The sequence below is a fragment of the Aeromonas sp. 160P genome, from assembly GCF_055193095.1.
In genome coordinates this window covers 1,455,496-1,511,842 of sequence record NZ_JBUXKV010000001.1, presented here as the reverse complement: position 1 = coordinate 1,511,842, position 56,347 = coordinate 1,455,496, and the positions used below count along the sequence as shown (strand labels likewise).

The following is a 56,347-nucleotide window of genomic DNA, read 5'->3' as shown; positions in this document are numbered from 1 at the left end:
GGGCGACTGCTGTAAAACGACGAGGCCTGCACCAGCACAGATTCCGGCAACCTTACCAGCGCGGCAACGGCGCGACGAGCCTGACCCAGCGGGTCAGACAGGTTGGAACCAATGGCGATGAAGACCTCGGTCATCACGTCTGTTATCACTCGGCCACTTTCGGCTTACGGCGACGGGGGCGACGACGGTTGCGGCTGTTGCTGCTGCGTTTCTCGCCGTCAGCGCTGCGGGGTTCAGCGGCCGGGGCACGCTCGCCACTCGCAGGGCGGCGGGTCGCCTCTCGCTGCAATTGCGGCCGTACATCGGAATTGGAGGCGACATAGCGCTCCCACCAGCTGGCCAGCTCGCCAAGGCCACGCTCGACCCGGTTGCGCAACAACAGGAAGTCGAATGCCGCGCGGAACTTGGCATGCTCCATGGCCCGCTCGGGGTGACGGCCCTGACGACGGGTCAGACGCTGTTGCAGTGCCCAGATATCGCGGACATCGGTGGTGAAACGGCGGGGAACGGCGATGATCCGTACCTGATTGTCCAGCACCTCGTTGATCGCCAGCATGAAGGCGTCATACCAGGGCAGGCCGCTCTCGTTCTCCAGCACCCGACCACGGGCTTCAACACAACCCCACAACAGGGTGGCGTACAGGAATGCCGGATTGACCCGCTTATCTTCACGGACCCGGGCATCGGTATCGGCCAGGGCATGTTCGATAAACTGCTCGTAAGGGGAGTTGCCGTGCGGGGTGAACAGCGCAGCCACTTGCGGGAACAATGGCTGGAACAGACCATATTCACGCAACAACTTATAGGTCGCCAGACCGTCGCCAGCCAGGAACAGCTTGAGGGTCTCCTCAAACAGGCGGGCCGGAGGAATATCCTGCAGCAGCGAGGCCAACTCGGCGATGGGGGCGGCAGTGCGCGGGCTGATGGTCATATCCAGCTTGGCGGCAAAACGTACCGCACGCAGCATCCGCACCGGATCTTCACGGTAACGGGTCTCGGGATCACCGATCAGCTCCAGCTTGCGCTCAGCCAGATCTTCCAGCCCACCCTCGAAATCGTGCAGGGTAAAATCCTTGGCACTGTAATAGAGGGCGTTAACGGTGAAGTCGCGGCGCTCGGCATCCTCTTCTATGGTGCCGTAGACGTTGTCGCGCAGCAGCATGCCTTCGTCAGACTGGACCGACATATGTTTACTGGTATTGACCTGATGGTGGTGACCCCGGAAGGTGGCCACTTCGATCACGTCACGACCAAAGACAATGTGGGCCAGGCGGAAACGGCGGCCAATCAGGCGGCAGTTGCTGAACAGCGCCTTGATCTGCTCCGGCGTCGCATCGGTGGCGATGTCGAAATCCTTGGGCGTCTTCCCGAGCAGAATATCCCGGACTCCGCCGCCGACCAGGTAGGCTTCATAACCCCCTTTGTTCAGGCGATAGAGCACCTTGAGTGCATTCTCGCTGATCTCTTTGCGCGAAACAGGGTGCTGGTCACGGCTTAAGGTACGACGTTGACCGGCGACACGGGCTGGAACAGGAGATTCCGCCGGCTGCTCGCCGTCTTCCTTGCCGAGCACCTTGCGGCAAAAGTTTGCGATCTGGGAAAAAATGGTACACCTCTTAATTACTTCTAAATTGACGGGAGGCCAAAAAATAGCGGCCTATCATAGCTCACGCCTGACCAAATGAAAAACCATGTGGTGACTTCACCCCATTTGAATCAAACCAGCCCCAAAAATAGCGGTCTATCTGTGCATAGCTCACGCCTGACCAAATGAAAAACCATGTGGTGACTTCACCTCATTTGAATCAAACCAGCCCCAAAAATAGCGGTCTATCTGTGCATAGCCCACACCTGACCACATGAAAAACCGTGCTGACAATTGATCCCGCATGAAACCGTCTGTCAGCAAAAATAGCGGTCTACCTGTGCATAGCCCACACCTGACCAAGTGAAAAACCATGTGGTGACTTCACTTCATTTGAATCAAACCAGCCCCAAAAATAGCGGTCTATCTGTGCATAGCCCACACCTGACCAAATGAAAAACCGTGCTGACAATTGATCCCGCATGAAACCGTCTGTCAGCAAAAATAGCGGTCTATCTGTGCATAGCTCACGCCTGATCCCACGAAAACCGGCTCTCTTTACTCAACGTCCAGCGGGATCTTCTGGCTGGCGGGCACCCGTTCGAGCCGCCAGTTGGCAATGCCCCACCCGATGATTTCGTCGATCCGGCTCGCCATCAGCTCGGGAGGGGGACACTGGCCGAGGAAGTGCAGCGCCTGCCACAGGGCCGGTCGCACCTCATCGAGCGCCAGTGCCGGCGCATGGTTCTGCTTCGACAACTTGTTGCCATCGGCCAGCACCGCTAGCGGCAGATGCACCCAGTCAGGCACCGGCGCCCCCAGGGTCTGGTAGAGCGCAATCTGGCGCACCGTCGGCTCCAGCAGATCGGCGCCGCGCACTATCTCGGTGATGCCGCTGTCCATGTCATCCACCACCACCGCCAGGTTGTAGGCATAGAGGCCATCACGGCGGCGAATAATAAAATCCTCTTCGGCCAGCGCCGCAGGCACCGCAATATGGCCCTGCAACCGGTCGTCGAAACGGTAGACCGGCTGGTGCTGGCGCAACCGGGCGGCGCAACCCGCTGCAGTCAGCCCGAGGGTGCGACAGTGGCCACTATAAAGCCCCCCCGCAGCCATGATTTCCCGGCGGGTACAACGGCACCAGTAGAGGTCACCAGCCTGATAGAGCTGCTCGATGATCTGGTCATAGCGGTCGTGGCGATCGCTTTGGTACATCACCTCCCCGTCCCACTCCAAGCCGTATGCCTCCAGCGTTTTGAGGATCAGACCCGCGGCCCCCGCCATCTCCCGCGGTGGATCAATATCTTCAATCCGCACCAACCAGCGCCCCTGCTGTGCTCTGGCCTGCAAAAAACTGCCAAGTGCCGCAATCAGCGAGCCGAAGTGAAGCGGGCCTGAGGGTGAGGGGGCGAAGCGACCGACATAGGGGCGTATGTGGGGTAAGGACGTGGTATTCACTGACATGGCGGTTCGGGTAAGCAATACATTGAGGCTGCATTCTGGGGGCCACCCGCCAAAAGCTCAATAAAAAAGGGAGCCTGCGAGCTCCCTTTTTTATCTGTCAGAGGGGCGGGATCAACCGGCCATCTGTTTTTCCTTGATCTCGGCCAGCGTCTTGCAGTCGACACAAAGGTCGGCGGTAGGACGGGCTTCAAGACGACGGATACCGATTTCGATACCGCAATGCTCGCAGTAACCAAAATCATCGTCTTCAAGCAACACCAAGGTCTTCTCGATCTTCTTGATCAATTTGCGCTCACGATCCCGGGTACGCAACTCGAGAGCAAACTCTTCTTCTTGCGCGGCACGATCTACCGGATCCGGAAAGTTAGCGGCTTCATCTTTCATATGATCAACTGTGCGATCAACTTCCTGCATCAGTTGATTACGCCAGGCGCCCAAGATCTTGCGAAAATGCGTCTTTTGTTTGTCATTCATGTACTCCTCACCCGGCTGGACCTGGTAAGGCTCGACACCCGCAATCGCCAGGGGGCCCAGAGATTTTCTGCTTTCGCCTGTTGGCATGCCCTGTCTCCTAATTCAACACGCTACACGTGCCATCCATAAATTGAGGGCGACATCTATAGCAGAAGGGTAACGGGTAAGCAAACGAGCCGTACCAATAATGTTACCTAATCCTATATTTATCCACATCCCTCGGATCACAAGTGGCCAGATTCAAACGGAATAAAATTCTGAGCCACCATGCCGTAGATCCCAACATGGGGCCGATAGCATAAAATTTCAACCCCGGCTGCTATTGACTGCTCAATTAGCAGACTATAGTGCGGATCTATATGGGTTGCAGGGCGCATCCGGGTTATTCCGGAGTGCAACACCATAAATAACAGCACAGCCCTGTGGCCTGCCGCTTTCATTGCCATCAATTCGCGCAAGTGCTTGGCACCACGGGCCGTGACCGCATCAGGGAAGTAACCCATGCCAGCCCCTTCCAGCTCATCGAGCAGGGTCACTGATTTTACCTCGATGTAACAACTGCCCTTCTCGTCATCTTCCAGCAGCAGATCGATGCGACTGTTCTCTTCGCCATACTTCACCTCGGTGCGCAACCGGCTGTAACCCGCCAGCGGGGCGAGCGCCTGCTGCTCGATAAGCTCGCGGGCGATCTGGTTGGCGCGGGCGGTATTGACGCAGATAAAGTGGCCCGCCGGACTCTCGGCAATTTCCCAACTGTTGGGCAGCTTGCGCTTGGGATTGTCGGAGGTGGAGTACCAGACCCGGGTGCCCGGCTCGGCGCAGCCGGTCATGGCACCGGTATTGGCGCAGTGGATGGTGATCAGCTCACCGTTATCAAGTTGCACATCGGTCAGAAAGCGCTTGTAGCGCGAAATAAGCTGACCGGATTGCAATGGCGGATCAAACTTCATGCACTTACCTTCTCTCTGGTACGAAGCGGCCAGCAGGCGAGCGGCTGGTAGCGAACCCCGTCCGGGGTCGAGATCGATTGATAGAGGCAGAACTCATCGGCCTGCAGCAAAAAATTTGGGGCTGGCAGGGGTGCCGGCGCCTCACCCGCCTTGCGCGATAAGGTGACGTGGGGGCGATAACCCTGCTCGCCATTGCCAAGACGCAGCTTCTCGCCGTGGCGACGCAGCGCCCGGGCCAATACGTTCAGCTCGTTGGGCCACTCTTTCGGGCCGATCCAGGCGGCCTTGGCCCGGCTGAACCAGCCGGTCTCATCCAGCCTGATGGCGAGCGGCGGGCAGTGTTGGTGTTCAACAGCGGCAATCAGGCGGCGGGTGGTCAGCTCGTCCGCCTCACCCAGAAAGGCCAGGGTCAGATGGAGGTTTGCTTGCGGCACCGGCTGACCGGGCCAGGACTGCTGATCGCGCCAGCCGATAAGCTCGGGGGCGAGCGCCTTGATGGGCAGAGCAAAGAAGAGTTTTGCCATATCGATGAGAGTACCTCTTTAACACTCACTGGATGGCCTCATTCTATGACAGCTATCCGGCCGTGTCTCGCCACCCGCCCGACTGGCCAGCCTGTCACATCCACTCACGGTGGCGCGGCTGGCTGTGGCAGAATAGGCGCCGATTTCCCGCTCGTCACAGAAGGTTCCCATCGCTTTGTCCCAGCTCCCCATCGTTTCGGTCTTGCCCGAACTCTTTGCCGCCCTCGACAGCCACAGCAGCGTGATCCTGCAGGCGCCCCCCGGCGCGGGTAAATCGACCCTGCTGCCACTGGAGCTGGTGCGCCAGAACCGGCTGCCCGGCCGCATCATCATGCTGGAGCCAAGACGGCTGGCGGCGCGCAATATCGCCAGTTTTCTGGCACGCCAGCTGGGGGAGAAGGTGGGCGAGCGCATTGGCTTGCGGGTCCGTGGCGAGAGCCGCACCAGTGGCCAGACCCGGCTCGAGATCGTCACCGAAGGGGTGTTGACCCGGATGTTGCAGCAAGACCCGGAGCTGACCGGTGTCTCGCTGGTGATCTTCGATGAGTTCCACGAACGCAGCCTGCATGCCGATACCGCGCTGGCCTTCGCCATCGAGAGCCAGCAAGGGCTGCGCGATGACCTCAAGCTGCTGGTGATGTCCGCCACCCTGGATGGCATGGCGCTCGAGCGCCTGTTGCCGGATGCCCCTGTGGTTCGCTCCGAGGGGCGCGGTTTTCCCATCGACTACCACTACCGCCCCGCCAACCGCCAGCAGTGGCTGGAGCCGCAGGTCGGCGCCGTGGTGCTCGAAGCGCTGGCCGCCCACCGCGGCAGCCTGCTGGTATTTCTGCCGGGACAGGGGGAGATCGAGCGGCTGGCGCAATGGTTGGCAGACAAGCTGCCGGACGATGTGACCCTCGCCCCCCTCTACGGTCGCCTCGACATGGCGGCCCAGCAGGCAGCCATCGAACCCGCGCCAGCGGGCCGTCGTAAGCTGGTGCTCACCACCAATGTGGCGGAGACCTCCCTCACCATCGAGGGGATCTCGGTGGTGATCGACAGCGGGCTGGAGCGGCGCGCCTCGTTTGATCTGAAAAGCGGCGTCACCCGACTGGAGACCCGCCAGATAGCCAAATCCTCCGCTACCCAGCGGGCAGGCCGCGCCGGTCGTCTCGGCCCCGGTGTCTGCTACCGACTCTGGAGCAGCGAGGTACAGGAGCGGCTCGCCGAGCAGAGTCCGCCCGACATCCTGACCCAGGAGCTGACCGGCCTGCTGCAGGACGCAGCCCAGTGGGGCGCCAAGGTGGAAGATCTGCCACTGCTGGACATGCCCCCCGCCGCTGCGGTGGCCAACGCCCAGCGGCTGCTGGTGGCCCTTGGCGCCATGAAGCCGGAGGGTGAGCAACAACTTACTGCCGCTGGCCGCGCCATGGCCGCCTTCGGTACCCATCCTCGCCTCGCCCGCATGCTGCTGCGGGCCCGCGAACTGGAGTCCGGGGGTCTGACAGGGATTGTCGCCGATGCCGCATATCTGGTGGCGTTGCAGGAAGAAGATATGCGAGGCTCGGAACGCCTCTCGGTGCTGTTCCACCGCCGTCAAAGCGCCCTGCGGCAGGGGGCCGCCCGCTGGTTTGAACGGCTTTGCACCCGCCCTGCCAATGCGCAGGGCCAGTGGCTGGGGCTGCTCTGCGCCCTCGCCTGGCCGGATCGTATCGGCAAGCTGCGCAGCGGCAGTCGCTATCAACTCAGTGGTGGGGTGAGCTGCGATCTGGTAGAAGGTCATCCCTGTCAGGGACAAACAGCCCTGATCGCCATCGAGATGGGGCAGAACGATCGCGGCAGCCGGATCTTTATCGCCGAACCGGTCGATCTGGACGAGCTGGTACGCCTGCTGCCGGAGCTGGTGAGCGAGCGGCAGTGGTTCGACTGGGATGAACGGGAAGAGCGGGTGCGCGCCGAACGCCAGCTGGTGTTAGGCGAACTGGTACTGAGCCAGCGACCGCTGACCGAACTCTCTGACGAGCAGAAAGGGCGCTGCCTGCTGCAAGGCATTCGCCGCAAGGGGCTGCATGTGCTGCCCTGGGACGAGATCAGCGAAGGGCTGCTGGCCCGTTTGCGCTGCGCCCACGACTGGCTGCCCGATGAGGAGTGGCCCGCCATGGATGACGAGAGCCTGTTGGCCGGACTGGAACAGTGGCTGCTACCGGCGGTGAGTGGCATGACCCGGCTGGAGCAGCTGAAAAAGCTCAACCTCGGCGACATTCTGCGCCAATCCCTGCCCTGGCCGCTGCCCAAGCGACTGGACGAGGCGCTGCCGAGCCACTTTGCTGCGCCGACCGGCAGCCGGGTGCGGATCCGCTATCAGCCGGGGCAGGCACCGGTGATCCCGGTGCGCATTCAGGAGATGTTCGGGCAAGGTTCGACCCCCTGCGTGGCCGATGGCCGAGTGCCGCTGGTGGTGGAGTTGCTCTCCCCCGCCCAGCGGCCGCTGCAGATCACCGCCGATCTGGCCGCCTTCTGGGCTGGCTCCTACGAGCAGGTGAAGAAAGAGATGAAGGGGCGCTATCCCCGCCACTACTGGCCGGACAATCCGCTGGAGGCGATGCCGACCAAGGTCATCAAGAAGAAGATGGGGTTGTAGGTTCGATGAACGAAATCTCACCGACCATTTGATGGATAATCGGCCGCGATCGTTCGATTACGCCGCGATGGCAACACAACGAATAATGACGAACAGGTAAAGAGGAACCATGGCAACCCAACGACGCAAGAGCCCCCCCAAGAAGGCAGCTCCCAAACGCACCATCTGGCGCAAGCTGTTCTGGCTTGGCTTCAAGCTCTCCCTGGTGGTGGCGGCCTTTATGGTGGTATTCGGCATCTATCTGGATACCAAGGTGCGCGAGCGCTTCGACGGCGAGAAGTGGCAACTGCCGGTGATGGTCTACAGCCGCCCGCTGGAGCTCTACCCCAGCCAGCGTATCTCCCAGGCCCAGATGCTGCGCGAACTCAACATGCTGAGCTACAAGCAGGTGCGTCAACCCCATACCCCCGGCGAATACAGCATCAATGGCAACCGTATCGAGCTGATTCGCCGCCCGTTCCAGTTCTATGACGGGGCCGATGGTGCCCGTGGCCTGCGCCTCACCTTCAACGGTCCGCGTCTTGAGGGGATCCAGTCGCTGGAGAACCAGCGCCAGCTCGGTTACGCCCAGATGGACCCGGTGCTGCTCGATCGCCTCAACACCGAGGATCGGGAAGATCGCCTGCTGGTCCGCCTCGCCGAGGTGCCCGACAGCCTGCTGGTGACCCTGCTCACCACCGAGGATCGCGACTTCTACCAGCATGGCGGCGTCTCGCCGGTGGCCATCATCCGCGCCATGGCGGCTAACCTGCTGGCGGGCCGTACCGTGCAGGGGGGCAGCACCCTCACTCAGCAGTTGGCCAAAAACTTCTTCCTGACCCGTGAACGCAGCCTGTGGCGCAAACTGCAGGAAGCCTATATGGCGGTGCTGATCGACTATCGCTACAGCAAGGACGAGATCCTCGAGTCTTACCTCAATGAGGTCTATCTGGGGCAGAACTTCTCGCAAGGGGTCTACGGCTTTGGCCTCGCCTCCTACTTCTATTTCGGTATTCCGGCCAACGAGCTGGATATCGATCAGGTAGCCCTGCTGGTGGGGCTGGTGAAGGGCCCCTCCTATTACGATCCCTGGCGCTTCCCGGAGCGGGCCAAAACCCGCCGCGATCTGGTGCTGAAACTGCTGATGGATCACGGCAGCCTGCAACCGGCCGAGTATGATCTGGCCAGCCGCCAGCCCCTCGGCATCATCGCCCGTGGCCAGATGAGCTATGGCCGCACCCCGGCCTTTATGGGGCTGCTCAAGCGGGAGATCCAGAGCCGCTTCGGTGCCGATCTGCTCAAACAGTCTGGCCTCAAGATCTTCACCAGCCTCGACCCTATCGCCCAGCATGCGGCCGAGCAGGCGGTCGAGTTCGGCCTGCGCGATATCGAGAAGCTGCGTGGCAAGAAACGCCTCGAAGCCGCCATGGTGGTCTCTGACTGGCATAAAGGGGAAGTGGTGGCGCTGGTGGGTGGCCGGGATCCCCGTTACGCCGGTTTCAACCGGGCGCTGGATGCCCGCCGCCAGATTGGCTCCCTGGTCAAACCGGCGGTCTATCTGACTGGCCTCTCTAACGGTCTGACCCTGGCGACCCCGCTCAAGGACCAGCCGATCCGCATTCGCGGTCAGGATGGTCAGATCTGGACACCACAAAACTACGATCGCAAGTTCCGCCAGAGCGTGCCGCTGATGGATGCGCTGGCCAGCTCCCTCAACGTACCGACCGTCAATCTGGGTCTGCAGGTCGGGTTGGAGAAGGTGGTGGATACCCTGCACAAGCTGGGAGTCCAGCAGGAGATCCAGCCCTATCCATCGCTGGTGCTGGGGGCGGTGGCCCTCTCGCCGATGGAGGTGAACCAGATGTATCTGCCCATCGCCAATCAGGGGCTGACCCAGCCGCTGTCGGCGATCCGCGCCGTGGTCAATGGGGATGGTGCCCTGCTCTATCAGCATGATCAGACCGCCAAGCGGGTCACCGACCAGCAGGCGAGCTGGCTGACCCTGTTCGCCATGACCAAAACGGTGAGTCAGGGCACGGCCCGCGCGCTCAGTGCCAAGTTCCCCGGTGCCACCATGGCCGCCAAGACCGGCACCACCAACGAGCTGCGCGACTCCTGGTTCGCCGGATTGGACAACAACGAGCTGGTCAGCATCTGGGTCGGTCGCGACGACAACACCCCGGCGGGCTTGACCGGTGCCAGCGGCGCCCTGCAACTCTTTAGCGGCTACATGAGCCAGCGCGGCGTCAACAGTCTGGGGCTGAAGATGCCGGAAGGGGTCAGCTGGGCCAACTTCTCCCGCGCCAGCGGTACCCACGTCACCAACGGCTGTCCGGGTAGCCTGCAAGTACCGGCCAAGACCGCCACCATGGGATCTCCGGCCGGTTGTGCCAGCAGCTCACCGCGCAGTGCACTGGATGACCTGCTCGGTAGTTTCTTCAACTAAATCAACAGGACGGGCAGCACAGGCTGCCCGTTCACTATGCTGCTGACAAGGAAGCACTATGACCTTTCCGCTGTTTGACGCCATTCACCATGTGGCCATCATCGCCAGCGATTACCAACGCTCGCGCCACTTCTACCACCAGGTGCTGGGGCTACCCATCATCGCCGAGACCCTGCGCGAAGCACGCCAGTCGTGGAAACTGGATCTGGCCCTGCCGGATGGCAGCCAGCTGGAGCTGTTCAGCTTCCCTGTCACCCCCAGCCGCCCCTCCACGCCCGAAGCCTGCGGTCTGCGCCATCTCGCCTTTCGGGTCAGCGATCTAGACCGGGTCATCGCCCATCTGCTGACTCATCAGGTGGCGGTAGAGCCGGTGCGGGTGGACGAGCTGACCGGCAAGCGCTTCACCTTCTTCGCCGACCCCGACGGCCTGCCGCTGGAGCTCTACGAAGCGCCACGCTGAGTCTGCGTCAGCCAAACAATCGGCCAAACAATCGGCCAAACAAAAAGCCGCCCGGCGAAACCGGGCGGCTTGGTCATTGATAAAGCGTTATCAGGCGGTGGTCAGCATGGCGACGGCCAGCGCCATCACCATCATGCCAGCCCAGCCGATGGGCTTGAGTCGCTCACGGAAGATGAGCAAACCACCCAGTGCGGTACCCAGAATACCGATGGCACCCCAGGTGGCGTAGGCCACGGCAAGGTCAATCTTGCCACTGCTAACCACTTCGGAGAGCAGGGTAAAGGCTCCCAGTACCAGCACAATCCCCAACACGCCCCACCCTTTGTAGCGGAACCCCCGCGAACGGTTGATCGCCATATTGGCACCGATATCCAGCAGGGCTGCGCCAAACACGATAATTAACGGGTGCATACCGCCTCCTTCGCATTATTCGTTTCACTGCTGGTCACCGGGTCATCATGGGTTTCGCCCATGGTCACCATAACAATACCCACTATTGCCAGCGCCAGACCGATTAGCTCCTGAGCGTTCAGGTTGTAATCGAGGAACAGCACGGAGACGACGGTGATCAGTGCAATCCCCAACCCCTCCCACAACGCGAACGCAATACCAATGGAGATTGTTTTGGCGGCTTTGGCCAGTAACAGGTAGGAGATCGAGATCAGTACCCACATCGGCAGGTAATTCATCCATCCCGCGGCGTCCTCAGGGATCATCGCCATACTGGAGGTCCCCGCCACTTCGGTGATGATGGCGCCCGTCAAAAATATCCGCGCTAAAAGCATGCGACTGATTAACATATGTTTTCCTTTAATTGCTGCGACGGGAGAGATGATAGCCGCAGTCACAACGCGGGCAGGAATCGCTGAGCGTCGATTTATCAGACGCTTACAGTTTGCCTTGCTATCAGAGGTCGGGCTAAGGTGGTGCTAGAACACTCCGTCATGACGCATCAGCATGAAGCTTTATCAGATAGAACTCTTTGTAGAATCAGCCAACAGTGGCTCCATCGCCAGTACAGCCCGGCGTATTGGCAAGAGCCGCAGCGCCGTCAGTACTGCCATCGCAGCTCTTGAAGTCGAGCTTGGCGTCGAACTTTTTGAACGCGGCGCCAACCAGAGTCGGCTGACCGAGATCGGGGAGCTGGTGCTGGATGACTGCACCCGCCTGTTGCAGGCAGCCAACAGCCTGCAACAGAAGTGCGAGCATTACGCGTCGGGGGCCGAGGTGGCGCTGCGGATCGCCCGCGATGATGCCATCCCCGAACAGGTGTGGCGCGAGCTGCTGGCCGCCTTGCACAGCCAGTTCCCCGGAACCAGCATCTCACTGGTACTCGCCTCCCCGCCCGAACTGCCCGCGCTGGTGGAAGAGGGCTTCGTCGACGCCGCTTTTGGCCTTATCACCGAGGATCAGGAGCGCAGCGGCCTCAATATCGACGTGCTCAACCCGATCCGTACCATGATGGTGGTGGCCCCCAGCCATCCGCTGGCCAGCCTGAAGCGGGTGTTGCAGCAGGATCTGACCGAGCATACTCAGGTCACTCTCTCATATGTGGATGAATTTTCTGTAAAAAGCCTGCTGCCGGTTGGCGGCAAGCATATCGGCCTCTCCAGCTTCGAGCTGATGCGCAATGCGGTGCTGGACGGGCTGGGCTGGGCGGTGCTCCCCTCGCCACTGATCCAGAGCCAACTGCGACAGGGCTCCCTGCTGACCCTGAAACACAAGTTCAGCCTGCAGTGGCGGGACTATGGCGTCTATCTGGCGGAAAACGCCTATCACGGCAAGGTATTGGCCTGGCTGAAGAAATCGATCCAGACATACCTGGAGCCCTTCGAATAGGGATAAAGAGGTGGAGCCAGCTCACGATATAGACGTATCTTGGTGATCCCGCGAGGGGGGATCATGCATACTGTTCAGATACTCATTGAACGCCTGGAGGCGGATCCGATATGAGCAGTGCCCAAGACAAGGACGACATCTGGCTGGACGACGACATCATCGAACTCGACGACGACGAGGTCGTAGTCCCCAAGGCACTCAACCCATGGCAAGTGCTGATCGTGGATGATGAGCCAGACATTCATCACGCCACTCGCCTGGCCCTCTCCAACATTCACTACAAATCCCGCCCGCTGGAGCTACTCAATGCCTACAGCGGCGCCGAAGCTGGCCGCATGCTGGAGGCCAACCCCAAAATTGCGCTGATCCTGCTGGATGTGGTGATGGAGACCGAAGATGCCGGTCTGCGGCTGGTGCACCGGATCCGCAACGAAATGCACAACTCGCTGGTGCGGATCGTGCTGCGTACCGGCCAGCCCGGCCAGGCCCCCGAGCAGCGGGTGATCCTCGATTACGACATCAACGACTACAAGACCAAGACCGAGCTGACGGTACAAAAACTGTTTACCACCGTCATCGCCTCCCTGCGCTCTTACGAGACCCTCAGCGCCATCGATAAAAGTCGCCAGGGACTCGGCAAAATTTTGGAAGGGGCGGGTGATCTCTATCACCTGCATTCGCTCAAGGAGTTTGCCTCCGGCGTACTGAAACAGATCAGCGCCATTCTCGATGTGGGCACCGAGGGGGCTATCTGTGCCGAGCGCCGTCCCGGCGAGCTGGGGCTGGAGATCCTGGCAGCAACAGGTGACTACGAGACCTTATTGGACGATGGCAAGATCACCGACTTCCCCACCCTCAACGACTCGGTGAGCAAAGCCTTGGCAGCGCGCTGCAACCGCTTTGAACACCCGCAGGACTCCCTCTATATCGCCGCCCAAAATGGCCGGGAGTTCGTGTTGAGCTTCACCCCGACCCAGCCTCTTGACCCACTCGAGTGCGATCTGCTGGATGTCTTCTGCCAACGAATTTCGGCCGCATACGACAATCTCTACCTCTACAATCAGCTGCTGCGCGCCCAGGAAGCAACTGTGGTGGCGCTGGCGGCATTGGCGGAATTTCGCGACTCTGACACTGGCGATCACGTATTGCGAGTCCAGAAACTCTCCGATGCACTGGTGGAAGAGCTGCAACAGATGGCGGCGTTTCCCGAGCAGCTGACCCCGGAGTTTGTCGAAATGATTGGCATGGCCTCCATCCTGCACGATGTGGGCAAGGTGGGCACCCCGGATCATATTCTGCACAAGCCGGGGAAATTTGATCCGCCCGAGCGAGTCATCATGGAACAACACGCCGGTATCGGTGCCGATATCTTGCACAAGGCGGGGGAGATGGTGGAGGGCACCAGTTATCTCTCGCTGGGGGCCGAAATCGCCCGGGGCCACCATGAACATTTCGATGGCAAGGGCTATCCACAACAGTTAGCTGGCCAGCAAATTCCTCTCTCGGCCCGCATCGTGGCGGTGGTCGACGTATTCGATGCCCTGCTCAGCAAGCGCCCTTACAAAGAGCCCTGGACGCTGGCGCAAACCATGGAGTATATCCAGTCCCGTTCCGGCACCCAGTTCGATCCTCATGTAGTGACAGCCCTGTCGCGGCTGGTCAACGAATCGAGGCTCCCCTACTCGCTCTGACCCCCTTTGCTCGCAACTCACCATGCCATGCCGGTGGCCAAAGCCACCGGCATGGCATCAAAACAGCCGCTTTGTTGCATTCCACACACATCAAACCGCCGCAAACCAGAGACATCGCCCTTCTTTGTCCGCGATAGCCGCTGAAATATGGTCATTTAACATCACATCGCTATAATATCGCCCTGCAAACCTGATACTAACAACGAAGGAAAAATCATGAGCCTGAACCTGGTACCGGCTGGCAAGAGCCTGCCCGACGATATCTATGTCATCATCGAGATCCCGCAGAATGCCGACCCGATCAAATACGAAGTCGACAAAGACAGCGGCGCAATTTTCGTCGATCGCTTCATGTCCACCCCGATGTTCTATCCGTGCAACTACGGCTACGTGAACGCGACCCTCTCTCTGGATGGTGACCCTGTCGACGTACTGGTTCCGACCCCTTACCCGCTGCTGGCTGGCTCTGTCATCCGCTGCCGCCCGGTCGGTGTACTGAAGATGACCGACGAGTCTGGCGAAGATGCCAAGATCGTTGCCGTGCCGCACTCCAAGCTGACCAAGCAGTACGACCACATCAAGGATGTGAACGATCTGCCGGAACTGCTGAAAGCCCAGATCCAGCACTTCTTCGAGCGCTACAAAGAGCTGGAAGCAGGTAAATGGGTCAAGGTTGAAGGTTGGGGCGACAAGGCCGCTGCCGAAGCCGAGATCGTCACCTCTGCCGAGCGTTACGCTGCCAAGTAAGCGCTGCTCTGGATGGAAAAAAGGCGCCTTATGGCGCCTTTTTTGTGGGTATTTGCGGCAGCTGACCGGCCGCATCTCCGGCAGGATTGCCCTGAATGTATATTTCACGGCCATCTTTCTGGTAGGGGCGATAGTAGTCGCCACCGCAGCGATAACCACCGCCCGGCTGGCTCATCAGCTCGCAGTTGACCGGCAACACCTCCAGCCACTTGATGGCCTGCTGATAGCGCAACCACTCCTGCCATTCATGTTCGCGCGCCAGCTGATCGCGCAGCGCAAAGGTATCCCCAATAGACAGCCCCTGGTTGACGATCACCTGACCCGCCATGGCCGGCAGGCTCAGTAACCCCCACACCGCTATGATCCAAGGCTTCATGTTCCCTCCTGCGTGACTTAATTTCACAATTAAATTAAAAGTGACATCAATCTGTTATCCAGATCACAAAACGAAACTTCACCAAAGTGCTGCCGCCTCACCTAGTTGTTAATTATCGTCCACGGCAGGAAGCACCACCATGAAGCCGATCCCGACCCTGTTGCTCAGCCTCACTCTCGGCACAACGTTTGGCACCACTGCTAATGCCAACGAGATCAACATGAGCTGGCAGTGGCAATCCACCGATGGTCAGCGCAAGCACTTCCAGCTGACCACTGACGATCAGGTGATTGCGGCCAGTCGTCACGAAATGAGCCTGCTGGACGCCTCCCTCACCAATCCGCTGGAGACCCTCTACGCCTATATCAGCCCGCGGCTCTACAACAGCATCAACCTGATCAACCAGAGCAGCCCGGAGACCGCCACCAAGTTTCGCAATCTGGAGCAGGCATTCACCCTGCGTGATGACAGCACGGAATCAATGCTGTTCTGGCAAGCCTATCAGCAGTATCAGGAAGATGCTTTTTACCAGATGAAAGTGGTGCCCTGCGTCCACCCCAGCAATCGCAAGTTGCCTTGCGTACGACCCGATTACTCCCAGCTCTTCTACCACTTCAAGGGCCAACTCAAACCGCTGGCACAGCAGTTTGCCGCCAAAGATCTCAGCACCAGCGTCAGCCTGCTGCAGGAGTGGCTGAACGCCATACCGACCCAACCAGAACAGCTGAGTCAATTCGCATCGCCACTGCAAGCCCTGCAGGACAACAAGGCCGACAGCGACGAAAAGGCGCTGTTAATGGCCAGCCTGCTGGCGGAATTGGCCCCGCAATATGTGCTCAGCATCATTTATCCGAACATCAGCATCGGCAGCGTCTCCCCTGCCTGGCTCGCCATTACGGCAGATAGTGGCGTACCCGGTGATGTGGTGGTGATCAACAATCAGCGCCATGTGCTGCTGACCGGCTCGTCCCTGCTGGCCCAGCAGATGACCATGGCCAAGATCCCCCTCATCAGCGAATCGCTCTACTGACGCTGACACCTCAGACCAGCAGCCAATTCATTGATTTTTATCGATGTCATGCCATCCTAACCGCCCTTGCCAGCCAACCTCCTGACTGGCGGGGCACAGACGCTTCTGAATTGCGATCTTATTTAACACTTTTTAAACAGATCCGATCAGTTTAGGATGAAGCTCGCCCATTCCCTCAATCCGAAACTCGTTATAACATAACAAATGGAGTGTCATCAGGATGAAACATCTGGTACTTACTTTGGCGCTGCTGCCATCTCTGGTCTTTGCTCACAACATCAAGGATGGCAACCCGGTACCGCTGGTCAATGTCAGTGATCAGGGTGAGCTGGTACTCAGCGGCAAGGATATCGGCTACCAGCCATGGCAGAGCCAGTCTCTCACTGGCAAGGTGTTCATGATCCAGCATATTGCCGGTCGCTCCAGTGCCAAGGAGCTGAACGCCCCGATGATCGAGGCGATCAAGGCGGCCAAGCTGCCGCAGGACAAGTACCAGACCGTCACCATCATCAACAGCAATGACGCCATCTGGGGCACCTCCGGCTTCGTAAAGAGCAGCGCCGAGGATAGCAAGAAAGAGTTCCCCTGGTCCGCCATGGTGCTGGATGCCAAGGGCATGGCACGCAACGCCTGGGATCTGACGCCGGAAAGCTCGGCGATCATCCTGCTGGATAAAGAGGGCAAGGTGCTGTTTGCCAAAGATGGCCCGCTCGATGCCAACAACATTACTACCGTGATGGGGCTCATCAAGTCCCATCTCTAAGTCAGAGAGAAAGGGCGCTGATGGCGCCCTTTCCATAAGGGTCTATGGGTCGTATCAAGCTGAAAATCTGGATCTTGCTGCTGGGCTGGTTATGGCTGCAGCCTGCCCTTGCCCGGCATCAGCTTGAATCCGCCCTGCCCGGCCACGACGACCATCACTGTCTGGTTTGCGCCCTCCATCTGGATGGCAAGCAAGTCATCACCGCAACCCCCTATTGTTTCCCCAGTGCGACTGCCGTTCTGCCCGTTGTTGCAAGCATGCAACTATCGGCCAACTCTGCCGCACTCCACAGTTATGCCATCCGTGCGCCGCCAGCCTCTGCTTTTCTCTATCCATTTGTTTAATTTGGCTATTTTTTTGAAAAAGGATTAAAGATGAAAGCAGTTACTCTGTTGCTGGCCGCTGCGGCCTTTGGCGCACACGCAAATCACGACGAACACGAGAGCCACAGCCACGGCGCCCACGAGCATGGCCACGGCCACCTCAATCTGGTGGTCGATGGCGACCAGCTGATGATCGAGCTGCAAGCCCCCGCGGCCGATCTGGTGGGCTTCGAGCACGCCGCCAAGAGCGATGAAGAGAAGGCGCAGTATGCCAAGGCGGTCGCCCGCCTCCAGCAGCCTGACGCCCTGTTCCGCTTCGACCCGGCCGCTGGCTGCAAACTGACCAAGCAGGAGCTGCAGGCCGCCAAAGAAGAGCATGATCACGACCATGACCATGACCATGACCATGACAAGGCTGCCAGCGACGAACATGATCACCACCATGATCATGGCGAAGCGGGTCACGCCGATCTGGGCGCCATGTACACCTACACCTGCGCCACGCCGGCTAAACTCACCGGCCTTGAGGCGACCCTGTTCAGTGTCTATCCGAGCCTTGAGAAGCTGAGCGTGCAGGGGATCCTGCCCACCGGCCAGACCGCTGGCGAGCTGACCCCGTCCGCCAACAAGCTGAGCTGGTAACACCATGAAAAAAGCCGTGGTTGAGATCCGCGATCTGGCCTTTGCCTGGCCGGGTCATGAAGTTGTACTCGATCTGCCCGCCCTCACCATCAACGAAGGTGAGCGGGTCTTTATCAAGGGCCCGTCGGGCTCCGGCAAATCGACCCTGCTCGGGTTGCTGGCCGGGATCCAGACCGCCAACCACGGCACCCTGGAGGTGCTGGGCCAACCATTGGCCCAGCTCTCTGGCCGTGCCCGTGACCACTTCCGGGCGGCCAATCTGGGTTATATCTTCCAGCAGTTCAATCTGCTGCCCTTTCTCTCGGTGCAGGACAACGTTACCGCTGCCCTCACCTTCTCCCCCGAAAAGCGGGCCCGCCTGCAGGGCAGTCCGGAGCAGGAGGCGCGCCGTCTGCTGGCAGAGCTGCAACTGCCGGACGACGCACTGCATCGCCCCGTGCATGCCCTCAGCATCGGCCAGCAGCAACGGGTTGCCGCCGCGCGGGCACTGATCGGCTCGCCGCCGCTGGTGATCGCCGACGAGCCCACCTCGGCCCTCGATACCGATAACCGGGCGGCCTTTATCAAGCTGTTGTTCGAGGAGTGCGACAAGCAGGGCTCGACCCTGATCTTCGTCAGCCACGACCCCTACCTCGAACCCCTGTTCCCGCGGGTTGAAAATCTGCAACAGCTCAACAGGAAGGCCACATGCTGATCACCCATCACCACTGCATAGCCCTGATCAACCCCATGTGCACCCACGCGGTACGACCACAAAACCGGAGGGCATCATGCTAAAGCTCGCCCTGCAAAGTCTCTGGGCCCGCCGCCTCACCGCCGGGCTCACCCTGCTGGCCGTCGCCATCAGCGTCACCCTGCTGCTGGGGGTGGAACGAGTGCGCACCCAGGCGCGCGAAAGCTTCTCCAACACAGTCTCGGGCACTGATCTCATCGTCGGCGCCCGCTCCGGTCAGGTGAACCTGCTGCTCTACTCGGTGTTTCGCATCGGCAACCCCACCAACAACGTGGGATGGGACTCCTATCAGGCCATCAAGCAGAAACCCGGCGTTGCCTGGACCATCCCCCTCTCCCTCGGTGACTCCCACAAGGGATTTCGGGTACTCGGCACCAACGGCGACTACTTCACTCACCTGAAGTACGGTCAGCAACAGTCGCTGCAACTGCGGGAGGGGCGACCGTTCGAGACGCCATTTGAAGCGGTGCTCGGCGCTCAGGTGGCCGAGAAGCTGGGCTATCGGCTCGATCAGGCCATCGTCATCGCCCACGGCGCTGGCAATACTTCGTTTAGCCAGCACGACAATCTGCCGTTCAAGGTGGTGGGAATTCTGGCGCCCACCGGCACCCCTATCGATCGCACCATCCATGTGCCGCTGGCGGGGATCGAGGCGATCCATCTGGGCTGGGACACCGGCCGCCACAGCAAGAACGTGACCGCCGAGCAGGCGCTGGCGCTGGATCTCACCCCGAAAACCATCACCGCCTTTATGGTGGGCTTGAGCAACCGCATTCTGGCGTTCCAGCTGCAGCGCAGCGTCAACACCTATGCCAAAGAGCCGCTGATGGCGATCCTGCCCGGTGCCGCCCTGCAGGAGCTGTGGAGCCTGATGAGCGTGGCGGAAACGGCGCTGTCGGTGATCGCCGGTTTCGTGGTAGTGGCGGGTCTTATCGGCATGCTGACCACCTTGCTGGCGGGGCTCAACGAGCGGCGCCGGGAGCTGGCCATTCTGCGATCCCTCGGCGCGGGCCCTGCCCACCTGTTCCTGCTGCTGGCGCTGGAGGCGATGGCGCTGACCACGGTCGGCATCCTCCTCGGGGTCGCCGTGCTCTATCTGGGGCAGGGGCTTGCCACGCCATGGCTGCTCAGCCACTATGGCCTGCAATTAAGCTTGGGGCTGCCGAGCACCTACGAATGGCAGTTGCTGGGGGTGGTGTGGCTGGCAGGCATGGTGATCGGCCTGCTCCCGGCAGCCCGCGCTTACCGCTACAGCCTGAGCGATGGCATGAGTATTCGCGTCTAGCGAGACGCCAAAAATAGAAACAGAAGGACAGATGATGAAGTGGAAAATAGTGGCGCTGCTCGCCAGCCTGCTGGTGCTGCCCGCCATGGCCGCCGATTACAAGACCATCGACTGGGATGTGCTGATCCCGGAAGGGGAGCGGCTGTTGCCACCCCCGCAGGTCAATCACGAAGATCCCATGTCGATGCCGCAGCCGGTGGGGGGAGTGAACAAGAAGCTGGACAACCAGGATGTGCGCATTCCGGGCTTCGTGGTACCGCTGGAAGGGGATGCCAAGAAGATCACCGCCTTTCTGCTGGTGCCCTACTTCGGCGCCTGCATCCATGTGCCGCCGCCCCCCACCAATCAGGTGATCTATGTGAGCTACCCCAAGGGTGCGCCGGTGGATGATCTGTGGGATGCCATTTGGGTAAAAGGCAAGATGCGCACTATCAGCTCCAGCCACGAGATGGCCACCGCCTCCTACTCGATGGAAGCGGTCGAAGTGAGCGTCTACGAGGAGTAATCCTCCTGTTGAAAAAAAAGCGGCCTCCACGGAGGCCGCTTTGTTATCTTGGCCTCAGGGTTGGAGTAACATTCATCTCCTGAACCTGTGCTAATGGAGTCAGCATGGCAGACCTCCCGCCCCCCAAGAAAGAGAGTTCGATCCTGAGCAGTCAGGAGCAGACCCTGCGTCTGGCCCGCAGTCGTGGTATCGACGGCATGCTCACCCGCAACAGCGACAGCACCTTTGAACAGCGCGCCACCTTTCGCCATCTGGCGGATCAGGCCGCCCGCCAGCGCAATCTGGAAGCCATCATGGTGATGGCCGCTCGCCACTGCGAAGAGACGGCAGCCGGAGGGGAGATGGACAGCGACTGGCTGACCCGCTTCCTGCATCTGGCGGAAGATATCAGCATGGTGCCGATGCAGCAGCTGTGGGGGCGGATCTTTGCGCTGGAGATAGCCACCCCGGGCCGCTTCTCCATCCGGGCGCTCTCCACCCTCAAAGAGATGACCCAACGGGAGGCCCAGCTGTTCCAGCGCATCTGTTCGCTGACCTGCCGCTACACCGGCAGTGACGAGCAGCGGCTGCTGCTGGGGCTACACAAGGGGGCCAGTTTGCTGAGCCGCGCCAAGGCAACCCGGCTCGGCCTTGGCAAATACCGGCTGCCCTACAACGCCCTGCTGCAGCTGTTCGAGCTGGGTCTGCTGCACCGCGGCGAGCTGGAATCCGGCCCGCTGCCCGCCGATGGGGTCGAGCTGGAATTCGGCAACCAGCGCTGGCGGCTGCAGTGCAAGCAGCACAACATCACCCTGCTCTACTACCGGCTCACCCCGGTGGGCAACGAGCTCGCCCAGCTGCTGCAAGAGTCGCCGCTGGAGGAGTACCTGCAGGATCTGAAAACCGTGCTGGTGCAGAGCATCCAGATCGAAGTGATGCAGCTGGCCAGCGAGACCACACCGCATACCCCTGACGCAGCCCCCTGATCGTCGATGGGGCAACACGCCCAGCGACTCCCCGTAGATCCCGCTCACTGCACCTCACTCAGCAAAGTGAGGTGCAAAATGCAGCTCTCCTCGTCTCTCGCTGCCCGTTTTTTGCACATTGCAACGGCAGCACCGCCACTATCACTGGCTGCGCCCCTTTATTGACACAAAAATCACTTGATGTGATTGATGGCCCGCCCTTTGCACCAGGTCTTGATACAGTTCAAAACTTAACCACCACAGCTCGGGAGCAAGGCCATGAGAATCAATCAACCGGTTACCCAAAGGGAACGCCTCTATCCAGACCACCAGAGCCTGATCTCCACCACGGATCTGGAGAGTCGCATCACTTATGCCAACGACGAGTTCTGCGACATTGCAGGCTTCTCGCTCGATGAGCTGACAGGGGAACATCACAATCTGGTGCGCCACCCGGACATGCCGAAACAGGCCTTCGCCGATCTGTGGAACCATATCCGTGATGGCAAGAGCTGGATGGGGCCGGTGAAAAACCGCTGCAAAAACGGTGACCACTACTGGGTCAGTGCGTTTGTCACCCCCATCAAGGATGCCAGTGGCCGGGTGGTGGAGTATCAATCTGTGCGCACCGCACCGAGCGAAGAGATCAAACAGCGGGCCGAGAAGGTCTATGCCGACCTGCGCAATGACAAGCTGCCGCTGGCACTCAAGCTGCCTACCTTCTCCCACACCCTGGCCATCAACCTCTGCCTGCTGCTGAGCCTGCTCGCCATGTTTGCGCTGGGTTACAACCTCGAGATGGACTGGCAACTGGCGCTGGTCGCCCTCCCGCTGGCGGTGGCCGCCGTGACCCTCAATGCCCTCTCCCGCCGCCTTGGCAAGCTCAACAAAATGGCCCGCAGCCGCTTTGACAACCCGCTGATGCAGCTGCTCTACACCAGCAAGGTGGACAACATCGCCGCCATCGAACTCTCGATGCTGCTCAATCAGGCCGAATTCAATGCCGTGCTGGCCCGCACCCAGCAGACTTGCAGCAAGATCCTGCAGGCCGCCGAGGGGGATCTGCGCAACGCCGAATCGATCACCGACAACCTGCAACAGCAGCAAGCCGAAACCAATCAGGTGGCGACCGCCGTTACCGAAATGTCGGAGTCAATCCGCGAGGTCTCGCAAAGCACCAGCGACTCCTCCAGCCTGCTGGATGAGACTGCCGTGCTGTTCAAAAGCGGCAACAGCAGCGTGGCCGAAACCGTGGCCGCCGTGGCCGGTATGAACAGCGAGCTGACCACCTCCAAAACCGTCATCAGCGCCCTGGTCAGCCACTGCCGCGATATCGACGGCATCCTTGATGTGATCAACAACATCGCCAACCAGACCAATCTGCTGGCCCTCAACGCGGCCATCGAAGCGGCGCGAGCTGGCGAAGCGGGCCGCGGTTTCTCTGTGGTGGCCGACGAAATCCGCTCGCTGGCCATCAAGACCCAATCCTCGACCAGCGAGATCCAGAAGATGATCACCGAACTGCAAAGCAGCTCGGGCCAGGCAGAACAAGCGATGGAGAAAGGGTGCCAGCTCGCCGACAGCTGCCAGCAGAAGGCATCGGCCACCGGCGCGGTACTGCAGCAGATCAACAACATGTTGCAGCAGGTCGCCTCCGGCAGTAGCCAGATTGCCCAGGCGGTGCAGGAGCAATCCCACGTCACCGCCGAGATCAACCGCAACGTGCTCAGCATCAAGACCCTGGCCGATGACTCTAGCGTCGGCAGCCAGCACGCCGTGCACGGCATCACCCAGCTGGTGACCCAGTTGAGCGACCTCGACCGGCTGGTGCGCCAGTTCCAGAAAACCGCCCCGGCCACCCAAAGCCGCTATGAAGCAGCGGCCACCCGCGCAGTGCCGCTACGCCAAGCGAGATAATCACCACACAAACAATCACCGCAGAAAAACCCTATGGGCCCGCAGGCCCATAGGGTTTTTTAGTGCCCGCCAATAAGCTGGCGAGACTGCCGCTTCCCCGTCCGATTTCCCTCTGCGCTGATGGCCGCCGTTGTTGGGTGGTCATATCGCCGTCCGTTATTTATTAATTTATTGATCTTGCTCAGAAAACCGTCCGCTTGCGCTTTCCACACCAGCCCCGTTCGGTAACATAGCCGCTTGGCAACCTCTCGTTGGAATCAGCCATGAGCCAAGCCAGTGCCAAAACGCAGGTAAAAAGCAGCAAGCTGGAGGCTGAAATTCAGGGGCGGTAGCGTGTGTTTTGTAGGTTGATGCAGAGCGCAGCCAAGCCCAACCGACGAACATGATCACGTCAGCCAGAGCGGGATAAACATGGGTTGGGTTGATCGGTAAAATAAATTTGCATATACCTTTCACGGTAAACGTTGGGCTTCATTTCGTGTAGGTTGGCGCAGAGCGTAGCGAAGCCCAACAGACAAGCATGATCACCTCAACCAGAGCGGGATAAACATGGATTGGGTTGATCGGTAGAACAAATTTGCAGATACGTTTCGCGGTAAACGTTGGGCTTCACTTCGTTCAGCACCAACCTACGATTTTTAGCCCAATATACGAGATAGCTATTCAGGAATTTCATCTAGAACAGTAAAGGCATGCTTATAGAAACACAGTCTACTCGGACAGCCAACAGTGCATCTTCGCTCTGTTTCTTGCTGCCGATTATATTGAATCGTCATAACAATAAGGCGGAGAAATTTGAATGGCATTTGTAGAACCGATAACGATAAAAGAGGCGATTGACAGTGTACATAAGAAAGTTTATCTGCTTCCGGCCATTCAGCGTGAATTTGTTTGGGGGACGGATCAGATAGAACGGCTTTTTGATTCATTGATGAGGGATTACCCCATAAGTTCATTTTTATTTTGGGAGGTTGAGAAAGAGAATATCAAGAATTTTCAGTTCTATGAGTTTGTTCGTGAGTACCACGAGCGAGACAACACACATAATCCAAAAGCAGATATAAGTGGCGAGAGTGGAATAACCGCTATATTAGATGGTCAACAGCGCCTTACATCTTTATATATAGGACTAAAAGGAACTTATTCCTATAAACTCCCTCGAAAGAGATGGGATAATGATACTGCATTCCCGAAAAGAAAACTATGCCTTAATCTACTTTCACGGTCAGAGGATGCTGACTTTGTATATGATTTTAAATTCTTAACAAAAAATGAACGTCAGCAACCCGATGGTGATCATTTTTGGTTTATTGTGGGTGATATTCTTGACCTCGAAAAACCTGCTGACATAAATAAATATCTAATCAAAAATGGTTTGCTCAAGGTCGAAGAAGATAAAGCTGAATTTGCAAACGAAGTTTTATATAAATTATGGGAAATTGTCCATAAAAATAAATCTATAAATTTCTTTTTGGAAAAAGATGGGAGTTTAGATAAGGTTTTAAATATTTTCATTCGCGTTAATAGTGGAGGAACTCAATTAAGTTACTCTGATCTCTTACTCTCTATAGCGACTGCACAATGGAAAGAAAAAGATGCCAGAGAGGAAATTACAGCATTTGTAGATGAAATCAACTCAATAGGTGATGGCTTCAATATTAACAAAGATTTTGTATTGAAAAGTTGTCTCGTTATATCTGGCTTTAGGGATATAGCATTTAAAGTAGATAACTTCAACCAAGAAAATATGCTTTCCATTGAAAAACAATGGGACGACATAACTAAAGCTATCAGATCTGCTATTGTATTGATTTCAAGCTTTGGTTATCACAGAGAGACACTAACCTCAAATAATGCATTGATACCTATAGCAGGATATCTATATAAAATAGGCAGTCCAGAGAATTTTTCTGCGTCAGCAAAATATCAACATGAACGGCAAAAGATTTTTAATTGGCTTGTGATGGTACTTTTGAAAAGAACATTTAGTGGGCAACCAGATAATGTTCTTAGGCCTATTCGTGAGGCTATCAACGCCTCTGAAGATGGGTTTCCACTTATTGATATAATCAATAAACTGAAGGGTGGGGCTAAAGCAATATCATTTGATGATGATGAAATAGACAATCTTTTGTATTATCAATATGCACAAGCATATACTTATTCTGTGCTTGCATATATCTATCCATCACTTGACTTCAGAAATAAATTCCACCAAGACCACATATTCCCAAAAAAACTATTTACTCGAAAGCGGCTTGAGAAACGAGGAATAAATCCAGACGACATCGAATTCTATCTCGACAACTATAATTACCTAGCTAATTTACAGCTACTTGAGGGCATTCCTAACCAAGAAAAATCTGGGAAGGAATTTGATGCTTGGATAAAAGAAAAATTTCCTAATGAAAAGGATCGAAAAGCATATATGGAAAAACACTATATCCCAGATGTTGACCTTACATTAGACAACTTCAGACAATTTATAGAAGAAAGAGAAAAAATGCTCGTAATGGAGTTTAAGAAGTTACTAAAACGCAATATAGCATAACGCATAAGTTGAAAAACAATAAACAAGGGGGCAAACGCCCCCTTGTTTATCAATATTCGGTGCTAACAATCAACCTCAGTCGATCAATCCCCGCAGCCTTAGAGCAGTCAGCAACTCATCCACCAACACTTCCACCGGCTTACCGGCATTCAGCAGATGAATTTCCGGTTGCTCGGGCGCCTCATAGGCGGAGTCGATGCCGGTGAAATTGCGAATTTCCCCTGCCCGCGCTTTTTTATAGAGCCCCTTGGGGTCGCGCTCTTCACAGACGGCGAGCGGTGCATCGACAAACACCTCGACAAACTCCCCTTCCCCCAACAGATTGCGCACCAGCTCCCGCTCGGCACGAAACGGCGAGATAAAGGCGGTGAGCACGATCAGGCCCGCATCCACCATCAGCTTTGCCACCTCGCCGACCCGGCGGATATTCTCCTGACGGGCAGCATCATCGAATCCGAGATCGCCACAGAGGCCGTGGCGCACATTGTCGCCATCCAGCAGATAGGTGTGTTTACCCTCTGCCGCCAGCGCCTGTTCCAGCGCCCCCGCCAGGGTCGATTTGCCTGCCCCCGACAACCCGGTAAACCAGATCACCAGCGGCTTTTGCCTCTTCAATTCGGCCCGGCTTGCCTTGTTCACGGCATGGTCGTGCCACACGATATTACTCATTCAAACTCCTTGCGAGGCATCAGGCTCATCCACATTGGGAAGGAGCCAACGACCCCCTCGCCCTAGCCCTCTCCCTGAGGGAGAGGGAACACTGACTCCCTGCTCCCTCTTTTCTCGGTGGGATCAGGCCCCTCACCCCCTCTTCCAAAGGGAGAGGGAATATTTGCCCCCTCCAAGGGAGAGGGCACCTGGCGCTATTGCTTGTCGCTGTCGTTGCCGATGGCCAGCGCCTGCCAGTGGGGGAAGTGCTTGCGTACCAGCGCGTTGAGCTCGATTTCAAACTCGCTGTAGTGCCCTGCTTTACCCGCAAGAGTCACCGCTTTAGCGGCCAGACCTTCCACTATCATGCCGGCGCCGACGGTGACGTTGGTCAGCCGGTCAATCAGGATAAAGCTGCCGGTATCGCGGATCTCCCGATACGGGTCGAACGCCACCGGGTCGGTCAGGCTCAGCTCGCACAGGCCGATCTCGTTGAGCTTGAGCTCGCTGGCGGGCAGTTCGTCCAGCTTGTTGATCTCGATGCGGTGACGGATGGCCTCCACCTGACCGCGACTCTTCTTGGTCGCCAGCTTGACGTCGTAGACCCGGCCCGGTTGCAGGGACTCCTCCCCCATCCAGACGATATGGGCCAGCACATTCTGGGTCACTTGCGGCTGCTTGGCGGCATCCACCAGCAGGTCGCCGCGGCTGATGTCGATCTCGTCGGCAAAGGTGACCGTGATGGCCTGACCCGGCAGGGCGTACTCCAGATCCCCGTCGAAGGTGACGATGCGAGTCACCGTGCTCTCTTTGCCGGACGGCAGCACTGCAAGCCGGTCGCCCACCCGCAGGATGCCTGAAGCCAGCGTGCCCGCGAAGCCGCGAAAATCGAGGTTGGGGCGGTTCACATACTGCACCGGCAGGCGCACCGGATGACGCTCCAGCTCGCGCTCCGCATTTTGTATCACATCCGCAGACTCCAGCAGGGCCAGCAGGGTTTCGCCCTGATACCAAGCCAGTTTGTCGCTTTGGTTGACCACGTTGTCGCCATCCAGCGCCGAGACCGGCACGATCTGGATGGTATCGACGCTGAGCTTCTTGGCAAACTCGCGGTAATCGGCACTGATGCGCTCGAACACCTCCTGACTGAACTCCACCAGATCCATCTTGTTGACCGCCACCACGAACTGCTTGATGCCGAGCAGGCTCGCGATAAAGCTGTGGCGGCGGGTCTGATCCAACACGCCTTTGCGAGCGTCGATCAGAATGATGGCCAGATCGCAGGTGGAGGCGCCGGTCGCCATGTTGCGGGTGTACTGCTCATGGCCCGGGGTATCCGAGATGATAAATTTGCGCTTGGCGGTCGAGAAATAGCGGTAGGCCACGTCGATGGTGATGCCCTGCTCGCGCTCGGCTTGCAGGCCGTCTACCAAGAGCGCCAAGTCCAGCTTCTCGCCGGTGGTGCCGAGCTTCTGGCTATCGGACTCCAGCGCTTTGAGCTGATCTTCATAAATCTGCTGGGAGTCGTGCAACAGGCGACCGATCAGGGTGCTCTTGCCGTCATCCACGCTGCCGCAGGTGAGAAAACGCAGCAGACTCTTGTGCTGCTGGGCGTGCAGATAGGCTTCGATGCCCTGTTCGGTGATGGCGGTCTGAATATGGCTGTTCATGCTGACGACTCCTTAGAAATATCCCTGACGCTTCTTCTGCTCCATGGAGCCGGCCTGATCGTGGTCAATCAGCCGCCCTTGCCGCTCGCTCGAGGTGGTGAGCAGCATCTCTTCAATAATTTCCGGCAAGGTGGTGGCGGATGACTCGATGGCCCCGGTCAACGGGTAGCAGCCGAGGGTGCGAAAGCGCACCAGCTCCTGCTTCACCTCATCCTCGGCGCTCAGCGGCATGCGATCGTCATCCACCATGATCTTGATGCCGTTACGCTCCACCACCGGACGATGGGCAGCGAAGTAGAGCGGCACTATGTCGATGTTCTCGAGATAGATGTATTGCCAGATATCGAGCTCGGTCCAGTTGGAGAGCGGGAACACCCGGATGCTCTCCCCCTTGTTGACCTGGCTGTTGTAAACCCGCCACAGCTCGGGACGCTGGTTCTTCGGATCCCAGCGGTGAGACTTGTCACGGAAGGAGTAGACCCGCTCCTTGGCACGGGACTTCTCCTCGTCGCGGCGGGCGCCACCAAAGGCGGCGTCAAAACCGTATTTGTTGAGCGCCTGCTTGAGCCCCTCGGTCTTCATGATGTCGGTGTGCTTGCCGCTACCGTGATCAAAGGGGTTGATGCCCATGGCAAGCCCTTCCGGATTCTTGTGGACGATCAAATCCAGCTCGTACTTTTTGGCGGTCTCGTCGCGGAACTTGATCATCTCCTTGAACTTCCAGTCGGTATCGACATGGAGCAAGGGGAAGGGGATCTTGCCCGGATAGAAGGCCTTGCGGGCCAGATGCAGCATGACGGAGGAGTCCTTGCCGATGGAGTACATCATCACCGGGTTTTCAAATTCGGCAGCCACCTCGCGGATGATATGGATGCTCTCGGCTTCCAGCTGCTGCAAGTGCGTCAATCTTTCACGGTCCATGTTGGTCCTCGGGTCATTGCTTATGCGCCTGCTCGGGGCGCTGGGTGGTTCAGTGCGCGGCCGCACCGGCAGCCGCATCAAATATCTCTGTCTGGGTCAGGCCAGCTGCACCAGCTTGAGGTCGCAGCCATCGAGATCCGGGTTAGCGCGCAGCTGCTGGCCGCTCTTTTCCCCGCTTTTTTCTCCAAACCAGGCGAGCCGCTCGCGCAGGGCAACCACTTCGCCGATGACGATAAGTGACGGGCTCACCGCCTGTTTGGCCAGCTCGGCCAAATCGGCCAGCGTGCCGGTCAGCACCCGCTGACGGGATGTGGTGCCGCGCTCGATGATGGCGATGGGGGTGGCTTGGCTTCGGCCGTGATCCACCAGCTGCTGCTGGATATGCTCGGAGCGCATCAGCCCCATGTAGATCACCAGAGTCTGGTTGGTTGAAGCGAGCTGCTGCCAGTCGGGCTCCTTGCCCTCTTTCTGGCCATTTTGCTTGCAATGCCCAGTGATAAAGACGGCGCTCTGGGCGTAATCACGGTGAGTGAGCGGAATACCGGCATAGGCGGTGGCACCGGCGGCGGCCGTGATGCCAGGCACCACCGAGAAGGGGATGCCTTCGTCAGCCAGCACTTCCAGCTCCTCGCCACCACGGCCAAACATAAAGGGATCGCCCCCTTTCAGCCGCACCACCCGATTACCCGCCTTGGCGTATTCCACCAGCAGGCGATTGGTCTCCTCCTGCGGCACGCTGTGGGCGCCCGCCTTCTTGCCAACCGACACCAGAGTGGCGTCACGGCGCACCAGATCGAGGATCTCAGGCGAGACCAGCTGGTCGTAGAGCACCACTTCGGCTTGTTGAATTTGTTGCAGTGCCTTGAGGGTCAACAGGCCCGGATCACCGGGGCCCGCGCCCACCAGCACCACTTCCCCCACTTCGCTGTTCGCATGGTCGAGCCCATCGCTCAGCCACTGCTCGGCACCTTGCCAATCCTCTTTCTCAATCAGACTGGCGAGGGTGTTGGAGGCAAAGGCGCGCTCCCAGAAGCGGCGACGGTCGGAGATGGATGAGAGCACCCGCTTGGCCTTGTCACGAACCCGACCGGAGAGCTCGGTCAGCCCGCCGAGATGGCGCGGCAGCAGGCTCTCCAGCCGCTCACGCAGCAGGCGCACCAGCACCGGCGCCTTGCCGCCGCTGGAGACTGCCACCATCAGCGGCGAGCGATCGATGATCGAGGGGAAGATAAAGCTGGAGCGTTTGGGATCATCCACCACATTGACGAACAGCCCCAGCTGGTTGGCGCTTTGATAAACCAGCGCGTTGACTTCGAGGCTGTCGGTGGCGGCCACCACCAGGATCTGACCCGCCAGATGGGCCGGGGTGAAGCGTTCCGCCAGATGGGTGATACGACCGGCAAATTCCGAAAATTCCGGTTCAAGCTCCGGGGAGACAATAGTCAGCCGGGCACCGGCCGCCAGCAGCAGGCGCGCCTTGCGCAGGGCCACTTCGCCCCCGCCCACCAGCAGTACCGGGCGGCCTTCCAACTTGGCAAACATAGGTAAATAATCCATTTCGGCCCATCCCTCGGAACACGACTAATATGGGGCGACTATAGGCAGGGCAGCTTATCCCTCAAAATAATAAAAAATGCTTTTTAATGCTTTTAAGTAATTAGCAAAGCCAATTCACGACAAAGGCGAGTGAAGTCACTTGTGGTACCTGACGCCACACCATAGGCTAGGGGCTGTGTTTCATAAGGAGCTAAATGATGAATGAATCATTGATTGTGCTAGGGATTTTCGTGTTCCTGGTGATCGTCACCCTGAGCGCGGGCATCAAGATAGTGCCACAGGGCTACAACTGGACCGTGGAGCGCTTCGGCCGCTACACCCGCACCCTCTCCCCCGGCCTTAACTTGCTGATCCCCTATGTGGATCGGGTCGGTCACAAGATCATCATGATGGAACAGGTGCTGGACATCCCGGCGCAAGAGGTGATCTCCCGCGACAACGCCAACGTCACCATCGACGCCATCAGCTTCGTGCAGGTGGTGGATGCTCGCAAAGCCGCCTATGAAGTCAACGACCTCACCAGCGCCATTCGCAATCTCACCATGACCAACATGCGGACCGTGCTCGGTGCCATGGAGCTGGACGAGATGCTCTCCCAGCGCGACACCATCAACGAGAAGCTGCTGCGCACCATGGATGCCGCCACCGCCCCCTGGGGCATCAAGGTGACCCGCATCGAGATTAAAGATGTGCGCCCGCCGCTGGCACTGGTCGAAGCGATGAACGCCCAGATGAAGGCCGAGCGCCAGAAACGGGCCGAGGTGCTGGAAGCCGAAGGGGTGCGCCAGTCCAAGATCCTGAAAGCCGAGGGGGAGAAGCAGTCCCAAATCCTCAAAGCCGAAGGTGAACGTCAGGCCGCCTTCCTCGCCGCCGAAGCGCGGGAGCGGGCAGCGGAGGCAGAAGCCAAGGCGACCCATATGGTCTCCAAAGCCATCGCCGAGGGTGATATGCAGGCCATCAACTACTTCGTGGCCCAGAAATATACCGAAGCGCTGGCCCGCATAGGTGAAGGCCCCAACAGCAAGATCATCATGATGCCGCTCGAAGCAGGCAGCCTGATTGGCTCGGTGGCAGGCATGGCCGAGCTGTTCAACAAAGATGGCAAGGGCAGCAAGTCATGACAGCCCTGTTCGAGGGGCTGACTCACTGGCACTGGCTGGGGCTCGGCTTCATTCTGCTGGCCATCGAGGTGCTCGGCTCGGTGGGCTTCCTGCTCTGGACCGGCATCGCCGCGCTGGAAGTGGGCCTGCTGCTGCTGGTCTGGCCCTTCGGCTGGCAGGCGCAGTTGCTGCTGTTTGCGGTGCAATCCCTGCTCACCACCTGGGCCTGGTGGCGCTGGCAGCACCAGCGTGACAACTCGGGTCAGGATGCCGCCAGCACTATCAATGAGCGGATGCAGAGCTATATGGGCCGCGAGCTGACCCTGCTGGATGATGTCGCCCAAGGCACCAGCCGGGTACATCTGGACGATACGGTCTGGACGGTGCGCTGCGAAGAGTCGCTGCCAGCGGGCAGCAAGGTCAGGGTAGTGGGGGCCGACTCCCACATCCTGCTGGTTGAACCCCGCCACTGACGGCAGTTGCCATCGAACCATAAAAAAGCCCGCGATCGCTCGCGGGCTTTTGTCTCTCTGGCTGCCACTCAGGTACGCAGCCGGTCGAGCTGGCTGGCCAGCGCCGTGGCGGCTTGCTCCAGCGCCTCGCTCAGCTGATGGCTGGAGCTGGCCTCCTGCCCGATCACGTTGGCGGTATCGCCGATCCGCATCAGGTTCTGGTTGATGGTGTCGCTCACCGCACTCTGCTGCTCGGCGGCAGTAGCCACCTGACTGATGTGGTCGTGGATCTGCTGGATCTGGGCCACCACCCGATTGAGCGCCTCGAACGCCTGCTCGGTGCCCTGCACCGTGGTGGCAGAGCGCTCGATACCGGTATTCATCAGACGCTGGCTGCTGCTCACTTCGGTCTGCAGGCTGCCGATCAGCTGACCGATCTCGTCGGTCGACTCCCGGGTCTTGGTCGCCAACGCCCGTACTTCGTCCGCCACCACCGCAAAACCGCGCCCCATGTCCCCCGCCCGCGCCGCCTCGATGGCGGCGTTGAGGGCCAGCAGATTGGTCTGCTCGGCAATGGCGCGGATCACATCAAGGATCCGGCTGATATTGGTGCTGCGCTGGGCCACCAGCGCCACCGCCTTGTCCGCTTCATGCATATCGCTGACCAGAGTATGGATCTCGTTACGGGCGTTGCTCAGGGTCTGCTGGGCGGTATTGATGTGGTGGGTCGCAGACTCCGACTCCTGCGCCGCCTGCTCGGCATAACCCGCCACGCTGACCGCCGTGGTACTCATCTCGTGCATGGCGCTCACCACGCTCTCCAGCTCCAGATTCTGTTCATCCAGACTGTTGCGCATGGTGTCGGCGGTGTGTTTCATCTCCCGCGCCTGCTGGTAGACCTGCTGGCCGATCCCCTTGCTCATTTGCACCATGCCCCGCAATTTGCCGAGGAAGGCATTGAGCTGGCTGCCAAGCTCGATCAACTCCTGATGGGTATCGATCTCCATCTGCTGGGTCAAGTCCCCCTCATTGCTGGAGAGGTGGCCCACATGACGGCTAATTTGCGAAAGGGGGGCAGTGATGGTCTGGATAAACCACACCAGCAACCCCAGCACCAACAAGGTAATGCCGCCCATGGCAAATACTTGCTGACGCTGCCCCGCCTCCAGCAGAGCGCCCAGCTCGCCACTGATGGTGTGCGCCTTGCTCAGTGCCAGCGCCTTGGGCACCTTGATCATCAGCCACCACTGGGCATTGGCTGCCTCGATACGAATCGGTTGTTGCAGGATAAAATCACTGTCGCTACTGACCGGCTGCCCGGTGGGCAGGGTCAAGCCCACCTCCTTGAGCGGACGACCCAGCTTGTCGGCATAGCGGTTGCTGCCCACGATAAGCCCCATCTTGCTGACCAGAGTCACATCGGCCTTGTTGTCATAGAGGCTCTTGCCAAGATTTTCAGCCAGTTGCTGAAAGATGGGCAGGTTCATATCCACCCCGGCCAGCCCGACAAACTTGCCGTCATGCAGCACGGGCACCGTCAAACTGGTCATCAACATCTTGTTGCCCGGGCTTATCTCGAAGAGGTAGGGCTCCATCAGGCAGGGTTGGCGGGTCTCACGGCCACAGAGATACCACTCGCTGTTGCGAATGCCGAATTCGTTGAGAGAGGTATCAAACTTGGCCTCGCTGGCTGCCGCATCAATCTGCTGCTGAGTGACCGCCCCCCCTTGGCCCTTGGTGAAGTAGATCTCCATACTCCCCTTGCCTGCCACCGAGTGGCTGGCCCCGCCCAACCAGTTGCCATCCTCGCCGTCATAACCATCCGGTTCAAACTGGGCGTAGATGGAGCTGATCCCGCTCGCCTGCTGCAGGCTGCTGCCGAGCAGCAACTCGACTTGCGGCCGCGACAACCGCAGTTCCGGCTTGGCCATCCCGGCTTCAATCTGGGCGGCTACGGTCAGGGGAATTTGGTAGGAGTTCTGCATCAGCGAGGCGATCTGGATGGCATAGCGCTCCGCCTGATACTGCAGGCTGCGGGAGACCTCCTCTTCCAGTGCATCGCTGGTCTGGGTCATCACCATGCTACGAAGGGTACTGAAGGAGGCCGACTGCAACAGGGTCATGGCTAGCCCGGTCAGCAGAAACAGTCCCATGGTCAGGCACAACAACTTGAACTTGAGGGAACGTTGCTTCATGGGGCAACTCCTTATGACAGGGTGACAACGAATTATCTGAGTATATTCGCCCACTTGCGCTTCACCGGATTTGTGATGGGTTTGTCGTCGGCTTCTGGTTATAATTTTCGCCTTCCCGAGCGTTGATGGAACAGTCGCAATGAGCAATGCACTGAGCAGTGTCCCGCCGGTAGTCGAGATGGACTACCCCTTTCCGGCCAAGCCTATTCCCCTGAGCACCGAGCAGAAAACGACCTTGATCGCAGACATCAAGGCGCTGCTCCAGACGCGCAAGGCGGTACTGGTAGCCCACTACTACACGGATCCCGAGATCCAGGCGCTGGCCGAAGCCACCGGCGGCTTCGTCGGGGATTCGCTGGAGATGGCCCGCTTTGGCCGGGATCATGAGGCACAGACCCTGATCGTCGCCGGGGTGCGCTTCATGGGTGAGACCTCCAAGATCCTGAGCCCCTATAAGCAGGTACTGATGCCGACCCTGAAGGCTGAATGTTCCCTCGATCTGGGCTGCCCTATCGATAAGTTCTCGGCCTTTTGTGACGCCAACCCCGACCATACCGTGGTGGTCTATGCCAATACCTCGGCTGCGGTCAAGGCGCGGGCTGACTGGGTGGTCACCTCCAGCATCGCGCTGGAAATTGTCGAACACCTCGATAGTCAGGGTCACAAGATTATCTGGGGCCCGGATCGCCATTTGGGTGCCTACATCGAGAAGAAGACCGGCGCCCAGATGCTGCGCTGGCAGGGCCACTGCATCGTCCACGACGAGTTCAAGGCCCGCGCCCTGCGCGAGCTGAAAGAGCAAAATCCGGACGCCGCCGTGCTGGTTCATCCGGAATCACCCGCCTCGGTGATCGAGCTGGCCGATGCCGTGGGCTCCACCAGCCAGCTGATCAAGGCGGCCAAAGAGCTGCCCCAGCAGAAGCTGATCGTGGCGACCGACCGGGGTATCTTCTACAAGATGCAGCAGGCCTGCCCGGATAAAGAGATGGTGGAAGCGCCGACCGGTGGCGATGGCGCTACCTGCCGCAGCTGTGCCCACTGCCCCTGGATGGCGATGAACGGTCTGGTGGCGATCAAAGCCGCCCTCACCGATGGCGCTGAGCCGCACGAGATCCATGTAGATGAGGAACTGCGGGTGAAAGCCTTGATCCCCCTCGATCGGATGCTCAACTTTGCCGCCGAACTCAAGCTCAAGACCCAAGGCAACGCTTGATTGCAACGATGACGAGATGCAAAGAGGGCACCCGATGGGTGCCCTCTTGTTTTATGGGATGTGGCTGAAGTTAGATGATCACGGTAGAGAAGCTGTGCTCTTCATCCGGCGCAACCGTTACCCCTGCCTCGCCAGCGATGGCAGCCTCGACACACAACATGGTGCGATAACCGTCGTCGCTCATGTCGGCCATGGCAGTGGCGCCTTCCAGCCAGGGGGTCCAGACCACCACGCTGTCGTGGTGGCCGCTCACTACCCGGGTCTCACGATCGCCATCTTTGACACAAACCAGCGCATCTGGCTGCCAGTAGACCCGATCCAGCGCGCCATTGAGTGTCAATGCACCTTGCTGCTTGGCATCCTGTCCGGTCAGCTTGTCGGCATAGGGCTCGCCCAGACCGGTCACGCTCACCGCTTCTGGTGCGCTGATAGCGAGATAGGTATGCAACGCACCGCTATAAGTCAGCGGCTGGGCACCGGTGTTGCGAGTGGCCAGCACCAGCGAGAGCTCTTTGCCCACCAGCACGTCCAGCTCCAGCTCGAAGGCGTGATCCCACAGGGCGCGGGTCGCATCGCTGTCGCGCAGAGAGAGATGGACGAGCGTGCCATCAGCATGATCGGACACGCCGTCCAGCTCCCAGAGGGTGGTACGGGCGAAACCATGGGAAGACTTGCCACTGCCGACGCGCGCAGGCGCGGGGCCAAACCAGGGCCAGCAGAGCGGGATACCGCCACGGATCGGCTTGCTGCCATCCAGCACCGCCTTGTCGCTCAGCCAGATGGAGGCGGGCTCACCATGGCGCTGATAGCTCAGCACATGAGCACCAAACAGACTTATCTCTGCCTTGCCATAGTCATTGTTGATGGTGAGAACCGGCAGACCGGCCGCGTTGTTGGCGAGTTGGCAGTTGGCGGTCAGAGGACGAATGGTATGCATATGGACTCCTGTCATCAGGGGAAGCGAAAAACAAAAAGGCGGCCAATGGCCGCCTTTTTTAAGCTACGCGATTGCGCATCCCAAATTACTTGGAGATGTGAGCGATCAGGTCCAGAACTTTGCTGGAGTAGCCCATTTCGTTGTCGTACCAGGACACAACTTTAACGAACTTGCCGTTCAGCTGGATACCGGCTTTGGCATCGAATACGGAGGTCTGACGCTCACCGATGAAGTCGTTGGAAACAACTTGATCTTCGGTGTAGCCCAGTACGCCCTTCATGGAACCTTCGGAAGCGGCTTTCATCGCTGCACAGATCTGCTCGTAAGTAGTATCGTCACGCAGGTTAACGGTCAGGTCAACAACAGACACGTCCGGAGTCGGAACACGGAAAGCCATACCGGTCAGCAGGCCTTTCAGCTCAGGGATAACTACGCCAACAGCTTTAGCTGCACCGGTAGAGGACGGGATGATGTTCTGGCCAGCGCCACGACCACCGCGCCAGTCTTTGGCGGACGGACCATCAACGGTCTTCTGGGTAGCAGTGGTAGCGTGAACTGTGGTCATCAGGCCAGACACGATACCGAAGTTATCGTTCAGAACCTTGGCGATCGGGGCCAGGCAGTTGGTGGTGCAGGAAGCGTTGGAAACGATGTCCTGGCCAGCGTAGGTCGCGTCGTTAACACCCATTACGAACATCGGGGTAGCGTCTTTGGACGGGCCAGTCAGAACAACTTTCTTGGCACCAGCTTGGATGTGCTTACGTGCAGTGGCGTCATCCAGGAACAGACCAGTCGCTTCGGCAACAACGTCAACACCGATTTCGCCCCACTTCAGCTCAGCTGGGTCACGAACGGCGGTAACGCGAACGGTTTTACCGTTTACAACCAGGTTGCCGTCTTTAACTTCTACGGTACCGTTGAAACGACCGTGAGTTGAATCGTACTTCAGCATGTAAGCCATGTAGTCAACATCGATCAGGTCGTTGATACCAACAACTTCGATGTCTGCACGCTCGCAAGCCAGACGGAATACGAAACGACCGATACGGCCAAAACCGTTGATACCTACTTTGATAGTCATAATTTTGTTACCTAACTGTTCAGTAGTTAAAGAAAATTCCGTTTGTAAATTTACTAGAACTCTCAGGTGAGTCAACCAACTTTCTGTCTGAAATTGCGCTACGTCATGAAAAACTGTGAAATTAATTTTCTGTTTATGTAACTGATTACCATATTTTGATGAAAATAGTGTCATAACGGGGTCGTGCACAAAGATCCACAATAGTGCCTGCCCGGTCACACAACCATTCACAGAGATATGTAAAAATGTGCGCGGTTTAGCATGGCCCAAAAGCCACTGTTCACATACCAACCCATAAAAATGAATCAAAATAGTATAGATAGAATCCACAGCGGGAATTCTCAAACTATGACCACCCTGATTGAACAGCTGGCTGCCGCAAAAGGCATTGCCAGTGAATATGTTGATGCCTGGGGCCATCCGGCCCAGGTATCCGAAGAGAGCAAAGCCGCCATGCTGGGCGCCATGGGTTACCACGTCGATGACGAGGCCGCACTGGTGCAGCAGCTGGAAGAGGAGCATCGCCAGCACTGGCTGCGGGCGCTGGATCCTGTGATGGTGGTTCGCACCGGCGACGCCGTCACCCTCGAGGTCCGCCTCCCCCTCGAATTCGTCAACGACGCCCTCATCTGGCAGCTCCAGCAGGAGCAGGGTGCTGTGCTGTCCGGTCAGTTCACCCCTATTGAGGGTGAGCTGGTCGGCGTCGCCGAATTTGAAGAGATGGAGTGCCAGGCCTATCAGGTGACGCTGGAGATGGCCCCTGAGCTGGGTTATCACCAGCTGGTGCTGCTGGAAGAGGGCAACGACGAGCCGCTGGCTACCATGCGCCTTATCGTCGCCCCCCAAGCCTGCTACAAGCAGGCCCCGATTGCCGATGGCCGCAAGGTGTGGGGCCCGAGCGTGCAGCTCTACTGCCTGCGCAGCCGCCACAACTGGGGCATCGGTGATTTCAGCGATCTGGGCCAGCTGGTCGAGAAAGCCGCCGCCTGGGGTGCCCACTTTGTCGGCCTCAACCCCATTCACGCCCTCTACCCGGCCAATCCGGAGAGCGCCAGCCCCTACAGCCCCTCTTCCCGTCGCTGGCTCAACATCGCCTATATCAATGTGGAAGCGGTGCCTGAATTCCAGCAGAGCGCTCGCCTGAAAGCGGAAGTGGCAAGCCCCGCCTTCCAGCAACATCTGGCCGAGCTGCGCGCCCAGGAGAACGTCGATTACACCGGCGTTATCCAGACCAAACTCGCCATGCTGCGTCAGGTGTTCGATCAGGCAAGCCTTGGCGCCGAGCGTCAGGCCGCCTTTGATGCCTTCGTGGCCGCCGGTGGCGACAGCCTGCAACAACAAGCGGCATTTGATGCTCTGCAAGCCTACTTCTATGCCAAGGGCGACAACGCCTGGGGCTGGCCGGTATGGCCGGAACCGTTCCGCAATTACCACAACCCCGCAGTTGCCGCCTGGATGGCCGAGCATCAGCAAGATGTGAACTTCTACCTATACCTGCAGTTCCTGGCCGATGAGCAGCTGGCGCAAGCCGATGCGCGCGCCAAGGCGGCTGGCATGGTAATGGGGATCTACCGGGATCTGGCGGTTGGCGTCTCTGAAGGCTCCACCGAGATCTGGGCCAACCAGGATCTCTACTGCCCGAAAGCCTCGGTCGGCGCGCCGCCTGATGTGCTGGGGCCACTGGGTCAGAATTGGGGCCTGCCCCCGATGAACCCGAACCAGCTGTTTGAAGCCGCCTACCAACCGATGGTGGAGATGTTCCGTGCCAATATGCGCTCCTGCGGCGCGCTGCGCATCGACCACGTGATGGCGTTGCTGCGCCTGTGGTGGGTACCGCCCGGAGCATCTGCCGCCAAGGGTGCCTACATCTATTATCCGGTCAACGATCTGCTGGGCATTCTGGCCCTCGAATCCCACCGCAACCAGTGCCTGCTGATCGGCGAGGATCTGGGCACTGTGCCGGAAGGGATCGATGTGACCCTGAAAGAGAACGGTGTCCACTCCTACAAGGTGTTCTTCTTCGAGCGCGCCAAGGCGGATGGCGGCTTCATCTCTCCTGCCCACTACACCGAGCAGGCGATGTCAGCCCTGACCACTCACGACATGCCGACCCTCAAGGGATTCTGGCATTGCGATGATTTGGCGCTGGGCCGTCAACTGGGTTTATATCCAGATGAGGATGTTTTGAAGACGCTGTATGCTGATCGCCATCAGGCCAAGCAGCGGATCCTCGACAGCTTGCATGCGCATCACGTCATCTCTGACCACATCAGCCATGACGTGAACTGGGTCGGTATGAACACCGAACTCAACCACGGTCTGCAGCTCCATATGTCCCGCGGTAGTTGCGCCCTGTTCAGTACCCAGCTGGAGGATTGGCTGGAGATGGACAAACCGGTCAACGTGCCGGGCACCAGTTACGAATACCCTAACTGGCGCCGCAAGCTCTCTGCTGACCTGGAAGATATTTTTGCCAATGAGGCACTCAAGGCACTGGCTGGCAAAATGAGCCAAGCCCGTGATGAGGCCAGTCGTTGAGCCACTGTGCAACACAGCTGACTCACCTAAATCCACTCCGGCCCAGGCCGGAGTGGATGCTCTGTCATGAAAGGAAATCTCGATGCTCGTTGAACGTTTGGTTGCTGCCCGCTGTTCCGATCCCTTCTCTCATCTAGGCCTGCAGGCCAATCCGGCTGGGCCCGGCCTCAAACTGACCGCCTGGTTGCCTGATGCCCTCGAAGTCCGCATCAAGGACCTCAAATCAGGCAAAGTTGTTGCCACTCTGGCACCCTCCGATGAATCGGGCCTTTTTGAAACTGTTTTCACCCGCCGCAAGAATCCCTTTCCCTATCAGCTGCTCGCCAGCTACCAAGATGCCACCACCGAGGTCATCGACCCCTATCAATTTCAGGATGCCGCCTGGGCGGGTCTTGCTGAGCTGACCGCGCAACCGGAAAACCTCTACCACACCCTTGGTGCCCAATTGCGCACCGTGGAGCATCTCGGTCAACAGGTCGAAGGGGTGCGTTTTGCGGTCTATGCGCCTAGCGCCACTGCGGTGAGCCTGATCGGCGACTTCAACTTCTGGGATGGCCGCCGCCACCCGATGCAACGCAGCCTCTGCGGTCACTGGGTACTGTTTGTACCGGGGCTGAAAGCGGGGGATCGCTACAAGTTCGAGCTCAAGGATCCTGCCGGTCATCGCTTGCCGCACAAGAGCGATCCGGTCGGTTTCTATTGCGAGCAGTACCCGTCGTTCGCTTCCGTGGTCTATGACCAGCAGCAATATCAGTGGCAGGATGCAGACTGGCTTGCCAGCCAGCACAACGACAAGCGGGAACAGCCGCTTTCCATCTACGAGCTGCACATCGGCTCCTGGAAGCGCCACCCCAATGGCGACAGCCTGAGCTGGCGCGAGCTGGCGGTAGAGCTGGTGGCCTACGTCAAGGAGATGGAGTACACCCACATCGAGCTGCTACCGATCTCCGAACACCCGTTTAGCGGCTCCTGGGGCTACCAGCCGGTGGGCATGTTCTCCCCCACCAGTCGCTATGGCAGCGCCGACGACTTCAAGTACTTCGTTGATCAGTGCCACCAGGCTGGCATCGGCGTCATCCTCGACTGGGTGCCCGCCCACTTCCCCTCCGATGCCCACGGACTGGCTCGCTTCGATGGCACGCCACTTTATGAATATGAAGACCCGCGCCGTGGCTGGCATCCGGACTGGAACTCCTACATCTATGACTATGGCCGCAACAATGTCCGCCAGTTTCTGGTGGCCAGTGCCCTGTTCTGGCTCGACAAGTTCCACATCGATGGCCTGCGGGTAGACGCTGTCGCCTCCATGCTCTATCTCGATTATTCGCGCAATGAGGGCGAGTGGGTGCCGAACGTCGATGGGGGCAACCACAACTACGAAGCAGTCAGCCTGCTCAAGTGGACCAACGAAGAGGTGTACAGCAAGTATCCTCACGCCATGACCATCGCTGAAGAGTCCACCGCCTATGCCGGTGTCTCCCGCCCCACCTTCCTCGGCGGCCTCGGTTTTGGCTTCAAGTGGAATATGGGCTGGATGCACGACACCCTCACCTATATGCAGAAAGAGCCGATCCACCGCCGTTATCACCACAACGACATGACCTTCTCCATGGTGTACCACTATGACGAGAACTTCATTCTGTCGCTCTCCCACGATGAGGTGGTGCACGGCAAACACTCGATGATTTACAAGATGCCCGGCGACGAGTGGCAACAGGCGGCCAACTTGCGCGCTTACATGGGCTTCATGTATGCCCACCCGGGCAAGAAACTCAACTTTATGGGCACCGAAATCGCCCAAAGCAACGAGTGGAACCACGATGCCCAGCTGCCATGGCACCTGCTGCAGTTCCCCAAGCACGGTGGCCAGCAGCGGTTGATCCGCGATCTTAACCACCTCTACCGTCATGAGCCTGCCTTGTATCAGGCCGATTATGAGCAGACCGGCTTCCGCTGGCTGGATCACAACGATGCCGACAACAGCATCTTTGCCTGGCTGCGGGCCGATAAAGAGGGCAAGCAGGCCATCGTAGTGGCGGCCAACTTCACCCCGGTGCCCCGTCTCGAATATCGGGTCGGCGTCCCGGCTGCTGGCTACTATCGGGTGGTACTCAACACCGACAGCGAGTTTTACTGGGGCAGCAACTATGATGTGGGTCTGGTGTTTGCTGCCGAGCCGACCCCCTGGCAGGGGATGGCACACAGCATAGTGCTGGATCTGCCGCCGCTGGCAACCTTGTTCATTAAACAGGAGTCTTGATGCTTGTTATGGAAACCGGGTTGAGCCACCCACTGGGCACTCAACTTGATAAGGATGGTTGTCACTTCTGTGTCTGGGCCCCCCAATCGGACAAGGTAGAACTCTGCCTGTTTGACGAGCAGGAGCAAGAGGTTGGTCGTATGGATCTCCCCGGCCGCCGGGGTCAGTACCGCTTTGGTTATGTGCGTGGCCTGCAGGCTGGTCAGCGCTACGGCTATCGGGTTTATGGCATCCCCCAGGAGGGGATGCTGTTCGACCCGCAAAAGCTGCTGATCGACCCTTATGCCAAAGCGCTCAGCCGCCCCACCTACTGGGATGACGATCTCTATCAGGGTGACAGTGCCGCCATGATTGCCAAGTCAGTGGTGGTGGATGACAGCTTTGACTGGCAGGGGATCGGCAAGCCCCGCATCAGCCATGCTCGCACCATCCTCTATGAGGCTCACGTCAAGGGCTTTACCAAACAGCACCCCGGGGTCCCCAAGGCGCTGCAGGGCACCTATCTGGGCGTCAGCCATCCGCTAATGATCGAACACATGAAGAGTCTCGGCATCACCTCGGTACAGTTGATGCCGGTGGCCGCCTTCATGTCGGAACCACGGTTGGAACGCCTGGGGCTGACCAACTACTGGGGCTACAACCCTATCGCCTTCTTCGCCCCCGAGCCGCGCTACAGCACCAAGCATGACGAGGCGGTGACCGAGTTCAAAACCATGGTGCGCGAGCTGCACCGGGCCGGGCTGGAGGTGATCCTGGATGTGGTCTACAACCACACCGCCGCCTCTGGCTTCGATGGCCCCACCTTGTCGTTCAAGGGATTCGACAACGCCGGTTACTTCGCCTTCGAAGCGGGCCCTCACGGCCCCGACTACACCCGTCACGCCAACGTCACCGGCTGTGGCAACAGCGTCAATCTGGATCACCCCAATACCCTTAGACTGGTGCTCGATGCGCTGCGTTACTGGGTCACCGAGATGCAGGTGGATGGTTTCCGTTTCGATCTGGCGGTGACGCTGGCGCGGGAAGCGGGTGAGTTCGATCCCATGGGGGCCTTCTTCAAGGCGATCATGGCAGATCCGCTACTGTCGCAGGTCAAGCTCATTGCCGAGCCCTGGGATATCGGGCCCTTCGGCTACCGCCTTGGGCAATTTCCAAGCCAGTGGCAGGAGATCAACGACCGCTATCGCGATACGGTGCGGGCCTTCTGGCGTGGTGATGCCGGCAAGATGGGGGACTTTGCCACCCGCCTGGTGGGCTCGCGAGATATCTTTCCGAAGAATTGGCGATCCCCGCATACCAGCGTCAACTACCTCTGCTATCACGACGGCTTCACGCTGGAAGATCTGGTCTCCTACAACCAGCGCCACAATCAGGCCAACGGGGAAGATAATCGGGATGGTCACGGCAACAACCTCTCTCATAACCACGGGGTGGAGGGGCCAACCCTGGATCCGCGGGTCAACAGCCTGCGCCAACAGCAAAAACGCAACTTGATCGCCACGCTACTGCTCTCTCAGGGAACCCCCCATTTTCTGGCCGGGGACGAAATGGGCCGCAGCCAGCTCGGCAACAACAACGCCTACTGTCAGGACAACCAGATCAGCTGGGTCAACTGGCAATGGCGGCCAGAAGATGAGCGGCTGTTTGCCTTCACCCAGCAGATGATGGCGCTGCGGGCGGAATCGGGGGTCTTCTCCAACCTGCAACTGAGCGATGACAGCTGGAACGGCGCTTCCCCCAGCTGCCATCAGGTCAACTGGTATCACCCGGATGGCCACCAGCTCACCGATCAGGATTGGCACGCCCCTATGGGGCAGGCATTTGCCATGGATATCGGCATGATCACCTGTATCGGCGAGCGCTGGTACGTGCTGTTCAATGCCAGCGATTACGATATCCAGTTCCGCCTGCCACCGCCGGGGGAAGGGCTGGAGTGGATCCAGACCATCGACACCGCGACCAACGATGGCCTGCCGTTTCTGCCTGATGACATCAAGCGGCAGGTGGCGGTCGGTCGCGCCCACTCTCTCAAGCTGTTGGAGCGGGTCGCGCTGGCCAGCACGGCGGTGGATGCCCAGCCACCGCTGCCAGCACTCATCCCTGTATCCAGTGCGGACCAGCCTGCCACAGCGATCACAGATGCGGGCAAAGCATAACAGGCATGCTGGAGTCAGCTTTACGGAGCCGCTATGCTGGGCGCCGTTATGAAAGGCAAGGAGTCGGTATGAGCAGTAACAATCCGGAGCAGTGGCGCAGCAAACTGAGTACCGAGCAGTTTCACGTTTGCTGGGAGAAGGGCACCGAGCGCCCCTACAGCGGCGCTCTGCTCCACAATCGCAAGAGCGGTGACTACCTCTGCGTCTGTTGCAAGAGCGTGCTGTTTCACTCAGGAGCAAAGTTTGATTCCGGCTGCGGCTGGCCATCATTTGACAAGGCCATCGAGGGGACGGTGAACTACATCGAAGACAGCAGCCACGGCATGAAGCGGGTGGAGATCACCTGCCGCCAGTGCGGCTCCCACCTCGGTCATGTCTTCCCCGACGGGCCGACCGAGACCGGCCAGCGCTACTGCGTCAACAGCCTGAGTCTGGATTTCGATCCCGAAGCCTGAACGGCTGACCCATCGCAATAAAAACGGCGCCTCCATCACGGAGGCGCCGTTTTTATCCGGTTTCCCCGGCGCTCACGCCAGCAAGATGGCAGCCACCACCAGCAAACCAGCCAGTGCCAACACCGGCAATTTCACCACTCGCAACCAATAGAAGCCGATGGCGGCCAGCGCCAGATCGGTCGGCGCCAGCACAGCGCTCTGCCACACCGGTTGATAGAGGGCCGCCAGCAGCAATCCCACCACGGCGGCGTTGATGCCGGTGACGGCTCCCGCCAGACGAGGCCGGGTCAGCCACTGTTGCCAACAGGGGCCGACCGCCCACAGCAGCAGAAAACCGGGTAGAAAGAGCGCCAGGGTCGCCAACAAGGCCCCGACCAGCGGCATCTCGGGCAGCAGCTGGGCACCAAGATAAGTGGCGAGGGTAAACATCGGGCCCGGCACCAGCTGGGCCAGACTGTAGCCGGTCAGAAACTGCTGCTGGCTGAGGGTGTGGCCCACACTCTCCTGTAGCAGCGGCAGTACCACATGGCCACCGCCAAACACCAGACTTCCCGCCCGGTAAAAGTCGGCAACCAGCTGGCCAAGCGGGCTACCGAGCAACGGCAGCCCGACAAAAAGTGCAGCAAACAGCAGCAGGGTCGGCCAATGGGGCTGACGAGCCATGGTCTGACCTGGCTGCCCGACGGCCGCGTGCGTTGCGCCCTCCCCACCCAGCAAGCGAGCACAGATCAGCGCGGCCCCCACCAGCATCAGCAACTGGGTCAACAGGCCGGGCAGCCACCAGAGTGCTGCGGCGGTCGCCACCATGATCCCCTGGGTCAGTAGGGTGGCGCAGAATTGGCGGCTCATGGTAAGTACCGCGTCCGCGACCACGATGAGCGCCAGCAGCTTGAGGCCGTGCAGGGCCGCATCAAGCCACAGATTGGCTCCCAACTGGCCGATACCGATAGCGGCAGCCAGTAACAGCAGGAAAGAGGGAAGCGTGAAGCCGATAAAGGCCGCCAGCGCCCCGCCCAGACCGGCACGCTGGCGGCCAATGGCAAAGCCGAGCTGGCTGGAGGCAGGCCCCGGCAGCAGTTGGCACAGCGCCAGCAGACGGGCAAACTCAGCCTGGCTCAGCCAACCGAGCCGCTGGACAAATGTGCGCTGAAAGTAGCCGATATGGGCGGCCGGGCCGCCAAAACTGATACAGCCGAGCCACAAAAACTGGAGAAAAACCGGTCCCATTACCTCACTCCCATCCCTTCATCACATATCCAGTGGGGATAATATGACAGCCCAATGATCGTTTTATGACAATTCGGCTGATTCGGCCGACACCATTGGCAAATCACTCGGCAAGTAGCAGCGTCCCGCCAGCCAGCAGGCGATGGACTGGCGACTGGCATCGAAATGGGGCTGAGGAAGATCCTGCGGATCGCACCAGATCCAGCCTTCGCACTTTTCCGGCTCCAGCAGTTGCGGCGCCCCATCGGCCCGGGCGTGCAGCGTCACCGAGATATAGTGCAGCCCGCTCTCGCGCCAGGTCTCCAGATTGTTGGTCACCGCCACCACCTCGGGCGCACGGATCTCAAGCCCCGTCTCCTCGGCTACCTCGCGGATCGCCGCCGACTCAAAGCTCTCTCCCAGTTCGAGATGGCCACCGGGAATTGACCAGTAGGGGGCGTGACTCCCCTTGCGTTTGCCAAGCAGTACCAGCCCCTGCCCGTTGGTTAAAATAACGCCGACCCCGACACGGGGATAGAGAGTGGACATCAGACAAGCTCCTCAACAGTGGTATCAAAGCGACCTACCTTAGGCCGGCTGCACAACTACAACAAGCGGCCCGTGACTGACATTCACCTCCCTGCAGCCCAAATCTGGGTGGGCTATCCATAGTGCGACAGCTGAATACCCTATGCACTCAACCAACGGCGGCGAATCGTGCCAAAAAGTGTGATCCCTGCGCCATAAAATGACATCAGCTGCAAGCTTGCTGGTTTTTTTCGCGATCTCGCCAGCACTTTGCCACCTTATTCATGGTGCACTCAGTTTTCTGTTCCCATACTGGTCCTGCAGTTCCAAAAGCACAGTTCCAAAAAAGAGGAGAGACAAGATGCAAACATCATTGGTCGGGCTCTCCATTCTGTGGGGGCTAGCCAGTTTTGGTGTTCAGGGGGATTTCATCGAGAGCCGTGATTCCGTTGCGCCATCCTGGCAAGCCGAGTCCAGAGTGGAGATGGAAGGTTATCTGATTGAAGCGCGAGGTGAAGATCGCTGGTTATTCGACAACGGCAGCGAAAGCCTGCTGGTCTCCCTGCCCGAAGGGCAGTGGGTGCCGACCGGCGAGCGGCTGCGGGTCAGCGGTGAACCGCAGCAAGAACAGGCAGGCTGGCTGCTACAAGTGGCAGACATCAGTCAGGTAAGTGTCTGACCATACCTGCCACCGCTCGCAGTTACCACGACAGCTAGCAAATAGAAAGAGGAGGCCACTGGCCTCCTCTTTCTATTTGCGCTCTTTGCGCACGACTCAACCCGATGGGTTCGGTGGCGGCGGTCTAACCCAATCACGCGCCAGACCAGCCGCCGCCCCGCGCGTGGTGGCTCAACCCAGATGGTTTAGCGGCAGCGCGGTCTTGTGCTTGATACGGCGCAGCACGAAACTGGAACGCACCCCGGTCACCCCCGGAATATGGGTCAGCTTGTCGAGCAGGAAGTGTTGGTAGTGCTCCATGTCGCGCACCACCACCTTGAGCTGGTAGTCGGCATCATTGCCGGTGATGAGATCACACTCCAGCACTTCGGGCAGCTCCTTGATGGCGCGATCGAAACTTTCGAACCGCTCCGGCGTGTGTCTGTCCATGGAGATGTGAATGTAAGCGGTGAGGGTGAGGCCAAGCTGGCGGGCGTTGAGCAGGGTAACGTGGGTGTCGATGAGACCGGCATCCTCCAGCGCCTTGACCCGGCGGGAGCAGGGGGACGGCGAGAGCCCAACCAGCTCGGCCAGTTCCAGATTGCTGATGCGGCCATTCTCCTGCATCAGCTCGAGAATATGTCTGTCTATGCGATCAAGTTTCAGCATTTACCCTTCCTCGTTGCAATGACTAATCCACTTTTCCTAGATTAAGGGTGAACTATTGCAAAAACAACCGAAATTAGTGGTTACTTTGCAACCACTCACCGGCGAGGTAGGGATACTATGGTTACATCTTCCGGTGGCAAAGCAGATACCTGACCGGGTCTCTGCGGTGAAGGACCTTACCGGGTCACACACCCCATCAGCCGTCTCACCTTATCGGGCAACGACGGGCTGGAACGAGAGAACCCCCTCCCCGAAGGCAACAAAGCAGGCATCCCGGCGCCTGCTTTGTTGTTTCTGGCGGTTGCCAGCCACTCGCCATAACTCCGCGCCAGATCACAACCTCACAGCACCATGACGCAGAGTGCTTGCATGCTATTGATAGTTTTGGGACTTTAATCCCCTCTGTCGATGACTATTCAGGGCGACATGGAGGACTGCTGCTCATTGCACAGGCTTCAACCCCGATCCCACCTCGCACCGTTCGCCCCTCAGGAGGAGCTATGAGTGAGTACAAGGCCATCGCGCTGGATATGGATGGCACCCTGCTGACCCGGGATCACCAGATCTCGTCGGCAACCCGGGCGGCACTGGCGCAAGCTCGCGCCCACGGCATCAAGGTGCTGCTGGTGACGGGGCGCCACTACATGACGGCGCGCCCCTTCCACCACGAGCTGGCCCTCGATACCCCCCTCATCTGCAGCAATGGCGCCTATATCTATGATCCGGCGCAGAACAGGATCCTCAGCGGCGACCCGCTGGCGGTTGCGCCGCTCACCGAGCTGCTGGCCGCGGTCAAAGCGCAGCAGATGGGGGCACTGTTTCACCTGAGCGACGGGATCGGCTACCTCGGCTGCGAGGAGCATGTGACCCGCATCCGCCACTGGGCGGCCAATCAGCCGGATCACCTCAAGATCACCCTACTGCCCGCCGCCGATCTGGCCAGCTGGCTGAAGCACCCGATCTGGAAGCTGGAGCTGTTCAATCAGGATCCGGCGCGCCTGCACACCTTTATGGGCGAGGTGGTCGAGCAGATGCCCTTTACCCGCGACTGGGCGGCCCCCTATGCGGTGGAGCTGGTACAACCCGGTTGCAGCAAGGGCAACCGGCTGGCCCAGTGGGCGGCCAGCGAAGGAATTGCGATGGAGCAGGTGGTGGCGTTTGGTGACAACAACAACGACATCAGCATGTTCGAACAGGTGGGGCTGGCGGTGGCCATGGGCAATGCGGCCCCGCAGATCCAGCGCCATGCCCATCAGGTCACGGCCGACCACAACGAGGATGGCATCGCACTGGCGTTGCAGCGCTGGGTACTGCCCTGATCTGACAAGATGCAACATGGCCAGCACGCAGGCTGGCCATGAAGAGAGGGATTAACCGCCGAAGGAGAACTGGATCACCCGATCCGGATAGCGCAGGCGGTTATATTCCCGCCGCAGGGATTCGTAGTGGCGAATGGAACGATCGCGCTTGGCGCGGTAGTAGTCGCGCTGTTCCGTGTTGGTTTCGTTGCGGATGCTACGCTCGAGCCCATCGATATCCCGCTCGGTACGCTCCAGCTCGTCGCTGATCTCCCGCAGGCGGCCAGCCAGTTTGTACTCTTCATAGCCGCGCTGATACTGCTTGAGGAAGCTGGTATCGTTGGGGCATACCCCCAGATAGGCCTGTCCCTCCTTGCCCTTGCTGTAGGCCAGCTCGGGAATGCAGTAAAGCTCCAGCCCCTTGTCATAGCCCCGTTTCCACTCGGCTTCATCCACACGAAGGCCAAACTCGCTGCAAGACGAAACGTAGTCGCGGGTCGCCAGACGGGTTTTTCCCTGGGATCCATCCTGATAACCCAGGTTGTACCAGCTCATGGTGCGGCACTCATCTTCTGACAGGGCGCTGCATCCCGCCAGCAATACCGGCAGGGTCAGCAACAGGATTTTGGGGGACATGAACAGACTCCGGAAAATATAGTGACCAGCATTCTAGAGAGGATAAAAGACCTTAACAAGGGATGGGCGCCCGCGCGGGTTGGCTCCGTTTTTTGATGTGTTTGTCACTATTCGCCACCGTGCCGGACGGGGTGGCCAACCCGCTTTCCTTGTTATCAGCTGCAAGGTAAACTGCGCCATCTTTTAACTGGCGCGCAACAAAAACAATGCAAGTCCTGACCGTCGATTACCGCTCACCCGATGCGGCCCAACGCTTCACCGAATCCCTGCGAACCACCGGCTTTGGCGTGCTGACCAACCACCCCATCCCGAAAGAGCTGGTGCAGTCCATCTACGACAATTGGTATCGCTTTTTCATGAGCGAGCAGAAGCAGGATTTTCTGTTCAACCGCGAGACTCAGGATGGCTACTTTCCGCCGTCGGTATCCGAGGTGGCCAAGGGCCATAGCCAGAAGGACATCAAGGAGTACTTCCACCTCTACCCCTGGGGCCAGATGCCGGCCGAGCTGAAAGAGCAGGCGATGGAGTACTACCGCCTAGCCAACGGGCTGGCCGCCGAGCTGCTCGGCTGGGTCGAGCAGTACACCCCGGACGATATTGCTGCCAACTACAGTTGCCCCCTCTCCTCGATGATCGAAGAGAGCCAGAAGACCCTGCTGCGAGTGCTGCACTACCCGCCGTTCGATGGCACCGAGGTGCCGGGTGCCATTCGCGCCGCCGCCCATGAGGATATCAACCTGCTCACCATTCTGCCCGCCGCCAACGAGCCGGGGCTGCAGGTGAAGGGCTCTGATGGCGAGTGGATGGATGTGCCGTGCGACTTTGGCACCCTCATCATCAACATCGGCGACATGCTGCAGGAGGCCTCTCGCGGCTACTACCCCTCCACCACCCACCGCGTCATCAACCCGACCGGGGGCAGTGCCAGCAAGTCGCGCATCTCGCTGCCGCTATTCCTCCATCCGCGGCCGGATGTGGTGCTCTCCGAGCGCCATACCGCCCACAGCTACCTGATGGAGCGGCTGCGGGAGCTGGGGGTGATCTAGTCAGCAGACGATCACTTGTCAGAGACCAAACCGGAGCAATAGCGCTCCGGTTTTTATTTATTGGCAGGATAGGACGAAAATCAGAATTAAATTAGCGAATCATGCCAATAAATCGCATTTACGTCTGATAACCGTCGTAGTGATTGCGCCGCGACCTCCGTAACATGAGCGCCATTCTGCCCCTGCCAAGGGGGGCACTCGATTGGAGTTCTTATGAAGCAGTCCCAATGGTCATCCCGACTCGGCTATATTCTCGCCGCAGCCGGTTCTGCAGTCGGTATCGGCGCAATCTGGAAATTCCCCTATGTCACCGCCGTCAACGGCGGCGGCGCCTTCCTGCTGGTCTTTCTGCTGTTCAGCTTCACCCTGGGGGTCGCAGTGCTGATGGGGGAAACCCTGCTCGGCAGCATCAGCCGTCGCGGGGTCGTCGGCGCCTTCTCCGAGTTGCTTGGCAAACGCTGGCGCTGGGTCGGCGTCATGGGTCTGGTCTGCACCCTGATGATCTTCAGCTTCTACAGCGTGGTGGGAGGCTGGACCCTGGGCTACACCGGCATGGCTATCTCGGGCCAGCTCAATCAAGGTGATGCCGCCGTCCTGACTGCACGTTTCAATGATTATGTCAGCGGTGATTTCTGGCCCATTCTCACCCACTTGCTGTTTGCCGCCCTCACCTGGATGGTGGTGCAAGGAGGCATTCAGAAAGGGGTGGAACGCACCTTGCGCTGGATGATGCCCACCCTGTTCCTGATGATGTTGATGCTGGTCGCCTTTGGCCTCACTCTGCCCAATGCGATGGAGGGGGTCCGCCACTTCCTGATGCCCGATTTCAGCAAGCTGGGGATGTCCGGCGTGCTCGACGCCATGGGGTTGGCCTTCTTCTCCCTCTCTATCGGTCTTGGCATTCACACCACCTATGGCGCCTATCTGCCGACCAGTGAAGGGGTAGGTCGCTCCAGCCTCTGGGTGGTGCTGCTGGCCAGCATGGTGGCGGTGCTGGCGGGCTTGATGATCTTCCCGGTACTGGCCTCCACCGGCATTGATCCGGCTGCCGGGCCCGGCCTCACCTTTATGACCATGCCAGCGGTGTTCCAGCTGCTGCCCTTTGGTCAGGGCCTGGAGGTGGTGTTCTTCGCCCTGCTGGTCTTTGCTGCGCTCTCTTCGGCCATCTCCCTGCTGGAGCACTTGCAGTGCTTCCTGTGCGAGAGCTGGGGCTGGTCACGCCGCACTGCCTGCAGCGCCATCACGGCTGTGGTGATGCTCAACGGCATTCCGGTCAGCCTGTCGTTTGGCCCACTGCAACACGTCACCCTGTTTGGCAAAACCATCTTCGAGCTGCTGGACTTCGTCACGTCCAACCTGATGATGCCGCTGTTCGGCCTGATGGTGACGTTGTTGCTGGGCTGGAAACTGGGACGCAAAGCATTGCCACAAGGACTCTCGGCCCACTGGCATCACCTGATCATGAATTGCTGGCGCTGGTTGGCCCCCTTGCTGATTGGCGGGATCCTGGTACGCGGTCTGGTGTGACGGTTACTCATCACGGGTGGGCCCATCGGCCCGCCCCTGTGCGACTCTGACCGCATCTACCGCCTGCTGCCAACGGGTTATCTCGCGATCATCTATCCCCTTGGAAAATGCGATGTAGAGACCGGACTGATGGAGCAGCACGCCACTGCTGACAACGCTGCGCCGGGATAGCCCCAGCTTGTCGAGGGTGGCATCCATCACCATCTCGGCCATCGGCAAGGCATCTATTTTGCCCAGCATCAGCCGATCTATCGCCTCCCCGACCGTCTGGTAGCGCACCAGATTGCGATACCCATCCTTGCTCAGCCGTACATCATCGGCATTGCCCAGTACCACCCCGACTCTGGGCAGATCCCGCAGCTGCGCCAGCGAGGTCAGCGGGTAGCGGTTCCCCGGTGCCTGATAGATAAACACCCGATTGATAAAGAGCGGGCCTACCCACTTGAAATGGGACTCCCGCTCAGGGATCCGCTGTACCACGAAAACGCCATAACCGGGCTCGACCCGCGCCATCGCCAATGCCCGTTTGAGCGGGTAAATCCTAATGGGATAGCGCGTCCCCAACTCCTGCTGCACCTCATCGATCAGGCGAATGGCGAATCCGTCGAGCTTGCCGTCGCGGTATTCGGTAAAGGGGGGCAAATCGTGACTCAGCAGGGTTAATCCCGGCTGCGCCGACAAGCTGAGACTGAGCAGCCACCAGAGCAGCACCATCCATCTCATACGACATCCTGTCTCAGGTTTACTCTCGCTGGCGCCATGTCAGGCCTCCCCTCTTCCGTCGCAGCTATGACGATTATCGCCCAGTAAATAACGGCAGGGCAGAAAAGATACCTTCTGACAGCAGGGCCGCACCCTCGGGGGAACCCCATAGGAGGACCATGAATGCCAGACACATAAAAAATTTTATTTTATGTGTCAATTTTTCTTTCCATGGTTTAGGCTGTTTCCTCATTCATTAGTCAGGTTGCCACCTCATGTCTGCCATCCTCGTGCTGTTTGGTCGATTTTTTAGCTCGCAAGAGAGGTGACCTTGCACGCACAGTTTTCTGAATGTTCATTGCAAAGGTCGCCTCGGGCGGCCTTTTTTATGGTCTGTCGTTTATTGCTACTCAGGAGTATTGCTTCGATGTTGTGTTACCCGGAGGTTGTATGAGCCAGGTTCAGTGGTCTTCCCGTCTTGGTCATGTGCTGGCCGCAGCAGGCACCGCGATCGGCCTTGGTGCCATCTGGAAGTTTCCCTATGTGACGGCCACCAATGGTGGCGGTGCCTTCCTGCTGGTGTTTCTGCTGTTCAGCTTCACCCTCGGCGTAGCCGTGTTGGTGGGGGAGACATTGCTCGGTAGCCGCAGTCAGCGCGGGGTACTGGGCGCCTTTCACCAGCTGGTGGGGCCAAACTGGCGCTGGATGGGGTATATGGGGATCCTCTGCGGCTTCTTTATCTACAGCTTCTACAGCGTGGTCGGTGGCTGGACCGTGGGCTATGCCGCACTGGCGATGGCAGGCAAGCTCAACCTGAGCGAAGGCAGCGCCCTGACCACCCTGTTCAACGGTTACGTCAGCGATCCCTTGTGGCCGATCCTCACTCATCTGGTCTTTGCCGGGCTGACCTGGTGGTTTGTGCAAGGTGGGATACAAAAAGGGGTGGAGCGAGCACTGCGCTGGATGATGCCGGCACTGTTCATCATGATGCTGTTGTTGGTGGGAGTCGGCCTCTCCATGCCCGGTGCCATGGCGGGCGTGCGCCAACTGCTGCTGCCGGACTTCTCCATGCTGACTGGCCAGAGCGTGCTGGATGCCCTGGGGCTGGCCTTCTTCTCCCTCTCCATCGGGCTGGGTGTACACACCACCTACGGTGCCTACCTGCCCAATAGCGAAGGGGTGCTGCGCTCCGGGGTTTGGGTGGTCACGCTGGCGAGCCTCATCTCGGTACTGGCGGGGTTGATGATCTTCCCGGCGCTGGCATCGACCGGTATCGATCCCACAGCTGGCCCCGGTCTCACCTTTATGACCATGCCCGCCGTGTTCAGCCATCTGCCGTTCGGTCAGGGGCTGGGGGTAGTCTTCTTCCTGCTACTGCTGGTCGCCGCCCTCTCCTCCTCTATCTCCATGCTGGAGCATCTGGTGCGCTTCACCACCGAGGAGTGGGGCTGGTCGCGCCGTGGCGCCTGTCGGGTACTGACCCTGCTCATCATGGCCTCCGGCATTCCAGTGAGCCTGTCGTTCGGCCCATGGAGCAAGCTGACCCTGTTTGGCAAGACCATCTTCGAGCTGCTCGACTACCTCACCTCCAACCTGATGATGCCGCTGTTCGGCCTGGTGCTGACCCTGCTGCTGGGCTGGCGCCTGGGTGACACCATACTGCCTGCGGGCCTGCCCCCTATCCTGCGCCTGGCGCTGCTCTGGTGCTGGCGAGTGGTGGCACCGCTGCTGATCAGCGGGATCCTGATCCGCGGCATCATGTAACACCTTGCGCACCCTTGCGGGCAGGCCTTGGCCTGCCCTTTTTATTTCTGGCGTTCACTCAATTGCTGGCATCCGCATGGGAAATATGACGGTGGATAGGACTGCAATGGGAGGCCGTGGGGCAATCCCGGAAGAGCAGAATAGCGGAAGTGCTGTGGCGGTGTGGCGGTGTGGCGGTGTGGCGGTGTGGCGGTGTGGCGGTGTGGCGGTGTGGCGGTGTGGCACGATAAGACGTGGAGATCAGCTCGTCATGGCAACAGTGGAATATGCTTGGGGACTGAATTTCAGGCAAAAAAAATCCCCACCTGGGTGGGGATTTTTCTCTGAAACATTGCTACAGATTTCAGCTTTTTCTTACGCTTTTTACTACAAATATGGTGGTCGTTACTGGGATCGAACCAGTGACCCCCTCCTTGTAAGGGAGGTGCTCTCCCAGCTGAGCTAAACGACCTGGGATTCTTGAAATGATGGTGGGTCGTGCGGGATTCGAACCTGCGACCAATTGATTAAAAGTCAACTGCTCTACCGACTGAGCTAACGACCCATCTAAATCATTTTTACCTACAAACTGGTGGTCGTTACTGGGATCGAACCAGTGACCCCCTCCTTGTAAGGGAGGTGCTCTCCCAGCTGAGCTAAACGACCTGGGATTCTTGAAATGATGGTGGGTCGTGCGGGATTCGAACCTGCGACCAATTGATTAAAAGTCAACTGCTCTACCGACTGAGCTAACGACCCATCTAAATCATTTTTTAAACTTTTTACTACAAATATGGTGGTCGTTACTGGGATCGAACCAGTGACCCCCTCCTTGTAAGGGAGGTGCTCTCCCAGCTGAGCTAAACGACCTGGGATTCTTGAAATGATGGTGGGTCGTGCTGGATTCGAACCAGCGACCAATTGATTAAAAGTCAACTGCTCTACCGACTGAGCTAACGACCCATCTAAATCATTTTTACTTACAAACTGGTGGTCGTTACTGGGATCGAACCAGTGACCCCCTCCTTGTAAGGGAGGTGCTCTCCCAGCTGAGCTAAACGACCTGGGATTCTTGAAATGATGGTGGGTCGTGCTGGATTCGAACCAGCGACCAATTGATTAAAAGTCAACTGCTCTACCGACTGAGCTAACGACCCATCTAAATCATTTTTACTTACAAACTGGTGGTCGTTACTGGGATCGAACCAGTGACCCCCTCCTTGTAAGGGAGGTGCTCTCCCAGCTGAGCTAAACGACCTGGGATTCTTGAAATGATGGTGGGTCGTGCTGGATTCGA

Annotated in this window: 49 protein-coding genes and 10 tRNA genes (2 of these 59 running past the window's edge); 28 read left to right on the top strand and 31 right to left on the bottom strand. The window is 58.9% G+C overall.

Going from position 1 to position 56,347, the window contains the following annotated elements; genetic code table 11:
- The 6 genes from folK to thpR form a co-directional block, all read right to left on the bottom strand.
- Positions 1–134, bottom strand: partial view of a 2-amino-4-hydroxy-6-hydroxymethyldihydropteridine diphosphokinase gene (gene folK, locus ACY8FN_RS07200; RefSeq protein WP_463101139.1) — the start only. It extends 376 nt beyond the left edge of the window; 134 of the gene's 510 nt are visible here — the first part of the coding sequence; the start codon lies at positions 132–134; its stop codon lies beyond the left edge, outside the window.
- 11 nt (positions 135–145) lie between these two features.
- A complete protein-coding gene (gene pcnB, locus ACY8FN_RS07195) occupies positions 146–1,621 on the bottom strand; it encodes a polynucleotide adenylyltransferase PcnB (protein WP_463101138.1) in 1,476 nt (491 codons plus the stop codon).
- Between the two features lie 522 nt (positions 1,622–2,143).
- A complete protein-coding gene (gene gluQRS, locus ACY8FN_RS07190; RefSeq protein ID WP_463099596.1) occupies positions 2,144–3,052 on the bottom strand; it encodes a tRNA glutamyl-Q(34) synthetase GluQRS in 909 nt (302 codons plus the stop codon).
- Positions 3,053–3,163: 111 nt separating this feature from the next.
- Positions 3,164–3,613 (bottom strand): RNA polymerase-binding protein DksA, encoded by a 450-nt coding sequence (gene dksA, locus ACY8FN_RS07185; RefSeq protein WP_042023554.1) that lies wholly within the window; start codon positions 3,611–3,613, stop codon positions 3,164–3,166.
- 137 nt (positions 3,614–3,750) lie between these two features.
- Positions 3,751–4,476, bottom strand: coding sequence for a DNA/RNA nuclease SfsA (gene sfsA / locus ACY8FN_RS07180; RefSeq protein WP_463099595.1), 726 nt, complete (start codon positions 4,474–4,476; stop codon positions 3,751–3,753).
- On the bottom strand, positions 4,473–5,000 hold the full coding sequence (thpR, locus tag ACY8FN_RS07175; protein WP_463099594.1) for an RNA 2',3'-cyclic phosphodiesterase: 528 nt from the start codon (positions 4,998–5,000) through the stop codon (positions 4,473–4,475). Before thpR ends, sfsA begins: the two co-directional genes overlap by 4 nt.
- Before the next feature lie 175 nt (positions 5,001–5,175).
- Here thpR and hrpB point away from each other — a divergent pair, with 175 nt between their 5' ends.
- From hrpB to gloA2, 3 genes are all read left to right on the top strand, one after another.
- Positions 5,176–7,623, top strand: coding sequence for an ATP-dependent helicase HrpB (gene hrpB / locus ACY8FN_RS07170; protein ID WP_463099593.1), 2,448 nt, complete (start codon positions 5,176–5,178; stop codon positions 7,621–7,623).
- Between the two features lie 109 nt (positions 7,624–7,732).
- On the top strand, positions 7,733–10,048 hold the full coding sequence (gene mrcB, locus ACY8FN_RS07165) for a penicillin-binding protein 1B (RefSeq protein WP_098970503.1): 2,316 nt from the start codon (positions 7,733–7,735) through the stop codon (positions 10,046–10,048).
- 58 nt (positions 10,049–10,106) lie between these two features.
- A complete protein-coding gene (gloA2, locus tag ACY8FN_RS07160; RefSeq protein ID WP_139690880.1) occupies positions 10,107–10,508 on the top strand; it encodes an SMU1112c/YaeR family gloxylase I-like metalloprotein in 402 nt (133 codons plus the stop codon).
- A 90-nt stretch (positions 10,509–10,598) separates the two neighbouring features.
- Here the strand turns inward: gloA2 and ACY8FN_RS07155 are convergent, their stop codons facing one another.
- Together ACY8FN_RS07155 and ACY8FN_RS07150 are read right to left on the bottom strand one after the other, a co-directional pair.
- Entirely contained in the window at positions 10,599–10,919 is a 321-nt protein-coding gene (locus tag ACY8FN_RS07155) for an SMR family transporter (RefSeq protein WP_139690879.1), read from the bottom strand.
- Positions 10,907–11,308, bottom strand: coding sequence for an SMR family transporter (locus tag ACY8FN_RS07150; protein ID WP_139730238.1), 402 nt, complete (start codon positions 11,306–11,308; stop codon positions 10,907–10,909). The genes ACY8FN_RS07155 and ACY8FN_RS07150 overlap by 13 nt, the downstream gene beginning before the upstream one ends.
- Before the next feature lie 157 nt (positions 11,309–11,465).
- Between ACY8FN_RS07150 and ACY8FN_RS07145 the strand changes: the two genes are divergently transcribed.
- The 3 genes from ACY8FN_RS07145 (at position 11,466) to ppa (ending at position 14,785) form a co-directional block, all read left to right on the top strand.
- A complete protein-coding gene (locus tag ACY8FN_RS07145) occupies positions 11,466–12,347 on the top strand; it encodes a LysR family transcriptional regulator (RefSeq protein WP_463099592.1) in 882 nt (293 codons plus the stop codon).
- Positions 12,348–12,457: 110 nt separating this feature from the next.
- On the top strand, positions 12,458–14,038 hold the full coding sequence (locus ACY8FN_RS07140; RefSeq protein WP_463099591.1) for a DUF3369 domain-containing protein: 1,581 nt from the start codon (positions 12,458–12,460) through the stop codon (positions 14,036–14,038).
- A 216-nt stretch (positions 14,039–14,254) separates the two neighbouring features.
- Positions 14,255–14,785 (top strand): inorganic diphosphatase, encoded by a 531-nt coding sequence (gene ppa / locus ACY8FN_RS07135; protein WP_005313216.1) that lies wholly within the window; start codon positions 14,255–14,257, stop codon positions 14,783–14,785.
- A 28-nt stretch (positions 14,786–14,813) separates the two neighbouring features.
- On the opposite strand, the gene ACY8FN_RS07130 is transcribed toward ppa, so the two are convergent.
- Positions 14,814–15,161: a hypothetical protein gene (locus ACY8FN_RS07130; RefSeq protein WP_438579694.1), complete on the bottom strand. Its 348-nt coding sequence runs from the start codon at positions 15,159–15,161 to the stop codon at positions 14,814–14,816.
- Between the two features lie 139 nt (positions 15,162–15,300).
- Between ACY8FN_RS07130 and ACY8FN_RS07125 the strand changes: the two genes are divergently transcribed.
- From ACY8FN_RS07125 to ACY8FN_RS07080, 10 genes are all read left to right on the top strand, one after another.
- A complete protein-coding gene (locus ACY8FN_RS07125; RefSeq protein WP_463099590.1) occupies positions 15,301–16,191 on the top strand; it encodes a hypothetical protein in 891 nt (296 codons plus the stop codon).
- Between the two features lie 220 nt (positions 16,192–16,411).
- The gene (locus ACY8FN_RS07120) at positions 16,412–16,954 is read left to right on the top strand and encodes a YtfJ family protein (RefSeq protein ID WP_463099589.1); all 543 of its coding nucleotides are present in this window, start codon (positions 16,412–16,414) and stop codon (positions 16,952–16,954) included.
- Between the two features lie 44 nt (positions 16,955–16,998).
- Positions 16,999–17,298, top strand: coding sequence for a DUF2607 family protein (locus ACY8FN_RS07115; protein ID WP_101315627.1), 300 nt, complete (start codon positions 16,999–17,001; stop codon positions 17,296–17,298).
- A 30-nt stretch (positions 17,299–17,328) separates the two neighbouring features.
- Positions 17,329–17,919 carry a DUF2796 domain-containing protein gene (locus ACY8FN_RS07110; protein ID WP_463099588.1) on the top strand — a complete coding sequence of 197 codons (591 nt, stop codon included), beginning with the start codon at positions 17,329–17,331 and terminating at the stop codon, positions 17,917–17,919.
- Between the two features lie 4 nt (positions 17,920–17,923).
- The gene (locus ACY8FN_RS07105) at positions 17,924–18,613 is read left to right on the top strand and encodes an ABC transporter ATP-binding protein (protein ID WP_463099587.1); all 690 of its coding nucleotides are present in this window, start codon (positions 17,924–17,926) and stop codon (positions 18,611–18,613) included.
- Between the two features lie 76 nt (positions 18,614–18,689).
- Positions 18,690–19,937 (top strand): ABC transporter permease, encoded by a 1,248-nt coding sequence (locus ACY8FN_RS07100; RefSeq protein ID WP_463099586.1) that lies wholly within the window; start codon positions 18,690–18,692, stop codon positions 19,935–19,937.
- A 31-nt stretch (positions 19,938–19,968) separates the two neighbouring features.
- Positions 19,969–20,442 (top strand): DUF3299 domain-containing protein, encoded by a 474-nt coding sequence (locus ACY8FN_RS07095; RefSeq protein ID WP_463099585.1) that lies wholly within the window; start codon positions 19,969–19,971, stop codon positions 20,440–20,442.
- 104 nt (positions 20,443–20,546) lie between these two features.
- On the top strand, positions 20,547–21,407 hold the full coding sequence (locus tag ACY8FN_RS07090) for a TIGR03899 family protein (protein WP_463099584.1): 861 nt from the start codon (positions 20,547–20,549) through the stop codon (positions 21,405–21,407).
- A 258-nt stretch (positions 21,408–21,665) separates the two neighbouring features.
- A complete protein-coding gene (locus ACY8FN_RS07085; protein ID WP_463099583.1) occupies positions 21,666–23,303 on the top strand; it encodes a methyl-accepting chemotaxis protein in 1,638 nt (545 codons plus the stop codon).
- 799 nt (positions 23,304–24,102) lie between these two features.
- Positions 24,103–25,854 (top strand): GmrSD restriction endonuclease domain-containing protein, encoded by a 1,752-nt coding sequence (locus ACY8FN_RS07080; protein WP_463099582.1) that lies wholly within the window; start codon positions 24,103–24,105, stop codon positions 25,852–25,854.
- A gap of 75 nt (positions 25,855–25,929) precedes the next feature.
- On the opposite strand, the gene cysC is transcribed toward ACY8FN_RS07080, so the two are convergent.
- The 4 genes from cysC to cysG form a co-directional block, all read right to left on the bottom strand.
- The gene (gene cysC / locus ACY8FN_RS07075) at positions 25,930–26,523 is read right to left on the bottom strand and encodes an adenylyl-sulfate kinase (RefSeq protein WP_463099581.1); all 594 of its coding nucleotides are present in this window, start codon (positions 26,521–26,523) and stop codon (positions 25,930–25,932) included.
- A 194-nt stretch (positions 26,524–26,717) separates the two neighbouring features.
- The gene (gene cysN, locus ACY8FN_RS07070) at positions 26,718–28,172 is read right to left on the bottom strand and encodes a sulfate adenylyltransferase subunit CysN (RefSeq protein WP_463099580.1); all 1,455 of its coding nucleotides are present in this window, start codon (positions 28,170–28,172) and stop codon (positions 26,718–26,720) included.
- Between the two features lie 12 nt (positions 28,173–28,184).
- On the bottom strand, positions 28,185–29,117 hold the full coding sequence (cysD, locus tag ACY8FN_RS07065; RefSeq protein ID WP_463101137.1) for a sulfate adenylyltransferase subunit CysD: 933 nt from the start codon (positions 29,115–29,117) through the stop codon (positions 28,185–28,187).
- 72 nt (positions 29,118–29,189) lie between these two features.
- Entirely contained in the window at positions 29,190–30,650 is a 1,461-nt protein-coding gene (cysG, locus tag ACY8FN_RS07060; RefSeq protein ID WP_463099579.1) for a siroheme synthase CysG, read from the bottom strand.
- Between the two features lie 197 nt (positions 30,651–30,847).
- On the opposite strand from cysG, the gene ACY8FN_RS07055 reads away from it, so the two are divergent.
- Both ACY8FN_RS07055 and ACY8FN_RS07050 read left to right on the top strand, forming a co-directional pair.
- Positions 30,848–31,771, top strand: coding sequence for an SPFH domain-containing protein (locus ACY8FN_RS07055; protein ID WP_068977657.1), 924 nt, complete (start codon positions 30,848–30,850; stop codon positions 31,769–31,771).
- Entirely contained in the window at positions 31,768–32,223 is a 456-nt protein-coding gene (locus tag ACY8FN_RS07050; protein WP_463099578.1) for an NfeD family protein, read from the top strand. The genes ACY8FN_RS07055 and ACY8FN_RS07050 overlap by 4 nt, the downstream gene beginning before the upstream one ends.
- A 68-nt stretch (positions 32,224–32,291) precedes the next feature.
- Here ACY8FN_RS07050 and ACY8FN_RS07045 read toward each other — a convergent pair whose 3' ends face one another.
- Positions 32,292–34,397, bottom strand: a complete 2,106-nt coding sequence (locus ACY8FN_RS07045) for a methyl-accepting chemotaxis protein (protein WP_463099577.1) — start codon at positions 34,395–34,397, stop codon at positions 32,292–32,294.
- A 139-nt stretch (positions 34,398–34,536) separates the two neighbouring features.
- Here ACY8FN_RS07045 and nadA point away from each other — a divergent pair, with 139 nt between their 5' ends.
- Positions 34,537–35,610, top strand: coding sequence for a quinolinate synthase NadA (nadA, locus tag ACY8FN_RS07040; RefSeq protein WP_463099576.1), 1,074 nt, complete (start codon positions 34,537–34,539; stop codon positions 35,608–35,610).
- Positions 35,611–35,680: 70 nt separating this feature from the next.
- Here the strand turns inward: nadA and ACY8FN_RS07035 are convergent, their stop codons facing one another.
- Together ACY8FN_RS07035 and gap are read right to left on the bottom strand one after the other, a co-directional pair.
- Positions 35,681–36,547, bottom strand: a complete 867-nt coding sequence (locus tag ACY8FN_RS07035; protein WP_463099575.1) for a D-hexose-6-phosphate mutarotase — start codon at positions 36,545–36,547, stop codon at positions 35,681–35,683.
- Between the two features lie 85 nt (positions 36,548–36,632).
- On the bottom strand, positions 36,633–37,628 hold the full coding sequence (gene gap / locus ACY8FN_RS07030; protein ID WP_463101136.1) for a type I glyceraldehyde-3-phosphate dehydrogenase: 996 nt from the start codon (positions 37,626–37,628) through the stop codon (positions 36,633–36,635).
- A gap of 348 nt (positions 37,629–37,976) precedes the next feature.
- On the opposite strand from gap, the gene malQ reads away from it, so the two are divergent.
- The 4 genes from malQ to msrB all read left to right on the top strand — a co-directional run bounded on the left by malQ (position 37,977) and on the right by msrB (position 45,037).
- Entirely contained in the window at positions 37,977–40,166 is a 2,190-nt protein-coding gene (malQ, locus tag ACY8FN_RS07025; protein ID WP_463099574.1) for a 4-alpha-glucanotransferase, read from the top strand.
- Between the two features lie 82 nt (positions 40,167–40,248).
- On the top strand, positions 40,249–42,426 hold the full coding sequence (glgB, locus tag ACY8FN_RS07020; RefSeq protein WP_463099573.1) for a 1,4-alpha-glucan branching protein GlgB: 2,178 nt from the start codon (positions 40,249–40,251) through the stop codon (positions 42,424–42,426).
- Positions 42,426–44,582 (top strand): glycogen debranching protein GlgX, encoded by a 2,157-nt coding sequence (gene glgX, locus ACY8FN_RS07015; protein ID WP_463099572.1) that lies wholly within the window; start codon positions 42,426–42,428, stop codon positions 44,580–44,582. Before glgB ends, glgX begins: the two co-directional genes overlap by 1 nt.
- A 68-nt stretch (positions 44,583–44,650) precedes the next feature.
- The gene (gene msrB, locus ACY8FN_RS07010) at positions 44,651–45,037 is read left to right on the top strand and encodes a peptide-methionine (R)-S-oxide reductase MsrB (RefSeq protein ID WP_463099571.1); all 387 of its coding nucleotides are present in this window, start codon (positions 44,651–44,653) and stop codon (positions 45,035–45,037) included.
- Between the two features lie 72 nt (positions 45,038–45,109).
- On the opposite strand, the gene chrA is transcribed toward msrB, so the two are convergent.
- Complete coding sequence (chrA, locus tag ACY8FN_RS07005) at positions 45,110–46,264, bottom strand: chromate efflux transporter (protein ID WP_463099570.1); 1,155 nt, start codon at positions 46,262–46,264, stop codon at positions 45,110–45,112.
- A gap of 63 nt (positions 46,265–46,327) precedes the next feature.
- Positions 46,328–46,792 carry a nucleotide triphosphate diphosphatase NUDT15 gene (locus tag ACY8FN_RS07000; RefSeq protein WP_101325825.1) on the bottom strand — a complete coding sequence of 155 codons (465 nt, stop codon included), beginning with the start codon at positions 46,790–46,792 and terminating at the stop codon, positions 46,328–46,330.
- 340 nt (positions 46,793–47,132) lie between these two features.
- Between ACY8FN_RS07000 and ACY8FN_RS06995 the strand changes: the two genes are divergently transcribed.
- Positions 47,133–47,450 carry a hypothetical protein gene (locus tag ACY8FN_RS06995; protein WP_101315666.1) on the top strand — a complete coding sequence of 106 codons (318 nt, stop codon included), beginning with the start codon at positions 47,133–47,135 and terminating at the stop codon, positions 47,448–47,450.
- Positions 47,451–47,621: 171 nt separating this feature from the next.
- Here ACY8FN_RS06995 and ACY8FN_RS06990 read toward each other — a convergent pair whose 3' ends face one another.
- Positions 47,622–48,098 carry an Lrp/AsnC family transcriptional regulator gene (locus ACY8FN_RS06990; RefSeq protein ID WP_042023483.1) on the bottom strand — a complete coding sequence of 159 codons (477 nt, stop codon included), beginning with the start codon at positions 48,096–48,098 and terminating at the stop codon, positions 47,622–47,624.
- Positions 48,099–48,598: 500 nt separating this feature from the next.
- Between ACY8FN_RS06990 and ACY8FN_RS06985 the strand changes: the two genes are divergently transcribed.
- Positions 48,599–49,417 carry a Cof-type HAD-IIB family hydrolase gene (locus ACY8FN_RS06985; RefSeq protein WP_463099569.1) on the top strand — a complete coding sequence of 273 codons (819 nt, stop codon included), beginning with the start codon at positions 48,599–48,601 and terminating at the stop codon, positions 49,415–49,417.
- A 51-nt stretch (positions 49,418–49,468) separates the two neighbouring features.
- On the opposite strand, the gene ACY8FN_RS06980 is transcribed toward ACY8FN_RS06985, so the two are convergent.
- Positions 49,469–50,032 (bottom strand): DUF2799 domain-containing protein, encoded by a 564-nt coding sequence (locus tag ACY8FN_RS06980; protein ID WP_463099568.1) that lies wholly within the window; start codon positions 50,030–50,032, stop codon positions 49,469–49,471.
- 206 nt (positions 50,033–50,238) lie between these two features.
- On the opposite strand from ACY8FN_RS06980, the gene ACY8FN_RS06975 reads away from it, so the two are divergent.
- Positions 50,239–51,078 carry an isopenicillin N synthase family dioxygenase gene (locus tag ACY8FN_RS06975; RefSeq protein WP_463099567.1) on the top strand — a complete coding sequence of 280 codons (840 nt, stop codon included), beginning with the start codon at positions 50,239–50,241 and terminating at the stop codon, positions 51,076–51,078.
- A 213-nt stretch (positions 51,079–51,291) separates the two neighbouring features.
- Complete coding sequence (locus tag ACY8FN_RS06970; protein WP_463099566.1) at positions 51,292–52,605, top strand: sodium-dependent transporter; 1,314 nt, start codon at positions 51,292–51,294, stop codon at positions 52,603–52,605.
- A 3-nt stretch (positions 52,606–52,608) separates the two neighbouring features.
- On the opposite strand, the gene ACY8FN_RS06965 is transcribed toward ACY8FN_RS06970, so the two are convergent.
- A complete protein-coding gene (locus ACY8FN_RS06965; protein ID WP_463099565.1) occupies positions 52,609–53,328 on the bottom strand; it encodes a substrate-binding periplasmic protein in 720 nt (239 codons plus the stop codon).
- Between the two features lie 429 nt (positions 53,329–53,757).
- Between ACY8FN_RS06965 and ACY8FN_RS06960 the strand changes: the two genes are divergently transcribed.
- Complete coding sequence (locus ACY8FN_RS06960; RefSeq protein WP_463099564.1) at positions 53,758–55,071, top strand: sodium-dependent transporter; 1,314 nt, start codon at positions 53,758–53,760, stop codon at positions 55,069–55,071.
- Positions 55,072–55,446: 375 nt separating this feature from the next.
- Here ACY8FN_RS06960 and ACY8FN_RS06955 read toward each other — a convergent pair.
- The 10 genes from ACY8FN_RS06955 to ACY8FN_RS06910 all read right to left on the bottom strand — a co-directional run.
- A tRNA-Val gene (locus tag ACY8FN_RS06955) sits at positions 55,447–55,522 on the bottom strand.
- A 17-nt stretch (positions 55,523–55,539) separates the two neighbouring features.
- A tRNA-Lys gene (locus tag ACY8FN_RS06950) sits at positions 55,540–55,615 on the bottom strand.
- Positions 55,616–55,640: 25 nt separating this feature from the next.
- Positions 55,641–55,716: transfer RNA gene (locus tag ACY8FN_RS06945), tRNA-Val, on the bottom strand.
- 17 nt (positions 55,717–55,733) lie between these two features.
- Positions 55,734–55,809: transfer RNA gene (locus tag ACY8FN_RS06940), tRNA-Lys, on the bottom strand.
- A gap of 35 nt (positions 55,810–55,844) precedes the next feature.
- Positions 55,845–55,920: transfer RNA gene (locus ACY8FN_RS06935), tRNA-Val, on the bottom strand.
- A gap of 17 nt (positions 55,921–55,937) precedes the next feature.
- Positions 55,938–56,013 (bottom strand) — tRNA-Lys (locus ACY8FN_RS06930).
- Positions 56,014–56,038: 25 nt separating this feature from the next.
- Positions 56,039–56,114 (bottom strand) — tRNA-Val (locus ACY8FN_RS06925).
- 17 nt (positions 56,115–56,131) lie between these two features.
- Positions 56,132–56,207, bottom strand: a tRNA-Lys gene (locus ACY8FN_RS06920).
- 25 nt (positions 56,208–56,232) lie between these two features.
- Positions 56,233–56,308 (bottom strand) — tRNA-Val (locus ACY8FN_RS06915).
- A gap of 17 nt (positions 56,309–56,325) precedes the next feature.
- Positions 56,326–56,347: transfer RNA gene (locus ACY8FN_RS06910), tRNA-Lys, on the bottom strand; it runs 54 nt beyond the window's last position.

What these genes read in the sequence shown, in the direction of transcription:
- gap (WP_463101136.1), bottom strand. Translation starts at nt 37,628, where the DNA reads ATGACTATCAAAGTAGGTATCAACGGTTTTGGCCGTATCGGTCGTTTC.
- gloA2 (WP_139690880.1), top strand. Translation starts at nt 10,107, where the DNA reads ATGACCTTTCCGCTGTTTGACGCCATTCACCATGTGGCCATCATCGCC.
- dksA (WP_042023554.1), bottom strand. Translation starts at nt 3,613, where the DNA reads ATGCCAACAGGCGAAAGCAGAAAATCTCTGGGCCCCCTGGCGATTGCG.
- ACY8FN_RS07155 (WP_139690879.1), bottom strand. Translation starts at nt 10,919, where the DNA reads ATGCACCCGTTAATTATCGTGTTTGGCGCAGCCCTGCTGGATATCGGT.
- ACY8FN_RS07080 (WP_463099582.1), top strand. Translation starts at nt 24,103, where the DNA reads ATGGCATTTGTAGAACCGATAACGATAAAAGAGGCGATTGACAGTGTA.
- ACY8FN_RS06980 (WP_463099568.1), bottom strand. Translation starts at nt 50,032, where the DNA reads ATGTCCCCCAAAATCCTGTTGCTGACCCTGCCGGTATTGCTGGCGGGA.
- ACY8FN_RS07150 (WP_139730238.1), bottom strand. Translation starts at nt 11,308, where the DNA reads ATGTTAATCAGTCGCATGCTTTTAGCGCGGATATTTTTGACGGGCGCC.
- ACY8FN_RS07125 (WP_463099590.1), top strand. Translation starts at nt 15,301, where the DNA reads ATGAAGCCGATCCCGACCCTGTTGCTCAGCCTCACTCTCGGCACAACG.
- ACY8FN_RS06990 (WP_042023483.1), bottom strand. Translation starts at nt 48,098, where the DNA reads ATGCTGAAACTTGATCGCATAGACAGACATATTCTCGAGCTGATGCAG.
- ppa (WP_005313216.1), top strand. Translation starts at nt 14,255, where the DNA reads ATGAGCCTGAACCTGGTACCGGCTGGCAAGAGCCTGCCCGACGATATC.
- ACY8FN_RS07140 (WP_463099591.1), top strand. Translation starts at nt 12,458, where the DNA reads ATGAGCAGTGCCCAAGACAAGGACGACATCTGGCTGGACGACGACATC.
- chrA (WP_463099570.1), bottom strand. Translation starts at nt 46,264, where the DNA reads ATGGGACCGGTTTTTCTCCAGTTTTTGTGGCTCGGCTGTATCAGTTTT.
- cysC (WP_463099581.1), bottom strand. Translation starts at nt 26,523, where the DNA reads ATGAGTAATATCGTGTGGCACGACCATGCCGTGAACAAGGCAAGCCGG.
- ACY8FN_RS07120 (WP_463099589.1), top strand. Translation starts at nt 16,412, where the DNA reads ATGAAACATCTGGTACTTACTTTGGCGCTGCTGCCATCTCTGGTCTTT.
- ACY8FN_RS07000 (WP_101325825.1), bottom strand. Translation starts at nt 46,792, where the DNA reads ATGTCCACTCTCTATCCCCGTGTCGGGGTCGGCGTTATTTTAACCAAC.
- ACY8FN_RS06965 (WP_463099565.1), bottom strand. Translation starts at nt 53,328, where the DNA reads ATGAGATGGATGGTGCTGCTCTGGTGGCTGCTCAGTCTCAGCTTGTCG.
- mrcB (WP_098970503.1), top strand. Translation starts at nt 7,733, where the DNA reads ATGGCAACCCAACGACGCAAGAGCCCCCCCAAGAAGGCAGCTCCCAAA.
- sfsA (WP_463099595.1), bottom strand. Translation starts at nt 4,476, where the DNA reads ATGAAGTTTGATCCGCCATTGCAATCCGGTCAGCTTATTTCGCGCTAC.
- ACY8FN_RS07035 (WP_463099575.1), bottom strand. Translation starts at nt 36,547, where the DNA reads ATGCATACCATTCGTCCTCTGACCGCCAACTGCCAACTCGCCAACAAC.
- glgB (WP_463099573.1), top strand. Translation starts at nt 40,249, where the DNA reads ATGCTCGTTGAACGTTTGGTTGCTGCCCGCTGTTCCGATCCCTTCTCT.
- ACY8FN_RS07050 (WP_463099578.1), top strand. Translation starts at nt 31,768, where the DNA reads ATGACAGCCCTGTTCGAGGGGCTGACTCACTGGCACTGGCTGGGGCTC.
- msrB (WP_463099571.1), top strand. Translation starts at nt 44,651, where the DNA reads ATGAGCAGTAACAATCCGGAGCAGTGGCGCAGCAAACTGAGTACCGAG.
- nadA (WP_463099576.1), top strand. Translation starts at nt 34,537, where the DNA reads ATGAGCAATGCACTGAGCAGTGTCCCGCCGGTAGTCGAGATGGACTAC.
- glgX (WP_463099572.1), top strand. Translation starts at nt 42,426, where the DNA reads ATGCTTGTTATGGAAACCGGGTTGAGCCACCCACTGGGCACTCAACTT.
- ACY8FN_RS07085 (WP_463099583.1), top strand. Translation starts at nt 21,666, where the DNA reads ATGAGAATCAATCAACCGGTTACCCAAAGGGAACGCCTCTATCCAGAC.
- ACY8FN_RS07145 (WP_463099592.1), top strand. Translation starts at nt 11,466, where the DNA reads ATGAAGCTTTATCAGATAGAACTCTTTGTAGAATCAGCCAACAGTGGC.
- ACY8FN_RS07055 (WP_068977657.1), top strand. Translation starts at nt 30,848, where the DNA reads ATGAATGAATCATTGATTGTGCTAGGGATTTTCGTGTTCCTGGTGATC.
- malQ (WP_463099574.1), top strand. Translation starts at nt 37,977, where the DNA reads ATGACCACCCTGATTGAACAGCTGGCTGCCGCAAAAGGCATTGCCAGT.
- ACY8FN_RS06960 (WP_463099564.1), top strand. Translation starts at nt 53,758, where the DNA reads ATGAGCCAGGTTCAGTGGTCTTCCCGTCTTGGTCATGTGCTGGCCGCA.
- cysG (WP_463099579.1), bottom strand. Translation starts at nt 30,650, where the DNA reads ATGGATTATTTACCTATGTTTGCCAAGTTGGAAGGCCGCCCGGTACTG.
- ACY8FN_RS07110 (WP_463099588.1), top strand. Translation starts at nt 17,329, where the DNA reads ATGAAAGCAGTTACTCTGTTGCTGGCCGCTGCGGCCTTTGGCGCACAC.
- thpR (WP_463099594.1), bottom strand. Translation starts at nt 5,000, where the DNA reads ATGGCAAAACTCTTCTTTGCTCTGCCCATCAAGGCGCTCGCCCCCGAG.
- ACY8FN_RS07105 (WP_463099587.1), top strand. Translation starts at nt 17,924, where the DNA reads ATGAAAAAAGCCGTGGTTGAGATCCGCGATCTGGCCTTTGCCTGGCCG.
- ACY8FN_RS07100 (WP_463099586.1), top strand. Translation starts at nt 18,690, where the DNA reads ATGCTAAAGCTCGCCCTGCAAAGTCTCTGGGCCCGCCGCCTCACCGCC.
- ACY8FN_RS06985 (WP_463099569.1), top strand. Translation starts at nt 48,599, where the DNA reads ATGAGTGAGTACAAGGCCATCGCGCTGGATATGGATGGCACCCTGCTG.
- ACY8FN_RS07130 (WP_438579694.1), bottom strand. Translation starts at nt 15,161, where the DNA reads ATGAAGCCTTGGATCATAGCGGTGTGGGGGTTACTGAGCCTGCCGGCC.
- ACY8FN_RS06995 (WP_101315666.1), top strand. Translation starts at nt 47,133, where the DNA reads ATGCAAACATCATTGGTCGGGCTCTCCATTCTGTGGGGGCTAGCCAGT.
- ACY8FN_RS07115 (WP_101315627.1), top strand. Translation starts at nt 16,999, where the DNA reads ATGGGTCGTATCAAGCTGAAAATCTGGATCTTGCTGCTGGGCTGGTTA.
- ACY8FN_RS06975 (WP_463099567.1), top strand. Translation starts at nt 50,239, where the DNA reads ATGCAAGTCCTGACCGTCGATTACCGCTCACCCGATGCGGCCCAACGC.
- ACY8FN_RS07090 (WP_463099584.1), top strand. Translation starts at nt 20,547, where the DNA reads ATGGCAGACCTCCCGCCCCCCAAGAAAGAGAGTTCGATCCTGAGCAGT.
- ACY8FN_RS06970 (WP_463099566.1), top strand. Translation starts at nt 51,292, where the DNA reads ATGAAGCAGTCCCAATGGTCATCCCGACTCGGCTATATTCTCGCCGCA.
- cysN (WP_463099580.1), bottom strand. Translation starts at nt 28,172, where the DNA reads ATGAACAGCCATATTCAGACCGCCATCACCGAACAGGGCATCGAAGCC.
- ACY8FN_RS07045 (WP_463099577.1), bottom strand. Translation starts at nt 34,397, where the DNA reads ATGAAGCAACGTTCCCTCAAGTTCAAGTTGTTGTGCCTGACCATGGGA.
- ACY8FN_RS07095 (WP_463099585.1), top strand. Translation starts at nt 19,969, where the DNA reads ATGATGAAGTGGAAAATAGTGGCGCTGCTCGCCAGCCTGCTGGTGCTG.
- gluQRS (WP_463099596.1), bottom strand. Translation starts at nt 3,052, where the DNA reads ATGTCAGTGAATACCACGTCCTTACCCCACATACGCCCCTATGTCGGT.